The sequence below is a fragment of the Aster yellows witches'-broom phytoplasma AYWB genome (genome assembly GCF_000012225.1).
In the GTDB taxonomy this organism is placed as follows: domain Bacteria; phylum Bacillota_I; class Bacilli_A; order Acholeplasmatales; family Acholeplasmataceae; genus Phytoplasma.
Genome location: NC_007716.1, coordinates 519044 through 576714 on the forward strand (window position 1 = coordinate 519044; position 57671 = coordinate 576714).

Below are 57671 nucleotides of genomic sequence, written 5' to 3' on the forward strand. Positions count from 1 at the left end.
CGTTAGTGGTAATTTCAATAGTTAATTCGTCTTTATTGCCTAATTTTTTTTCTACTTGATAAGAAACATTAACAACAGGAGTAAATAAAGAGTCAATTGCAATAACGCCTACTTGATTTTCAATGTGAACTTTATTTTCTTTGGCACCAACATAACCGATGCCTTTTTTAATAGTGACTGTCATATGAAAGCAAACATCATCAGAAAGGGTGGTAATGTAATGATCGGGGTTGATGATTTTAACTCCTGCAGGCAGTTCGAAAGAAGCAGCAGTTAGGCGTTGTGGTCCTTTAGCGATTAATTCTAATTTTTCTTCAAAATCATCTGATTCGTCGTCTACGGCAAAAACAATTTTTTTTAAATTTAAAATAATTGTCATGACATCTTCATAAACGCCCGGAATAGTAGTGAATTCTTGTTCTACTCCTTGAATTTTAACATTTACAATAGCAGCACCAGGCAAAGAAGATAACAAAACTCTTCTTAGGGCGTTTCCCACAGTAATGCCGTATCCTCTTTCTAAAGGTTTGATAGTGAATTTCCCGGAAATGGGATTTTCATCAATTTCTTCAACAAAAAAAGGTTTAATAAATTTAAGATTTTTCATAATTACTCCTTAAAATGTCGAACAAGATTATTATCCTCTAGGAGGTTTTGGCGGTCGACAACCATTATGTGGTACTGCAGTAACATCTTTAATAGCAGTAATTTCTAATCCTGCTGCTTGCAAAGAACGGATGGCTGCTTCTCTTCCGGGACCTGGTCCTGTAATGAAAGTTTCTACTTTAACCATTCCGTGTTCCATCGCTGCTTTGGCAACTGCTTCAGCGGCTAATTGAGCTGCAAAGGGGGTTGATTTGCGACTTCCTTTAAAACCCAAAGCACCTGCACTACTCCAAGTAACAGCATTACCGTTAAGATCGGTGATAGTAACAATGGTGTTGTTAAAGGTGGTATGGATGTGTGCAATTCCTAAAGGAACATTTTTTTTAACTTTGCGTTTGGTATTTTTTTTTCTTGCCAATGCATTTCTCCTTTATTATTTTTATTTTTAGTTAACTTTATTTTTTTTCTTACCAGCAATTGCTGCTTTAGGTTTGCCTTTAACAGTGTGAGCGTTGTTTCTGGTTTTTTGTCCTCTTACAGGTAATCCTTTACGATGACGTAGTCCTCTGTAAGCTCCAATCTCCATTAAACGTTTAATATTTAAAGTAACTTCACGTCTTAGGTCACCTTCTACATTGTATTTAGTAATTTCAATACGTAAAGCTGATAATTGCTGTTCGGTTAAATTTTTAACTCTAATATTTTGGTCAATTTTTAACTCGTTTAAAATTTTATGAGATAATTTATTTCCTAAACCATAAATATAAGTTAGTGCAATTACTACTCTTTTGTCGCTTGGAATATCTATTCCTGCAATTCTCGCCATAAATATCTCCTTTTATCCTTGTCTTTGATTGTGTCTGCGATTTTTTTTATTGATAACATAAATGCGTCCTTTACGACGAACAATGATATCGTCTTCGCTGCGTTTTTTAACTGAAGCTCTAACTTTCATAAACTTTTCTCCTTACTTAAAACGATAAGTTATTCGTGCTTGTGTAGGGTAGTATGGTGATAATTCAATTCTTACTTTATCACCAGGTAAAATGCGTATGTTGTTGATACGTATTTTACCAGAAACATAAGCAATAATCGTTTTTTTATTTGGAAGCTCTACTTTAAATTTATCATTTGATAATAATTCAACAACTTTAGCTTCGATTTCAATTTTGGATTCAGTTTCGTTTAAATTGTTTTTTGACATTCAAAGTGATTCCTTTAATTTTTATTTCTGGGTTCGAGGGGGGGTGATTGTGATATAATTTGGTAAAATGAAAAATATATTATGCAAGTATTTCATATCCTTTAGGAGTTACTAAAACTGTGTGTTCAAAATGAGAACTTAGACTTTTATCTATGGTAACTACAGTCCAATTATCTTGCAAAATAGCAATTTCAGGATTTCCTAAAGTAAGCATGGGCTCGACACAAAAAGTCATTCCTGGTTGCAGTATTTCGCCTTCGTGTGGTTTGCCAAAATTAGGAATATAGGGCTCTTCGTGTAAAGATGTACCAATACCATGTCCGGTAAATTCTTCTACGATGCCTAAATTATTTTTTTTAGCAAAAAGTTCAATGGCATGAGAAATATCAGAAAAATGATTTTGAGGTTTAATTTGCAAAAGACCTTGTAATAAGGCTTTTTGAGTAAATAAAAGCAAGTTTTGAGTAGTTTGGCAAACAGTTCCTACAGCATAAGAATAAGCACAATCAACATAATAACCTTGATAGTTAATTCCTAAATCTAAGGTGATGATATCACCTTGTTTAAGGATGGTTTTTTTGGAAGGAATGCCGTGAACTACCACTTCATTAACTGAGGCACAAATATGTTTGGGAAAGCCATTGTAACCTTTAAAGGCAGAAATGACACCTTTTTTTTGATAAAAATTCTTAGCTAATAAATCTAGATCAAAAGTTGACATTCCTGGAATAACAAAGGAAGCAAGTAATCTGTGGGCTTCATTAATGATTTTTCCTGCTTGTTTCATGATAGCAATTTCATGAGGAGTTTTAATGGAAATCATTTGCGGTCTGTTTCTAAAACTTCTAAAATCATTTTAGTAACTTGGTCGATGGTTTGCATACCATCTACTTCAAAAAGTTGGTTTTGTTCGCAATAATATTGCACTAATGGTAATGTTTCTTTATTAAACACTTTGAGGCGTTTAAGGAAAGTTTCTGGTTTATCATCTTCTCTTTGAATTAAGGTTTTTTGGTCTTTGTCACAAATGCCTGGATTTTTGGGAGGAATTTTTTCGATGTGATAAACCTTGCCACATTCGGGACAAATTCTGCGTCCTGCAATTCTTTTCATTAAATCTTTGGTTCCAGCGTTAAAATAGATGACTTTAGTTAAAAATAAATGAGATTTTTTAAAAAAATCATCCAAAAAACGAGCTTGCAAAACATTGCGGGGAAAACCGTCTAATAAAAAATCTTTAGTAGCGATGTCCTTAGACAAGTAATCAGCTATCATTTGGTTAGTGATGTCGTCAGGAACTAAAAGTCCTTGAGCAATAAATTTTTTACTTAAAGTTCCTAATTCAGTATTTTCTTTAAAATTTTTACGAAAAATATCGCCTGTTGAAATGTGGTTAATTTTTAAAATATATGATAAAACAGAAGCTTGAGTGCCTTTACCAATTCCTGGTGGTCCTAATAATATTAGTATCATGTTGTATTGTTTGCTTAATTAAAATAATTTTTGATATTCTTTTTTGTTGGCAGTAGCTTTGATGCGTTGGATAGTTTCAAGGGCTACACTAACAATAATAAGCAAACTGGTTCCTCCTAATTTCATATCTTTCAAACTTAAAAAATGTTCCATAAGAATAGGCGTTACAACAAGAGAAGTAATAAAAACAGTTCCTAAAACGGTGATTTTAAATAAGGTATTAGCTAAATAACGAGTAGTTTGTTCACCTGGTCTTAAACCTGCAATATAGGCATCTTGTTTAGATAAATGTTCTGAAATATCTTCGGGATTAACATTCATAAAAGCAGAAAAAAAAGAAAGAACAATTACTAACAAGACTAAAAAACCTATGGCAAAAAAGTTAATTTGGTTATTAGAAGAATTAGTATTGGTAAACAAATTTACATACTTAGTCAACTTGTCATTCCCAATAAATCCTGCTAGCATCTGGAAAGGTTGCAATAAAGCAAATGACAAAATAACTGGCATAACTCCTGCACTATTAATTTTTAATGGAATGTAGCTTTTGCCTTGCACTTGATTGCGCGCATAATTGATAGGTATTTTTAAAGATGTTATTTGCACAACTACAGTAAAAATTAAGAATAAGAGAAGTAAAAGAACAATACATGCAAAATTAAAAGTTTTCAAAGTTAAAAAAGTATTTTGAGATAAATATGATTTGTTCAAATTTGCAAATAGATTAATTACGCTGTGGCTCATCGAAACAACAATTAAAATAGAAGTGCCGTTTCCAATACCTTTGGAATTGATAAGGTCAGCAAACCAAATTAAAATAGAAACTCCTGCAGTAGCAATTAAAGCTAACAAAAACAGTTGGCTTGTACTTATTGATGTAACTAAAAGTTTTGAATAACTGTTCAAAAAAGCAAAAGATTGTCCAAAAGCGAACAATAAGGCAAGACTACGTGTTAAAAGATTAAGTTTGCTTTTTCCCATTTGTCCTTGGTCTTTCCATTCACGACAAATAGGAAGGAGCTTTTGCAAAAATTGCACTACAATGGAAGAAGTAATATAAGGAGTTATCCCCAATCCAAAAAGAGTACCAGCATTTATGGAAAAAACCCCAAAAAGTTTGGATAAATCAAGAGATTTAGAATTAATAAAAGGAAGAGGCCAAGAAGTTCCTAAACAAACAATAGAAATAATAAATAAGGTGAAAAAGATTTTAAACATTAATTTACGATTGCCTAAAACTAATTTTAATTGACGTTTCATCTTTAAATTACCTCTATGTTTCCACCAACTGCTAAAATGGCTGCTTGAGCTTGTTTGGAGAATTTTGAAGCTTTGACTAATAATTTTTTAGTGAGAGTTCCTTGCGACAAAACTTTAATACCACATAATTGGTCTTTAATTATTTTTTTTTCTAACAATAATTGAGGAGTAACAACGGTATCTTGAGGAAAGGATTCTAGAGTTTTAAGGTTAAGAAGAGCGTATCTTTTTTGGGAAAAATTGTGAAATCCTCTTTTAGGAATTCTTTGAAAAAAAGGAATTTGACCGCCTTCAAATCCAGGACGCAAAGTTTTTCCTGAACGTGCTAATTGTCCTTTGTGACCTTTACCAGAAGTTTTACCAGTGCCACTACCAGGTCCGCGTCCTAAACGTTTAGTGGACTTGCGAGCATTAGTGACTGGTTTTATTGTGTGTAACATTATTTTTGCTCCTTTGTATAAGAAACTTTTTCAACTACAACAAGATGACTGATGGTTTTAATCATTCCATGGATGGCTGGAGTATCATCTTTAATAACTTGATTGTTAATTTTTTTTAAACCTAGGCAGTGAGCGGTTTTAATTTGATTAAAACGACAAGCAATAAGACTTTTGGTAAGAGTAATTTTTAATTTCATTGTTCTTTTTTCGCTAAATTAATGCCTCTTAATTTAGCTACTTCTTCTTTAGTGCGTAAACTTTGTAATCCATCCATTACTGCTCTTATTACGTTAATAGAGGTACGCGAACCAAAAGTTTTAGTAAGAACATCATTAATGCCTACTAATTCTAAAATAGTTCTAGCAGCTTTTCCTCCAGCAACAATTCCAGTTCCTTTGGAAGCTGGTTTTAAAAAAAACTTAGACGCTCCAAAGCGTCCAATAGTGTCATGAGGAATAGTAGTTCCCACAATAGGAATACGAACTAATTGTTTTTTGGCTTTTTCTAAAGCTTTTTTAATAGCTTCTACAATTTCTTTAGCTTTAGCGGTGGCGAACCCAATTTGCCCTTTTTTATCGCCAACAACTACCAAAGCAGAAAAACGAAAACGAGCGCCTCCTTTAACTACTTTAGTAATACGATTAATTTTAACAACTTTTTCTTCTAAAAGAGCGGCTTTTTTGTTAAATTCTTTCTTTATTGCTTTCATTTTGTTTTTCTCCTTTAAAAATGTAAGCCTGATTTGCGACAAGCATCAGCTAAGGCTTTGATTTTACCGTGATAAAAATACCCTGATCTATCAAAAACAACGTTTTTAATGCCTTGGGATAAGGCTTTTTTAGCGATAAGAGCGCCTACTGCTTCAGCGGCTTTGATGTTGGAACCCCAAACATTGGCTTCTTTGCTATTAGCGCTACATAGAGTTGTTTGTTTGGTGTCATCAATTATTTGCACATAAAGAAATTTATTAGATCTAAAAACGTTTAAACGTGGTCTTTGTGATGTGCCTGAAACAATTTTTCTAAGGCGAAGATGACGTTTTTTACGAAGCGCGTTAGAGGATTGTTTGGTTATCATAACTTATTTTTAGTCCTTTCTTGTTTTTTTAGCGCTTTTCCCAGCTTTTTGTCTAACGTATTGTCCTACGTAGCGGATTCCTTTACCTTTGTAAGGTTCTGGTTTACGTAATTTTACGTTTTTGGCAGCAAATTCGCCGACAAGTTGTTTGTCAATTCCTTTGATAACAATTTCTGTGTTTTGGTTAACTACCACTTCTAGATTATCAGGAATGGCAACGCTTACAGGATGAGAAAAACCCAAAGATAAAATTAGTTGTTTACCTTTAATTTGAGCACGATAAGCTAACCCTACAATTTTTAAGGTTTTTTGAAACCCTTTGCTTACACCTTCTACCATATTGGAGAGTAAGGCTCTGGTGGTTCCGTGAATTTTTTTCATAAAAATTTCATCATTAGGTCGTTTGACTGTGATTACTTTGTTTTCGTTAGTGATTATTAATCTGTGATTGAATTGATATTCTAATTTGCCTTTAGGGCCTTCAACTGAGATAAAATTTCTATCTTTGATATCAACTTTAACCGCATTAGGGACTTCAATTGCTTTGTTTCCTACGCGTGACATAATTTTCTCCTTTATCTCCTTTAAATACTTTTGATTTAGCAATTAATTACCAAATATAAGCTAAAACTTCGCCACCAACTTGAGAAAGGCGAGCTTGAGCGTCTGTTAGAATTCCTTTAGAAGTAGAAACCAAAGCAACTCCTAAACCATTAAGCACTTTAGGAATTTGTTCTGCTGATGCATAAACTCTAAGTCCTGGTTTAGAAACTCTTTTTAAGCCTTTAATGACTCTTTCTTTGTTGGGAGAATATTTCAAACTAATAATTATTTCACGAGATGACTGAGGTAGATAAAAATCTTTAATAAAACCTTCTTTTTTTAAAACTGCTAAAATTTCTAATTTTAACTTAGAAGCAGGTACTAACACTTTTAAATGTGACATTTGATTGGCATTACGAATACGTGTCAGCATATCTGCAATAGGGTCTGTCATAACCATGTTTGAGCCTCCTTTTTACCTTTACCAACTAGTTTTTCTGACTCCAGGTAATTTACCTTGATGAGCTAACTGCCTAAAATTAATGCGGGAGATGCCGAATTTACGAATGTATCCGCGTGGTCTTCCATCAATAGAATCTCTGTTTTTTAAACGTACAGGTGATGCTTTGGCAGGAATTTGAGACAATCCAGCGTAGTCAGCTTTTTTTTTAAGTTCTAAGCGAAGTTTGGAATATTTTAAAACTAGCTCTCTTTGTTTTTGATCTTTTACGATTTTGGATTTTTTAGCCATAAGTAATAGTTCCTTTAATTTTTAAACGGCATACCATAAAGCTCTAAAAGCTTTTTGGCTTGAGTGTTATTTTTGGCAGTTGTTACAATGATGATATCCATGCCACGAATTTTTTTAACTTTGTCGATATTAATTTCTGGAAAAACGATTTGTTCTTTTAATCCTAGAGCGTAATTCCCTCTGCCGTCAAAAGATTTGCCAGAAATACCTCTAAAATCTCTTACACGGGGTAAAACTAAACGAGTTAGTTTGTATAAAAAAGCTTCTTTACGGGCTCCTCTTAAAGTCACTTTAGCTCCAATTGGCATGCCTTCACGTAATTTAAAATTAGAAATAGCTTTTTTGGCTTTAGTGATAACAGGGCTTTGTCCGCTTAATAATTTTAATTCTTCTACTACATCATCCAAAACTTTAACATTAAAAATAGCATCACCTACGCCCATATTGATAACAACTTTATCTACTTTTGGGACTTGCATAACAGATTTATAATTAAAAGTTTTCATTAGGGTGGCAGTGATTTTGGAATAGTCTAGAGTATTTTCTTTTTTAATTGACATTGATGCAAAGCCTCCTTAATTTTTTTCGTCTAATGTTTGATTTGATTTTTTAGCATAACGAACTTTTTTACCTGATTGTATGCGAATTCCTACTTTAGTGGAAGTTTGTGTTTGGGGGTCTACTAAAGCTACATTAGAAACATGAATGGGAGCTTCTTGTTTAACGATGGCGCCCTTTTCTTCGTTTTGGGAAGGGGGTTGGTGTTTGGTTTTGATGTTGACACCTTCAACAATAATTTTTTGAGTTTTAGCAAAAACTTTTAATACTTTGCCTGTTTTAATCATTTTTTTACCTGATTCGTCTGTTACAAAACGATCTTTGCCAGCTAAAATAGCTACTGTTTCTCCTACTTTAATACGCATTGAGCTGTCCTCCTTACAAAACTAATTGGGCTAAAGAAACTATTTTGGAAAATTTCTTATCACTCAATTCTCTAACTACTGGACCAAAAATACGGGTGCCAATAATATTTAAATCCTCTTTTAAAAGTACTACAGCATTATCGTCAAATTTAATGTAAGAACCATTTTTACGTCTTAGACCTTTTTTGGTGCGTACAATGACAGCTTTTAGAACGTCATGTTTTTTAACTGTACCAGAACCCGATTTAACAGTTACTACTACAATATCTCCGATATTTACATGACTACGACGAGTTCCTCCTAAAATGCCAATAACTAAAACTTCTTTAGCGCCACTGTTATCAGCTACAACTAAACGACTTTCTCGTTGAATCATCTCAAAATCTCCTTAATTTGCACTCTTTGAATGGTAAAGAATTTTGAATAATCGAAATCTTTTAGTTTTAGAAAGAGGTCTTGTTTCCATAAAATTAACTAAATCGCCTGGTTTGGCTTCTTGATTTTCATCATGGACGTGGAATTTTTTCGATTGTTTCACTCTTTTGCCATATAAAGGGTCTTTTTTGTAAATATCAACAATAACAGTAATGGTTTTATCCATTTTATCTGAAACCACTTTACCTACGAAAGTTTTTCTAAAATTACGTTGCATTATTGTTGTTCCTCCTTGATAGTTTCTACAGCATCATCTAAATCAGGGGTAGTTGGTTGTGAGGTTAGGGTTGGTTTTGTTAAAACAGGTTTGACAGTGGAAGTGACAAAAGTCGGGGTAGAGTCTGTTTGTGCTTGATTGTTTTTTTGGGTTAGGATGGTTTTGATGCGAGCAATGGTTTTTTTAAGTTTTTTGATTTTGGCAGTGTTAGTTAGTTTGCCTAAAGCTAATTGAAAACGCAAATCAAACAGTTCTTGCTTTAATTTGTCTACTTTGTTTTCTAATTCTTCTGGATTTAATTTTAAAATTTCTTGAGTTTTCATATTTCAGCACCTTTTTTAACGATTTTAGTTTTAATCGGTAGTTTGTGAGACGCCAGTCTTAAAGCTTCTGTTTCTACTTTGGAGGAATTAGTGGTGTCTTTAACTTCAAACAAAACTTTACCTGTTTTTACCACAGATACCCATTCTTCAGGAGAACCTTTACCAGAACCCATTCTTACTTCTAAAGGTTTTTTAGTTAATGATAGATGTGGGAAAATGTTAATCCACACTTTTCCTGTTCTTTTCATGTAACGTGTCATTGCGATACGAGCGGCTTCAATTTGTTTGTTGGTGATAAAAGCACCTTCTTTGGCAACCAAAGCGTGGTTTCCGTTGGCAATAACATTTTTACCTTTGGATTTTCCTTCAAAACTAACGCGGTGAGGACGACGATATTTAGTTCTTTTTGGCATTAACATGATTATTGTTGCCTCCTTTGAAATTGCGAGGGCGCCTGTTAGGGTTATTAGAAGATTGCGAAGCAAACAATTTTCTAGTGTCTAGAATGGTTTGTCCTGGTAAAACTTCACCGTGGAAAATCCATACTTTAATTCCTAAAACTCCATAAGTAGTGTGAGCTTCAACAGCAGCGTAATCGATGTCTGCTCTTAGAGTGTGTAGAGGAACTCTGCCTTCGGCATGTCCTTCGCTTCGAGCTATTTCAGCACCACCCAAACGACCAGAAATTAAAGTTTTTACTCCTTTGGCACCTGCTTTTATTGCTTTTTGGATTGCCATTTTTTGAACACGGCGGAAAAACATACGATTTTCTAGTTTTTCAGCCATATTTTGAGCAATTAATAAAGCGACTTTATCAGAGTTTTTAACTTCTAAAACGTTAAGATTAACGTCTTTTTGAGTAAGTTCTTTAAGTTTAGCAACTAATTTGTTGCGTGTATCGCCGTCTTTTCCAATAATAACGCCTGGTTTAGCGGTGTGAACAGAAATAGTGATACGGTTTTTATTTTTTTCTTTTAGGCGTTCGATGTCAATTTGACTTATAGCGCTTTTTTTAGCAAAATTATTGATTAGTTTACGAATTAAAAAATCTTCTTTAATTAAATTAGGAATTTCTTTATCATTAACACACCATTGAGATTCCCAAGTTCTAATAATGCCTAATCTTAATCCGTTAGGATTAGTTTTTTGACCCACTTTGTTCTTCCTCCTTTGATGTTTGCAAGTTTGTGCTAGAAGTTATTACTAAAGTAATGTGGCTGGTTCTTTTTTTAATCATATCGCCAGAACCTTTAGCTCTTGGAAACATACGTTTTAAACGAAAACCTTCGTTGACAAAAACTTCTTTAACATAAAGTTGTTCGCGGTTTAATTTTAAATTATTAACAGCATTGGAAACAGCACTGTTTAAAAGTTTTAAAATAACGGGAGCAGCTACTTTAGGGGTAAAAGTTAAAATGGCTTGAGCTTGTGCAATATTTTTTCCTCGAATTAAATCAACAACTAAACGTGCTTTTCGAGGGGCGATTGAAACTTTTCTAGCAATCGCTTTGGCGTTTTTGGTTTCCATAGTTATTCCTTCCCATTATTTTATTTTTTTTGCATTTTTTTGTCTTTTTTGTTGTGTCCGCGGTAAGTGCGTGTAGGGGAAAATTCACCTAACTTATGTCCTACCATGTTTTCTGTAATATAGACTGGAATATGTTCGCGCCCATTATAAACTGCGATTTTGTGTCCTACAAAAATAGGTGTAATTGTAGAACTGCGTGACCAAGTTTGGATCACTTTTTTGTTTTTTAAGTTTTTTTGTTTTTCTATTTTTGCTAATAGATGGCTAGCAACAATAGGTCCTTTTTTAACTGAACGTGGCATATTAACAACTCCTTATTTTTTACGACGCCTAATAATTAAAGCATTAGATGCTTTTTTGCGGTCACGAGTTTTGACCCCGCGAGCTTTTTTACCCCAAGGTGTCATTGGTGATTTGCGTCCAATAGGAGCTCTACCTTCACCACCGCCATGAGGGTGATCGTTCGGGTTCATAGCAGAACCTCTTACTGTTGGTCTTATTCCTAAGAAACGTTTTTTGCCTGCTTTGCCGTAATTAATTAGTTTGTAAGATTCGTTACCGATCTCTCCGATAGTAGCACGACAAGTTGCAAGCACTTTGCGAACTTCGCCTGATTGAAGACGTAATAGTACGTATTTGTCTTCTCTACTAATAATTTGACAAGAAGAACCAGCACTACGAGCAATTTGTCCGCCTTTGCCTGGTTTTAATTCGATGTTATGAACCGTGGTTCCTACTGGAATATTCATTAAAGGAAGGCAATTGGCAACTTTAATATCTGTTTCCTTACCAGAGACAATTTGCATCCCTACTGTAAGTCCTTTAGGAGCAAGAATGTATCTTTTTTCGCCGTCTACATAGTGAATTAAAGCGATGTTAGCACTGCGGTTTGGATCGTACTCAATGGTAGCTACTTTGCCAACAATGTTATCTTTGTTTCTTTTAAAATCAATTAAACGGTATTTTCTTTTAACGCCGCCGCCACGATGTCTTACTGTAATTTTACCTTGATTGTTGCGTCCGGCTTGGTCTTTATGAGATACCAATAAACTTCTTTCAGGAGTTTGAGTGGTGATTTCTGAAAAAGCAGAAACACTCATATTGCGACATCCATTTGTGGTAGGCTTATATTTTTTAATTGCCATATTTATACCTGCCTTGTTTTTTTTAATCGTTAATCATTATTTTGGTTGGGCTTGAGTTTATTCATTAGCAAGGATTTTAATTTTTTGTCCCGGAGCTAATTTACAAATAGCTTTTTTATAACCAGAAGTATAACCTTCAAATTTGCCTTTTCTTTTGAATTGTGGTAAAACGTTGCGAGTGTTAACTGATAAAACTTTAACTTGGAAAATGCTTTCTAAAGCTTTTTTAATTTCTACTTTATTAGCTGTTTTGGCAACTTTAAAGGTGTATTTATTTTGTCTTTCGATCAATTTATTAGTTAATTCAGTAATGATTGGTGCTTTAACTAAATCATAGTATTTATTCATTATTTCAAAACCTCTTCAAAATAGTTAACAGCATCAGCAGTTAGAACTAATTGTTTGCAATTAAGGATTTGATAAACACTTGCATGAGAAGCTGTTTCTAAAGTAATATAAGATAGATTGCGAGAAGCCAAAGCTAATTGTTCTGTCATTTGAGTAACTACAATTAAGGATTTGGAAGTGATGTTTAATTTTTGTAACATTTGTTGGAAATCTTTAGTTTTGTGAGTTGCTAAATTAATGTTGTCTAAAACTACTAATTGATTATTTTGAACTTGGAGTGATAAAGCTGATTTTAGAGCTAGAATGCGTACTTTTTGGTTTACTTTAACAGAATAATTTCTTGGGGAAGGTCCAAAAGTAACTCCGCCACCGCGCCATAAAGGAGAGCGAATGGAGCCATGACGAGCACGACCAGTTCCTTTTTGTCTCCACGGTTTTTTACCTCCGCCAGCTACCAAAGCGCGAGTTTTGGTAGCGTGTGTGCCTTGACGCATTGCGGCTCTTTGAGCATTTACAACGTCGTATAAAACTTGTTGATTAGGTTTAATGTCAAAAACAGTAGTTGCTAAAACCTTTTCAGAAACTAAGTCGCCTTGTTGATTAAGGATATTAATTTTTGGCATGCGTTTGCTCCTTTGTCAATTTTTTTACAGCAGATTTGATCATTACAAAACCTTTATTAGGTCCTGGGACATTGCCTTTAATTAAGAATAAATTTTTTTCAGTATCAATTGAAAGAATAGCTAAATTTTGAATAGTAACAGTTTCGTATCCCATGTGTCCTGGTAGTTTTTTACCTTTTAATTTGCCTTTAATAGGACCCATTGAACCTGGACGACGGTGATAACGAGACCCGTGACTTTCAGGACCTCTGCTTTGGTTGTGCCTTTTAATAGAACCAGCAAAACCTTTACCTTTGGAAGTTCCTGTTACATCAACTAAATCACCTACTTGAAATAAATCGTTTGTGATTAGCGCGCCTACCACTAAATTAGCTAGGTTTGAGTTGACATCCGAACTAAAATTAATTTCTTTAATGAAGCGCTTAGGGGCAGTAGTTGCTTTTTTAAAATGACCTAACATAGGTTTAGAAGTGTTTTTTTCTCTTTTATCGCAAAAACCTATTTGAGTAGCTTGATAGCCGTCTTGGTCAACGTTTTTTTGTTGCAAAACAACATTGGCTGCAACATCTACTATTGTTACTGGAACTAATTCTCCTTGTTCGTTAAAAACTTGAGTCATTCCTATTTTTTTACCTAAGATTCCTTGAGCCATGTCCTTCCTCTTTCTTTTTTTAATTTTAGTTTTAAAGTTTGTAAAAAGTTTTTTAAAGTGATTTTAAAAAGTTGATTGCAATTGTAATTGTGATTCAACCAAATGAAATGATTTTTAAAAAATAAATATTTATTCATATTAAAATTAATAGTGTCTAGAATGTTTGCTTTTTCTATTGGTTTATTTTTTTAACAAAATATCAATTGCAGTTGGTAAACTAATGTGCATTAAAGATTCAATTGTTTTTTTATTGGGATTGATAATTTGAATTAAACGTTTGTGAGTGCGTCGTTCAAATTGTTCTCTTGAATCTTTGTTGACGAAAGGGGAACGCAAAACAGTAAATACTTCTTTTCTGGTAGGAAGAGGTATTGGACCTTCAATATTTACTCCTGTTTTAGAGACAATATCAATAATTTTTTTAGCTGCTTGATCAATTAAATGATGGTCATAGGCTCTTAGAATTATTTTGATAATTTCTTTTTCTTTTTTGTTCACTTATATTCTCCTTTTTTAGAAATTTTTGAAAATATTGTCTATTAGACAAATATTTTGCTTAAATAATTTTTTTCTTAGACAACTGACATTAGTGTTTTGTATTTTTGGATTAAAAGAAAAAATATTTAAAACAAGCCTTTTTATTATACCTTAAAAAAAGATTTTATTGTAAGTCATTTTAATTACAAAAGTTAAAAAAGTAATTAATAATGTTTTTTTAAAATAAAAAAATCTGTTTAAAATAAGCAAAATTATGAAAGGATTTATTTATTTTGAATTTTTGTTTGTTAAAAAAATATAATTAGTTAATTCAAATATCTTTATATTAAAATATAAAATGATTTAATTAAAAGGTTCTTTTTTTATATTTAATGATAACTTTTTTAACAAATTTAAAAAACTGTTTAAAAGGATTAGTTTTTGCAAAACGCATATAACCATTAAATATTTATAATTAAAAACCAAATAATAAATAATATAACAAATCTTAAATAACTTGTATAAATTTGTGTTTTATTAAGTTGTAATAATAAAATATAATTTGATAATGTATTTGTATTGGATTGTAAATAAATCTAGATATTGTTGTAAAACTTTTTGAGTATTTAGATTTTCAAAAACGAATATATCAAAAAAGTAACAATCATTCCAAATATACTTAATAATAAAAAAATGGTGGTTCTTAATAAAGAAGATATGTTTTGTTTGATACCCCAGATATATTTTTTACTTATAATTATTTAAATGATTTAGTTTTGGAATAACAGAAATATCCAACAAGTGCTTTTACTAAAAGAACTAAAACAAGAACTAAACAAAAAGCATAATATTTTTTAGTTAATTGTTTTTATTTAAGTGCTTTTAAATCTTCGTTATATTTTTCTGTTCTTTTATCTGAGTTTTGTTTGTTTGACAGTTAATCTAAATGTAAGTATTTATTTAATTTGTTATTAACAAGAAATAAGTTAAAAAATAATATCAAAACTATAAATTAAAATAATATCCAATAAGGAAAAAAATATCATTGTCTAAGAAAAAAATTATTTAAACAAAATAATTTGTCTAATAATGATAAATTAATTGTCAGTTGTTTTTTGAGCTTTAGAAGGTTTATTTTCTAAAATAAGTTTTCCTTTGTAATAACCACTATTTTTAGTAACTCTGTGAGACAAAGTAAAAGCATTAGTTTCTTTGCAAAGTACTAAAGCAGGATTACTTAACTTATAATGAGTACGTCTTTTTCTTTTTGCCGTTTTTCCGGTGCGTCTAAAAGGAACAGCCATTTTATCAAATCCTTTCTTTGTAATTTTGTTTGTTTGTAGAATTTATTATAATTAATAATAAAACTTTTCAACAAATAAAAGGTTAATCAAAACCCAATTAATAACTGCCAAAAATTATTATTAGCAATTTAATCAAGCTTAAAAAATTAATAATCATACCAAAGATTGCAAAAATTAATTTTAAACCTAAGTTTATTTTATCTTAAAAAAGCTGTTTTGTCAATCTATTTTGAGCTTTTTTTACTTTTTGTTCTTATTTATTTTTTACTTTAATTATTATTTTGTATTATTATTTTGTAAAATTACAATAATATAAATAAATTATTTTGTAAATAACTTATAAATAAACAAATTTAGATAATTATTTTGTATCATATTAATTTATCATTTTTAAACATTATTTAGCTTTTCTACCCCATTTTATCAAAAACAATAAAAAAGTGAAAAAAGTGAGCATACTTTAACACAAAAAAGAGTTATAATAGAATTAAACACTAATGAAAACGCTGCATGTTGAAATATTATTGTCTATATTTTTTTAAATATTTTTTCATGAACACCAAACTGCAAAATAAAAAAAAGGAAAGGATTCAAACGGAATATAAATAAATTTTTAAATTAAACAGTAAAAATAACTTGATAAAATGCATAAAGAAAAAACAACTTACATCAATTTTCCTAAAAATATTTAGTTAATAAACAAATTAAAAAAATTGCTTGTTAACTACATTTAAATAATTGATAAAATAATGATAAAAACACTTGATAAAAAAAACATTTATTTAATATTAATTACATAATAAATAACTTTTTACACTATTTCAAATTTTTAAACTTTTTTAAATAACTTTAATTATAAAAAAATCAAAGAAAAAGAAAAGATAAATACAATAATTTATATATTTTTTGGTATGACCTAATTAAATTGAAATTTTTCCAAAGAGTGTTTGGTGTACGCTAACTATTATTTAGCGAACAATAAACCAACTTATAATAAAGTAAATACATTTTTTATATTTTTAATTATATATATTAATTTATGATTTTTTTATAGCTTAATAATTTATACTTATAATTAATATTAACTACCTTTTTTTTAAAAAGAAAGGAGTCTATTTTTTAAATTAACAAAATTAACAAGACTTCTAAAAAAACCAATATAAAGCTTTAATTCCTTTTTAATGCTTATAATTATAAAATATTTTAATACTATTACTCAACATTAATTCTTATTTTATTAAAGAACATTCAGAATTTAAATTAAACTATCAAATCAAAAGTACTTTTAAAATAAAAGTAAAAAGAGATACTCTAAATAATACAATTCATAATATTAAAGTAAAAAAACAATAATAAAGCTCTTTCTTATATAGATAAAAATTGATCCTAATTATTACACAAAAGTCTCATTTCACAAAACAATTAATCAAAAAAAGACGAATTAATGTCTACGGTCAATTATTAATTGTCCCCCCAAAAAATATTATATTTATCTATCATTATGGAAAAAAAGCTATTTATTAAGGATAAAACACATACCTTAGAAGCAATCATAAACATGAAAAAAATAAATACAATAATTTATATTTTTTTTACTATGAACCAAATTTAATCCAAAATATCTCTCTATCCAAAAAAACAACTTGGTATAAATCTTATCACAAGAAATAATTATTTTCATATTTAAAATAAATTAATAAACTATTTAAAAAAAATAAAAATAATATAAATAATAAAAAAAACTATCCTTCAGGATAGTTTTTTGTTTTTAAGATCTAAATAATGAAAACTAAGTATTCTTTTTTACATCCAAAATTAATTTGGTTTATGTTATGATAAAAGTAAATGATAAAATAATTTAAAACTTATTTCTTTGAAAAACCAAAATAATATAATATTACAAAACAAAAATTAATAATAAAATGCAATTAAGTGCTTTTATGTTGTTTAATTAATATTTAGATTGAAGGAAAAATTTTATGTCATCATATTATAATAGATTTTTGGCTTTATTCTTAAAAAGCAATAAAAAATTATCAAACGAATTTTTTTCTCCTTTTTTATCCCAATTAACAAATAATATCACAAAACTAAAAAACACCCAAGAAAAAAAAACAACACCAAAAATTATTACAAACAAACAAAATCAACAATTAAATCAAAGATTGCAAACCCTAAATAACAAACACAATACCCAAACAAAACAAATACAAGAAAAATACAATCACATATTATTAAACATTTACGAACAAATAGAAAAACTACAAACCAATAAAAAAACAATCCTCCAAAAATACAAATCACAACAAGAAAAAATCCAAACTCTTTTAAATCAAGAACTTATTTATCAAAAAAACAAAAACAACGATAAAAACCTCCAATTAAAAGAAATCTTACAAAAAGAACTCCAAGAAATTACCAAAAAAAACAATCAAAAAGAAACCACCCTTATAACTAATCTAAACAACAAAAATAACAACATTAATAATTTATTAATTCAAATTGAAAAAGACAAACAAAAATTAGAACTCAAAAAGAAAAAACTTAACCAAGAATCCAAACAAAACTTTTATACTACTGATTTCAACCTCAATCAAAAAAACACCAATTTATTAAAACAACTAGAAACAACTCTTAATTTACAAGAAAAAGACAAACAAAAAGCAATTAACATCTTAGAACAAATAAAGACTACCAAAGAACAAACTTATCAAAAAAACATTACCAAAACTCACAAACTATACCAAAATAAACTAAGTATAAATGACAAAAAACTAGATATCATCAAAGAAGCTTACCAACAAGAAAGAACTTTAATCCAAGAAAAAATGAAAGCTTTTTTTCTCCAAATAAGACCTTTTCCTTTTATAAATATACCAATTCTTTTCAATTACCAAATTGAAACATCCAAAAAAGCTCTTTTTTACAATCAAAAAAAAAACTGCCTTTCATACCAAAACCAAAAATCTTTATGGAGCCAACAATATCACTTCATCAATCTTTTACACCAAAAAGCAATTAATATGTGGCATTTAGAACATTACAAACAAAACAAATACAAACACATCTACCAGCAAACCTTAGAAAAAATTTATCATCTAATCCACCAAAAAACAAATTATTTATTCTTCCAAAAAATAAACGGCATAAAAGAACAAATAAAAACAGTTCTTAACTTACATCTCCAAGAAACAGCTATATTTGATAATCAAAAAGACTATCAAGAAACTTTCTTTGCTTATCAAAAAACTCTTTTAGCCTTACAACGTAAACAAAACAATTACCAAATAGATTATTATTATCATTTCTTTGAAAAAAAACAAGAATTTGAACTTAAAACTAAAAGTATTGCCTTGCAACTAAAATTAGAAAAAACCAAAATCCAACATTATTATTTAGAACAAATAACTACTTTAAAAAAAGAAATTAACAACTTCCAAACCCAATTAACACTTAATAAAATATTTCAAAAAGATGATTTTCTAACCTTCAAACTTACCCAAGAAAAGGAAAAATATCTCTTTTTACAAGACGTCACTTTAATGCAAAAAGATATCTATTTATTATTACAAACCCAAAATATAGAACTTTTACAAACTTTAAACATTTTACTAAACAATTATCCATATTGGCAAAAAGAAAGCACATTATTAGAACAAACTTTACAACAAACCCAATTACAAATTAATACTTTTGCAAGCAATTATCAAAATAAAACTTGCATTATCAAACAAACTATCTTAGACCAAATAAAAACTATAATTGAAAACAACTTATTTACCATCATTCAAAAACAATTTAATCAAACAATTTATCTTTTACAAAAAAAACACCAATTAAACCAAACTAACCTACAAAATGAAATTGATCTTAACGAACAAATAATAGCTTTTTATGACAAACAATTAACCTTTCTCAATCAAAAAATAAATACTGAAAAAAATAAAGGAATACAAGGATTTTTCCACAAATACAAACAAAAAGGAACTGACCTATATCCCCTTTTATACAAAATCAAAACTCACAAAGAATATTATGAAAAAAATATCAAAAAACTAACACAAAAAAAAGATAAAGCAACCAAAAAGCACAAACATATTTTAGAAAAAACAACTATCAAACACCAAAAAAAAATCAATAAAACAAAACTTAAAATAACTAAGCTTTTAAATTTATGGCACTATTTAAAACCTGTCTCCAAAAACATTGCAATTACTCCTTTAATAAATTTCAAAATATCAAACAAATCTTTTTTCAATGCTTGCCAAAAAACAATAACAAATGTTATCAAAGATATTTTGTTCTATAATGATTATCAAAAAAACATTTATCAATGTTTAAATAATTTACTCCAAGAAAAAATAAAAAAAGAACAAAGTTTAATTCAAACAACTATAAATACAACTAATACAATTAAACACCTTAACAAAGTTTTTTACAGCCAAAATGAATTAATAAAGAATTTTATACATACTTCTTTAGAAAAAAAATTTAAACAAAATCAAATATCTTTATTACAAGAAATTACTAAAACAATTAAATCCAAAGAAAAAAGTTTAACCCAAACAACTAATTTAATGAAAGAAAAATTAGGATTATTAAACGAAAATCTAAACGATGCTCTCATAAATCTTAATTTATCATGGCAACAAACACAAAAAGAATTACGCCAAAAACTATCAAACCTAAAAAAAGAAGCCCTCCTCAATTTTGAAAAAAAAGACAAATTATTTTTCGAAAACAAAAAAATAGCAATCAAACAAAAAAACAACCAAATATTTAAACATTTCATAAAACAAAAAGAAAAAATATCCCAATCATTTACTCAAAAACGAAAATCTAATCACAAAAAAATAACCAAAATAGGAAAACAAATCCAAAAAACCAAAAAAAAATTAATTACTAAAATTAAACTAACTAATTTCAAAACCAAAATCAAAACTATCTTTTTAAAATGTTCTTTTTTTTGGCAAAAACAAAAAGGGAAATTCAAAATAAAACACCAACAAAAACAAATTACCAAACAAATCCAAAAAACTATTGAACTTGATAAACAAATTTCTTAAAGCAAAAAAAATATTAAAATTATAAATAAATATAGTAATAAAACAACTTATCAAAACAAACAAAAAAAACATCATTCATTACAACAATATTTAAAATCTCATTTGCATTTTTATTTTTTTTAATATATAATTAAAGATTGAGATAAAAAGTAAATTTTCACAAAATGGATCAAAAAAAAAAAAAAATAAGAAAGGAGGAAAAATGACGTCCTCAAATCAAGTTTTAATTGAAATTAAAAACTTATCCAAAAACTTTTCTATCAAAAAAAACTTTTTAAAACCAGATACCTTACTAAAAGCGAACCAAAATATTAATTTATCCATTTTCAAAGGCGAAACATTATCCGTAGTTGGAGGTTCTGGTTCAGGAAAATCAACTTTAGGGCAAGTTCTTCTGCAACTTATAAAACCCACTTCAGGCAATGTTTTTTATTACAAAGAAACAACGAAAAAAGCCAAAGAATTCAAAGAAAAAAAGACAAAAGACATTGAAAAAATTGATTTAACTACTTTAAGTAATAAAGAAAAGCGCTTTTTAAGAAAAGATTTGCAAATTATTTTCCAAGACCCTTTTTCTTCTCTTAACACTCATCTCAAAATATCAGATATCATTGGCGAAGGACTTTTAATCCACAAAATGATAAAAGGTAAAGAAGACCCTAAATATCAAAAAATGATTCTAGATATCATGAAAAAATGTGGCATTGATAATTATCTTTATGATTGTTATCCCCATCAACTTTCAGGCGGCCAAAGACAAAGAATTTCAATTGCAAGAGCTTTAATCATTAAACCTAAATTTGTTGTTTGCGATGAAATAGTATCAGCATTAGATGTATCAATTCAATCCCAAATTTTAAACCTTTTAAATGATTTAAAAAAAGATTACCAAATAACTTTCTTGTTTATTACTCATGATTTAGGAGTTGCTCGTTTTTTAAGTGACCGCATTTGTGTAATGCATTTAGGAAAAGTAATTGAAATAGCACCTTCAGAAAGTATTTTTAAAAATCCTTATCATCCCTACACCAAACAAATTATAAATGCTATCCCTAAATTAAAAACCCAAAATAAAGTTTTAGAAGAAATTCCAATCACCTACGAAACTAAAAAATTTAGATTTTTATTTCAAACTCAAAAAAAAGACCTAGATTGGCATCAAGTAGCCCCTAATCATTTTATTTCTTGCACTTTAAAAAATAAAGCTACTAAAATGTAAAGGAGCAAGATATGAGTTTATTAAAAGTTATCAATCTACATACTTATTTTGAAACAAAAAAAGGCTTAATCAAAGCAGTTTGTGGTGTTTCTTTTGAAGTCCAAAAAGGAAAAACTTTAGGAATAGTCGGAGAATCTGGTAGTGGTAAAAGCCAAACTGCAATTTCTATTCTCAAATTATTTGAAAAAAACCAAAAAATTTACCAAGGCGAAATTACTTTTGAAAATCGTATTATTTCTCAATTTAGTGAAAAAGAAATGCAAAAAATCAGAGGAAATGAAATTGCTATGATTTTCCAAGATGCCATTTCTAGCCTTAACCCTGTTTTTAAAATCAAAAATCAAATTATAGAAGTTCTAATGCTTCATAAAAAACTTGATTACGATCAAGCTTATAAAAAAACTCTTGATATTTTGGAAAAAGTCCAAATTCCTAACGCCCAAAGAGTGATGAATTCATATCCTCATCAACTTTCAGGAGGAATGTGTCAAAGAATAATGATTGCTATGGCATTAGTTTGTAAACCTAAACTTTTAATTGCTGACGAAGCAACTACTGCTCTAGATGTAATCGTCCAAAAAGAAATTCTTAACTTAATTGCTTGTCTACAACAAGAACAAAACACTTCTGTTTTATTTATCACACATGATTTAGGAGTAGTTTCTCAAGTAGCCGATGATATTATTGTCATGTATCGAGGAAAAATTGTAGAAAGCGCCAAAACATCACAAATATTAAAAAATCCCCAACACACCTACACTAAAAGCTTACTTAATAATTTTTTAAAAACTGGGCTTGGTTATCATAATTTTTAGTTTGGATTTATCTTAATTATATAGTTATTTAAAAACATATGATTAAAATATAATTAAACCATAAATTTAATTAAACATTAAAATATTTTATAAAAATTTAAAAAAGAAGAAAATAAAATTATATGATAAAAAAACAAAATATTAAATTATTGATATTAGGTTTTATAGCTATTTTCATTATTGTTATTTTTACTTATCATTTAGTTAAAGATTCAATAGAAAATAAAGACAATACAACTATCAAAATAGCTTCTAATACCGATATTAATGGTCTAGATCCAACTAAAAAAGAATTCAGCCAAACAGCTATAGGAAATCGTTTTTTTCGTTGTATCCATGATAATTTATTATCAGTTAAAATTGATGAACAAAATAATGAAAAAATAATTACTAAATTAGTTGATAAGTGTGAAAAAAAAGGCAAAGAAATTACTTTTACATTAAGGAATAATGCATATTTTCATAACGGCGAAAAAGTAACATTCGAAGACATTGAATTTTCAATTAATAGAGGAAAAGAAAATAAAAATGATATGTATAGTTTTGTTGAAAATATTCAAAAAATAGATAATATCCAATTTAAAATCACCTTAAAAAATGATGTAGTTTTTTGGGATTTTTATTTTACTCATTTTATTAGAATTTTAAACAAAAAAGCTGTAGAAAAAAATCCTAATGAAAGTCTTAAAATTGGTACAGGTCCATACAAATTAAAAGAATGGGTACCAAATGATTTTATCTTATTAGAACGTTTTGACAAATATTATAATGGGGAAACTAGCAACAATGCTCCTGAAAAAATATTAATAAAAATTATACCAGACCCAGATACTGTTTTACAAGAAATAGAACAAGGAAATATTGATGCTACCTTTAACTATCCATTTGAAAGAATTACAGATTTAGAATCGCAAAAATTATCAAACATTAAAATTATTGAAGGCGAAGGCATTTCTGCTCAATATTGTTATATTAATAAACAATCTACAACTTTAGAAGTAAGAAAAGCTATCACAAAAGCTTTAGATATTTCTAAATATATTAAAGATTTACAATTAAAAGCAAACCCTTTAGAAAGTTATATTCCGAATGGTTTAATAGGGTATGATAAAAACTTGAAACATAATCCAACCAATGTTGAAGAGGCAAAAGAAATAATTAAAACCCTTCCAATAGAAAACAAAACATTAAAATTAGGAATAGCCCAAAGCAAACCCTTGGATTTAACAAAAAAAATAGTAGAAGGTTTAAGGGAAGTAGGATTTACAGTCGAATTAGAACAAATGGAATTTAATGCTCTTATAGAAAAATCAATAAATACCAATGATTTAAACATATTATTTATGGGAGAAAATTACGATTTAGAATACGGTCATAAAGTTTTATGTGATTATTTTATACAAGGAAAAGGTTATAATTTTTGTCATGTGGATGAAAAAGATGAAAATAAAATAAAAAAAAATTTAGAAGCTGGTTTGAAAGCTAAGGATTCAAAAACATTTGAAAAATCAGTTCAAGATGTAAATAAATACATCCACGACCAATTTTATATCATTCCTTTATATTCTTCAAAAAATTTCACCATTACGACTAGCAAAATACAAAAGGGACTCAAAACCAATAAATTTGGTCATTTTGATATTACTCAAATAAAAAAAATATAATACGAAATCAAATATTAAGTAAAGAATTTGTTTTATAAATATTAAGATTGTGAGGTTTATTTTGATTAAATATATTTGTAAAAAAATTTTTTACGCTTTTACTATTTTTATTGCAGTTATAATAATTAGTTTTTTTGTTATTACTTTAATTCCTGGAGACCCTATTTCTGCTATGTTTGAACAACAAAAACCAAGCCCAGAAGAAATAAAACGCATAACACAAGACCTAGATTTAAATCAAATGTTTCCCCAATATATAAAAAAAATATTTTCTAAATTTGATTTTGGAAAATCTTATCATAAAAATCAAATACCAGCTTTAGAACTTTTTTGGGAAAGTTTTACAAAAACCTTTCAATTAGCTTTTTTTAGCTGTTTGATAGGTTCTTTATTGGGTATTTTATTAGGCAACTTATCAGCCTTTTTTGATAACACCAAGAAAAGCACTCTATTAGAATTTTATGCTATTTTAATGATTTCTACTCCTGCTTTTATTATAGGATATCTATTGCGTGTTTATTTAGCTACCAATAGAGGTATTCCTATTTTTGCTATTTCAGGATGGAATAATTTAAGATGCAAAGTTTTGCCCATTTTAACTCTATCTTTGGTAATTAGTGGTTCGGTATTAAAAACTACCAAAACCAAAATAAAAGAATGTTTAGCGCAACCCTATATTAAAACAGCCTATGCTAAAGGATTATCAAAAAAAAACATCATTTTTAAACACGCCCTCAAAAACGCTTTAATCCCTATTGTTGCTCATATTGGCTTACTATTTAGTTTTTTAATTGGTGGTTCTATTATAACAGAAAAAATATTTAACATAAGAGCAGTAGGAACTTTAATGTTGGAATCTTTTGAAAATAGAAATTATCCTGTACTTCGTTGTTGTATTATTTTATTAGCTTTATTTATAGCTATTTTTAATTTATGTCTAGATTTAGTTTATTTTTGGTTAAATCCTAAAATAAGCAAAGGGGATAAAAACCAATAGAAAGAGGTAACAAATTTGAATATTAATAAAAAAATATCTATTTTTTTTTCTATAAAAAATCAAATAACTAAATTTTTGCAAAATAAAAATATTATAATTGGATGCTCTTTTTTAACTATTTTAGTTTTAACTATTTTAATAATATCTTATCTACCTTATGATTATAAACCTTTTAATTCCCAAAACCAAAAACCTTTACAACAAATCAGTTGGAATCATTTAATGGGAACTGATTCTACTGGATATGATTTATTTAGTCTTATTTTAGAAGGTGCCAAAATTACTTTACAAATAAGTTTTTTTGCTGTTATGATTAGTGCTTTTGTGGGTGGTTTTTTAGGAATTCTATCTGGTTATTTTCGTGGTATGTTTGATGGTATTATTAATTTTATATGTGATATTTTAGTAGTATTCCCTGATTTTATTTTAGCTATTTTAATTATGTGTTTTTTCAAAAAAGGGATTCTTGCTTTAATTATTGTTTTGAGTATTTCCCATATTCCCACCTTTATTCGTTCTATTAGAACTAACACTATGCAAATCAAAGCTAAAAGTTTTATTCAAGCATCCAAAGCTTTAGGAGCAACCCACATGCATATTATTTCCAAACACATTTTATCCCACATATTAGCTCCTTTTATAACCAGAATAATACTTAGTATGAGCAGCATTATTTTAGCTATATCAGCATTAGGAATGGTTGGTTTAGGGCTTGATCCTAACGTTCCTGAATGGGGCAGAATTTTATTTGAAAGTAAAAGCCATTTTAGATTCCATCCTCATTTATTTTTTGGACCTTTCGTTGTCATTTTATTAACTAGTTTATCCTTTAATTTAATAGGCAAAGGCTTAATCCAACTTTTTAATCCAAAAGAAAAACATTAAAATTTTAAAAAAAGAACAAACATAACCAAACCAAAAAAAAATCAACAAATTCAAAAAGGAATTCTTATATGTCGATTAATTATCAAAAATTAGAACAAAGGTTTGAAAAAATTGGTCGTTTAAAAAATATTATCAATATATTACGCTGGGATATGGCCTGCAACATTAAAAAAGGCTCCCAAGAAAGTCGTACTTTTGAAATAATTGATTTAACCCGAATTATCAAAAAACTATTAATTTCCCAAGAAACCAAAAATTGGGTTTCACAAGCACAACAAGAACAAGAAACTCTCAATTCTTGGCAACAAGCTAATCTACGAGAAATAACATCCAAAATACAATCAGAAGAAATAATCCCTGAAGAACTAAAAAATAATTTAATTTTAGCAACTACAAAATCAGAGCTAATGTGGAGACAAGCCAAAAAAAATAATGATTATAACAGCTTCAAACCTTATTTTCAAAAAGTACTCAATTACACCAAAGAAATAGCAAACCTCAGGTCCCAAAAATTAGGCGTTTCTTTGTATGATGCTCTAATCTATCAATACGACTATGAAATGACTGCTACCAAAAACAAACAAATATTTAACGTAATCAAAGAAAAATTACCACCTTTAATGAAAAAAATTTTGCAAAAACAAGAACAAGAAAAACACCTTTACAAAGATATTGCAATGCCTTTAGAAAAACAAAAAAAATTAAATCAAATAATTATGCCAAAAATAGGATTTGATTGCAATTATGGTCGCCTTGATGAATCAATCCACCCTTTTTGTGGAGGCACTCCTTATGACGTTCGCCTTACTTCCAATTATAATACAAACAATTTTTTAGATAGCTTTTTAGCAACTATACACGAAGTAGGACATGGTTTATACGCCCAAAATTTACCCCAACAATATAAAAATCAACCAGTAGGAGCTCCACGAAGCTTTTCTTTTGATGAAAGCCAATCTTTATTAATGGAAAAACAAGTTGCTAAATCTCAAGAATTTTTAACTTACTTAGTAGATATTTTAAAAACAGAAGTAAACTTTTACAACCCTTCATTAACTCCACAAAATTTATTTAAACAAGCCAACCAAGTTAAACCTGATTTTGTTCGTATTTATGCTGATGAAGTAACTTATCCTTTCCATGTTATTTTACGTTTTGAAATTGAAGAATTATTAATTTCTAATCAGTTATCTTTAAATGATTTACCTCACTTTTGGGATTGCAAAATGAAAGAATATCTAGGAATTACACCACCCAATGTAGGTCTTGGATGCTTGCAAGATATTCACTGGCCTCAAGGAAGTTTTGGTTATTTCCCTAGCTATTTAAATGGAGCTATTTTGGCATCCATGATAATGAAAAAAATTAAACAAGCAAATCTCAATATTAAAGAGAGTTTTAAAACAGGAAAATTTGAAACTTTAAATCAATATTTAAACAAAAACATAAGAAACTGGGGTTCTTTTTATACCAACCAAGAATTTGTTTTCAAAGCAACAGGCATGCCCCAAATTAACCCTGAAACCTTTTTACAATATTTAGAAAATAAATATTTGAATAATTAATTTAATAATATAAAAAAAAAAAAAGACTCTTCTTGAAAGAGTCTTTTTTTGTTTTTTAATATCATCTACATTTATTGCATTTAAAATGAAAAAATCTTTTTTTTATTTCTACAAACAACAAAGGAATCAAAGATAGCAATAAAATAATTACAAAATCCTTTGTTGTTAAAGAAATTAATTGAAATAAAACTCTTAAAAAAGGGACAAAAATTATGATTAATTGCAAAAACACACTAATGGCAAACGCTTTAATCAAAAAAGAATTTATTTTTAACTTAAAAACAGAAGTACAAAAACTTCTCAAATTCCATACATGAATCAATTGTGAAAATGCCAAAACCATAAAAGCAAAAGTTTGAGCATATCTTATTTTATCACTATCATGATTATGATAACCTATCAAAGAAGCCACAAAAGCCAAAAGACCAATTAAAAATCCTTCCAAAATAATTTTTTGATAAGTTTTTTTATTCAGTAAACTGACTTTAGGATTATAAGTTTTTGGCGACATAAAATTTTTTTCTTGTGGTTCTATCCCCAAAGCCATCGCTGGCAATGAATCAGTGACTAAATTAATCCAAAGAATTTGTAAAGCAGTCAAAATTTTAAAATCACACCCAAAAAAGAAAATTCCTAAAAAATTACCAAGCAAAATCAAAATAATTTCACCAACATTACAACTCAAAAGAAAAACTAAACTTTTTTTAATATTATTAAAAATATTTCGTCCTTCTTCTAAAGCATTCGTAATGGTAGCAAAATTATCATCTGTTAAAATCATATCTGATGCCATTTTGCAAACATCAGTACCTGAAATTCCCATAGCAATTCCCACATTTGCTTGTTTAATGCTTAAAGCATCATTTATGCCATCTCCTGTCATTGCTGCCACAAAACCTTTTTTTTGCCAAGCTTGCACAATTTTTAATTTATGATGAGGATTAGTTCTTGCATAAACTTTAATTTGCAATAATTTTTTCAAAAATTCTTCCTCTGGCATTTGAGTTAATTCATCTCCTGTAATAGCTAAATCTTGAGGTTGGGATAAAATATTTAATTTTTTGGCAATCACAAAAGCAGTTTTTAAATGGTCCCCTGTAATCATAATCGGAGTGATGCGTGCCTGATTACATTTAAAAATAGCTTGCAAAACTTCTTTTCGAATGGGATCTTCCATCGCGACTGCCCCTAAAAAAATAAGATCTTGTTCAAAAATATTAGGATTTTTTTTAAGATTTGTTTCTAGTTCAATAGAAAAAGCACGATAAGCAACTCCCAAAACTCGCAAAGATTGCTCACTTAATTGACTAATTTGTTTTTCTAATGTGTTTGTTATTTTAGAATCTTTTTCAATTATTTGTTCTTGATATTGAACTTGACTACATTTTTGCAATAAAACTTCTGGAGCACCTTTAGTAATAGCATAAATAAGCCCGTCTTTATGATGAAAAGTGGTCATCAATTTCCTTTGGGAATCAAAGGCAATTTCTGCAAAGCGAGGATATTGCTTTTTGAGTGCAAAAGCATCATATTGATAAAACAAAGCTAAATTAATAAAGGCTTTTTCAGTAGGATCTGCAATAATTTCTAAGTTGTTTGAAGTTGTATCTTTGGTTATTTTTGTAACACTAATCAAAGCATCATTGCATAAAATACCAAATAAAAGTAACTTTTCCAAATTAAAGGGTTTTGGCGCATTAATATCTTCCACGCAAAAGGGAATTATTTTTTCCAAAGAATTACAAACTATAATTTTTTTAACAGTCATATTATTTTGAGTTAAAGTCCCTGTTTTATCAGTACAAATAACATTAACATCCCCCAAAGTTTCTAAGGTTTTTAAATTTTTAACAATAGCTTTTTTAAGAGCAAGTTTTTTCATCCCCAAAGCCAAAATTAAAGTCATAATAATTAATAAACTTTCAGGAATGGCAGCAACTGCAAGAGCAATGGCATCCAAAAAAGTATGTTTCAAAATGTGGGAACTAAAAGTTGAGTTATAAATGTTTTTGAAAATAGTCCATAAACCATTAAGGAAAATAATTATACCAATTGTCAAAGTTAACTTTTTAGTTAATTTGGCAATATTTTGTTCTAATGGTGTTTTTTCTTGTTGAGGTTGAGTAATGAACTGGGTAATTTTTCCAATTTCGGTTTGCATTCCTGAAGCACAAACCACTCCTTTGGCTCTTCCTTTTAAAATAACAGTATTCATAAAAGCCATGTTTTGATTAGTAAGAACTTCATTTTTGAAACAAACATAAGCACTTTTTAAAACAGCTTGCGATTCTCCTGTAAACAAAGATTCATCTACGTATAAATTAAATGTTTCTAAAAGTATCATATCGGCTGGAATAATATCGCCTGTTTCCAAAATAACAATATCTCCTATCACTAAATTTTGCATAGGAATTAAAAGATGTTTGCTATCTCTTATTACTTTGGCATTAAGGGAAGTTTTTTCCGAAACATTTGCTAAAGCTTTTTGAGATTGGGTTTCATAATAAATACTTAAAAAGGCGTTAAGAAGGACAATAATCAAAATAAAAAAACCTTCTAAAAGTTCTTCTTTGTTGCCTTGTAAAATACCAATTGCAAAATTAATTGTAGCTGCTAACAAAAGTACAATAACTAAAAAATCTTTAAATTGTTGTTGGAATTGATGCCAAAAAGTGGGTTTGGTAAGGGATTGGATTTGATTTTTGCCGTTAATTTGCAGTCTTTGCAAGGCTTCTTTGTCAGTAAGCCCTTTTGTGATTTTGGTTTGTAACAATGCTTGCAATTGTTCAGGGTTTTTTTGACTAAATGAATGTTTCATTAAAATTCCTTTATTTAATAATAAATACAAAAAAATGTTTTGTGCAAAGCAAAAAGTAAAAATTTTAATTTGTTTTGCATATATTATGAAGTTGGGTTTCACAAATAATAAAAAATAAGTAAAATGTTCAAATAAAATAAAAAACTAAACCGTTTTAGCAGTTTAGTTTCGTTTCTTTTTTGGGAACAAAAGTTATCAACCCCATAAATAAGGAAGATAATTTAATACGTAAAACAGTATAAAAAAGCGATAAAGACATTTGTGTAATAAGTTCTTTGAAACCTGTTTCTTTATAAAAATATCCAATAATAAAAACACCCAAAGCGCCAAAAATCATAATAATATAACCAAACATTTCCACTACAAAAGAAATATCTTTTTTCTTATAAACAGATAAATATTTAGCAACAATATCAAGTCCTCCAGTAGAAGCGCCGATTCTTACAGGAATGCCATTAAAAATACCTATTAAAATACCTGCAAAAAAAACTCTGGTAATATCACTTAAAAAATCACTTTCAGTTTTGAATATTCCAAAAAATCGTTCAGTATGAAATAAAAAACCTTGTTTAACTTGATTTTCAATAAAAAACACCGAAACAAAAAGAAGGACAGTTGCAAACGCAGTAGTAATGGTAAAATATTTACCTAAATAACGACGAGAAATAAAAAACAAAAAGAAAACATTAATGACAAAGTAAAAAGTACCAGCAATAACTATAATATTATGGGTTTCAATCTTTCCTGCTTTATGTAATAATTTACCTATTACATCACCTAAACCAATAACCCCAGTAGGAAAAAGATCGGTTTTATATCCGCCATCTCGGGTACAATCAAAAGCCCAAACAGAAACTAAAACATATATTATCAAGGATAAAGATAAAAGTAATATTTTTTTAAATTCTTGACCATATTGTTTTTTTTTCTTTGTTGGAGGGAATTTTGCAATATTTTCTATGCCATTTTTCATAATACACCTATTTCTTTTGTTTCAATATATTTTGGCAACGTGTGCACAAAGGATTAAGGGGATTGTTGATAACTACGTTCCAACATCTTTTACAAGCATATCCAGAAGCCTTAGCAACTTTAACATCAAAAGTATCTTTTAATTGAAGTGTTACTTTAGAGACTATAAAAAGTTGATGTAATTGATCTTTAATTTGTAAAACATCCAAAGCATGCATTTCTTCTTGGGTTAATGATAACGTAATATGGGCTTGCAAAGAAGAATTAATAAGTCCACTTTGCCTTGCTTTTTCCAAATGTTGTAAAACATTTTTTCTTAATATTAAAAATTTATGATATTCTAATAAAAGATGAGAAGTTGGTCGTGTTTTGGGTTGTGGCATTTTTTCTAAATAAATATCTTTTTCAGCAGCAAAAGGAAAAAAGCCGTAAACTTCCGAAGTGGTGTGAGGAATGATTGGAGTTAAAACTTGTAAAAGCGATAACAACAAATCATAAATAGTTGATTGAATCATCTTTCTTTCTTTGTAATCTTCTTTTTCAATGTATAAAATATCTTTAGCAAAATCTAGATAAAAAGCACTAATTTTATTAGTAATGAAAGGGAATAGATGTCTTAACACACCTTCAAAATTATAAGTATCATAAGAATGTAATACGTTTTTTAACACTTCTTCAAAATCTAGCATCATTGCTTGATGGATAAAAGTTCTTTGTTCAAAGGCAATATAATTAGTATCTTTTTTAAAATTATCTAAATTGCCTAACATAAAACGGAAGGTATTTCTAATTTTACGATAAAGATCTTCTACTTGTTTTAAAATGGAAGAGTTAATGCGTACATCAAGATTATAATTAATGTTTGCAACCCATAAACGAATAATATCTGCTCCTTTTTGTTCAGCAACAGTTAATGGATCAATAACATTGCCCAAAGATTTAGACATTTTTTTGCCTTCTCCGTCAAAAACAAAACCATGAGTAATAACAGTTTTATAAGGGGCTTGATTTTGAGTGGCTACAGAAATAATTAAAGAAGAATTGAACCACCCACGATATTGATCAGATCCTTCGAAATAAACATCACTTTGTAAAACTTGATTACGTTTTTTCAAAACACTATAAGAAGTTCCTGAGTCAAACCAAACATCCATAATATCTAGTTCTTTTGTAAACAAATTTTTAGGACTTTGGGGATGGGTGTAGTTTTCAGGAAGTAGTTTTTTTACATCCCATTCATACCAAATATACATTCCGTGCTGTTCGAATAAATCAGCTACATGATTAATTAATTTTAAATCTAGAATGGGTTGTTGGGTTTCGGTGTAAAAAATAGGAATGGGAATCCCCCAAGTTCTTTGACGACTAATATTCCAATCCTCGCGATTAGTAATCATATTAGTCATTTTTAATCCCCCCCAACGTGGAATCCACTTAACTTTTTGGGCTTCTTCTAGCAAAAGAGATTTAATTTTTTTAATAGAGACAAACCATTGAGGAAGTGCAAGAGAAATAACTGGTTTTTTAGTACGCCAATCATGAGGATAAGAGTGCGAAATCACATCTGCTTTAAGCAAAGAATGGTTTTTTTCTAAATCAGAGATGATAGCTTCGTTAGCTTTAGTGTAAAATAGACCTTGATATTGGGAAACATCTGTCATCATACCTTTTTTATCAATGCTACAAACAACATCTAAATTATATTTTTGACCTACTAAAAAATCGTCCAAACCGTGTCCTGGAGCGATGTGGACTAGCCCCGTTCCTTCTTCATCCAAAACGTGTTGTGATAAAATAATTTTTCCGGGTTTGGAAGCAAGGTGATTGTGATAAGTTAAATGTTCTAAAGTTTTTCCTTCAAAAGTGGAAATAAATTTGATGTTTTCTGGGTTCCAAACAAAAACTTTTTGAAGAAAAGGAATGTTTTTAGTTCCTACCAAATAGCGTTTTTGTAAAACTTCAATTAATTGATATTCTTTTTCAGGATGAACCGCAATTGCTACATTGGCAGGCAAAGTCCAAGGGGTAGTTGTCCAAATCACCAAAGCCACATTATCAAAAATATCTAGTTTTTTCATATTAAAAGCAACATAAACAGAAGGAGATTGGTGATTGTGGTATTCTAATTCTGCTTCTGCTAAAGCAGATTCTAAAGTAGGTGACCAATGAATTGGCTTAAGGGCTTTAAAAATTAAACCTTTGGCAACCATTTTTCCAAAAATTCTTACCTGATCAGCAACAAAAGTTTTATCCAACGTTAAATAAGGATTTTGCCAATCTCCTAAAATCCCTAATCTTTGAAATTGCTTTTTTTGATTATTAACATTTTCCAAGGCAAATTCTTGGCATTTATCTAGGAAAGATTTTCTAGTAAAAGCTTTTTTGGAAGTTTTTTTAAGAACTGCTGCCTCAATTGGCAAACCATGAGTATCCCAACCAGGAATAAAAGGAGTGTAAAAACCTTGCATACTCCGAAAACGAATAATAAAATCTTTTAAAATTTTGTTTAAGGCGTGTCCCATATGAATATTGCCATTAGCATAAGGAGGTCCATCGTGCAAAATAAAAGAGGCATTATCTTGATTTTGTTGTAATTTTTTTTGATATAAGTCAAGTGTTTGCCAATTTTTTTGAATGTTGATTTCGTTTTTGCCTAAATTTCCTTTCATAGGGAAATCGGTTTTTGGCATCAAAAGAGTTGTTTTATAATTTATTGTCATATCTTTTTTATCTCCTTATTTTTGGGTTGTTAAATTGCTTTATTTGTTATTCGGAATTAAAGTTTAAAATTAAATGAAAAAATGAAAATTAAATATTAAATCTAAAAGTAATAATATCACCATCTTTAACTATGTATTCTTTACCCTCAATGCGAACTTTACCTTTTTCTTTACTTTTTTGAAAAGTTTTGGTTTCTAATAAATCAAAGTAAGAAACAACTTCAGCTTTAATAAAACCTTTTTGTAAATCGGTGTGAATAATGCGAGCACATTCAGGAGCTTTAAGACCTTTTTTAAAAGACCAAGCGCGAACTTCTTTAGGTCCTGCAGTAAAATAAGTTTGGAGATCTAAAAGATCATAACTTTCTTGAATTAATTTAGTAAGTCCTGATTCCAAAAGACCATAGTCCTTTAAAAAAAGTTGCTTTTCTGCAAAATCTAAAGACGATATTTCTTTTTCTAATTGCACACACAAAGGAATTACTTTTTTGGATTCTTTAGTAGCATAAGCTAAAACTTGTTGGTAAAAAACGTTGGAATCCAAAGATAATAAATCATGTTCTTTGATGTTAGCTAAATAAAGGGAAGGTTTTAAATATAACAAATTAAAGGTTTTGACAAGCTTTAATTCTTCATCCGAAAAAACCAATTTTTTTAAATCTTGGGTAGTTAAGTGGGTTTTGATTTTGGTTATTAACGCTTTTTCTTGCAATAATTCTTTGTTAAGTTTATTTTTTTGTTTTCCTAGTTTAAGTAATCGTTTTTCAATTTGTTCTAAATCTGCTAAAGCTAGTTCTGTTTGAATAATATCAATTTCTTCTACAGGATTATTTGTCTCTTTCACATGAGCAATATTTGGGTCTTCAAAACATTTAACCACATGACAAATAGCATCTACATTGCGAATATGACTTAAAAATTGATTGCCAAGACCTTCACCTTTGGAAGCTCCTGACACCAAACCTGCAATATCTTTGAATTCTATAAAAGCAGAAATAGTTTTTTGAGATTGAAAAATTTGAGATAAAGTTTGGAGACGCGAATCTGACACTTCTACAATGCCAACATTAGGTTCGATAGTGGCAAAAGGATAATTAGCTTCTAAAACTTGCATTTTAGTTAAAGCATTAAACAAAGTAGATTTGCCCACATTTGGCAAACCAATAATTCCGACTTTCATTTTTGAGTTTCCTTATAGTATTTTATTTTGTAAAAATAGGGAGTAGTTTTTTTGTTGAGGGGCAAAATATGGTTATAAAATTGTGTAAAAAATAGATAAAATATAATCTTGTAGCAATTCTTAAATTGAGTTCTGAAATGATGATATAAAAAATGTTGAAAAAAATAACTAATATTTGGGTTGGTTTTTTATTTCTTCGCAAAAGATCACATAATTTTGATATCGAGAGGGAAGTATTTGGCCGTTTTCTAAGGCTTTTTTGACGCCGCATTTTTCTTCTTGTAAATGGAAACAACTTTCACCAAAAAAACAATCACAAACATGTTCTAAAAAATCAGGATAAAAATTCTTTAAAGTCCTAGGGGAAAAAGTAGTTAAGTCTAACTTAGAAAAACCAGGAGTATCAACTATAAATCCCCCATTAAAATCGTATAATTGTGCGTTTTTAGTGGTATGTTTGCCTCTGCCAAGACTTTCAGAAATTTCTTGTGTTTTGAGTTGGGCATCTGGAATTAAGACTTTTAGTAAAGTGGATTTCCCTACTCCGGTTTGTCCTGCCAAAACTGTAATTTGATTAGCAAAAATGTGTTTAAGGGCATCTATTCCTATTTTTTGTTTGGAGTTGATATAATAAAAGTGTTGAAATTTTTGGTAATAAGATAATTGTTGTTGCATTGTTTTAAAGTTTTCGGGTTCTAACAAATCTATTTTAGAAAAAACCAAAACTACATCTAATTTTTGTTGTTCTAAAATTAATAAAAACTTATCTAATAAAAGAAATTGAAAATTGGGCTTTACTAAGGAAAAAACTAGCAATACCTGGTCAATATTGGCAACATTAGGTCTTTTTAATTCATTTTTACGAGGCAAAATAGATTGAATTAAATAAGTATCACAAGAAAGTTCATAAAGCACAATATCACCTACTTTAATAATAAAGTCAGAGGCAGAACTATTTTCTTTTTGGGTAGTTTTGATAACAAGGGTTTTTAATTTGCCTCTTTTTTTAGCTTCCAAAATGATTTGAGTTTCTAAATCTTTAATATAATAAACTCCAGCCAAAAATCTTAATACTAAAGCTTTTTCCAAATAATAACTCCTTTTTTATATTGTGAAATCTTTTTAATTATTTTTTTTCTTATTTTGTATAAATTACTTTTTAAAAATTTTTAAATTGTCTACGTGTGAGATGAAAAATATGCTAGATAATAATTTATTATAATTTGAGCAACTTTTTTATAGTTAATTAAAAAAATCATTAATTATTTTTATTATAACATATAAAAAAACAATAATTACATATAAAGATAAAATGGATTTAAATAAGCAAAACCAGAGTTTATTTGCTAATTTTTTTTATGGATGCGAATTTTACAAATAGAATGTTTATAACAAAAAAAATAAAAAATGTGCTGACGTTTTCTGGCAAAAATTGTTACATAAAAAAGAAAAGACTCCTTATTATTAAGGAGTCTTTTGTTAATTTTTTATTAATATTTTGTCAATATAATTAGGCAATGGTAAAATTGTAAGATTACAAAATAGTTATTTTTATGGTTGAAAATAGGGATGTCGTTTTTTTATTTATTAAACTTACTTAATAAAGCCAAAACTTGTTGTTTAATTTGGGATAAATAAGACTCATCGTCCAAGTGATTGATAGCTTTGTCCATCAAATCTGCAACTGCAACAAAATCATTTTCTCTAAACCCTACTGTTGTCATAGCAGGTGTGCCAATTCTAATACCACTTGTTACAAAAGGTTTTTCTTGATCAAAAGGAATAGTATTTTTATTGACAACAATATTTATTTTTTCTAACATGTTTGCGATTTTGGCTCCTGTAAACTCAGTATTTTTATGTTTAACATCAATTAGAAATAAATGATTGTCAGTGCTTCCACTTACAATGCGATAACCTTTTTGTTGGAAGGCTTTAGCAAAGGTGTTTGCATTTTTGATAACTTGCTTTTGATATTCTTTAAATGAAGGCATCATAGCTTCTTGAAAAGCAACAGCTTTAGCAGCAATAGTATGAATGCAAGGTCCTCCTTGAATACCAGGAAAAATGCCACGATTAATTTTTTTAAATAATTCTTCTTTATTAGTTAAAATCAAACCTCCACGCGGTCCTCTCAGCGTTTTGTGCATAGTAGAAGTAACAACATCGGCATTAGCTTCAAAGGGACAAGGATGAAGACCACAAGCAACTAAACCTGCAATATGGGCAATATCTGCTATTAAATATGCATTTACTTCATCAGCAATTTGACGAAACTTTTTAAAATTAATAGTTTTAGAATAAGCTGAATATCCTGCAATAATTAATTTAGGTTTAACTGCTAAGGCAACTTTACGAATTTCATCATAATCAAGCATTTCAGTTTGGGGATTGACATTATAAAAATGAGCTTCGTAAAATCCACCAGAAAAACTTAATTTATGACCGTGAGTAAGATGTCCTCCATCCATTAAAGATAATCCTAAAATTTTATCACCAGGTTTTAATAAAGCTTGAAATACTCCCATATTTGCTTGTGAGCCTGAATGAGGTTGGACATTTGCATATTTAGCACCAAACAACTTGGTTGCTCTTTGAATGGCGATTTTTTCTATTTGATCTACATTTTTACAACCATTATAATATCTAGCTTGAGGATAGCCTTCTGCATATTTGTTGGTCAAAATACTTCCTTGGGCGTCTAATACTGCTTGAGAAACAAAATTTTCAGAAGCAATTAATAAGATATTTTCTTTTTGTCTAGCTTTTTCTTGTTCAATAAGATCAAAGATTTCTTGATCTTGGTCTTTTAATCCTAACTTTTGATTCATTTTTGGGCACAACCTTTTTCTTTTTGTATTTTTGGGCATTTAATATAATTATTGGAAAAACAAAAGTATTTATAAAATCATTTACAAATTTATTTGATAAACAATAGAGCAAAAATAGTACTTATGGTTATAAAATCAATTATTTTCAAACGATAAGTAATCATTTTAGTGCGAGCAGCTCCCAAAACATAACCTCTTACTTCCATAGCGTTGGAAAGCACCAAAGATCTTTTAAAAACCAACACAAAAATAGGAACCAACAAGGCTAAAAGATGATTAATTCTTTTAAAAATATTTTTTTTGTGCAAATCCATGCCTCTTGCTGTCTGAGCTTTTAAAATTTTATTGGTTTCTTGCAATAAAAAAGAATTAGCCATAAAAATTAAAGAAAGCATCAAAGTAAAAGTTTCAGTAGAAATTTTGAGTTTTTTTAAAGGAGATAAAATAATATCTAGACCATCTTGAATTTCAATAAAAGAAGTTATTTTATTGAATAAAAAAAACAACATAACAATTAAAAACAATCTTGTCATAATAAAACAAATTCTTAGAAAAGAAGTCGTTTGCAATATATATTTTTTAGGTTCGCATCCCAAAATATTTTGTATATTAGAAGGAAAATATGAAGGAATAACAAAGACACAAAAAAATAAAAATAACAAATAAGATAATTTAAAAGGGGTATATTTTTTAGTGAAATTATACAATAAAATACATATTACAAACAACCAAAAAGAATTGATGGTATAACTTAAAATAGGGATGGAAGCTTGCATAAAAGCATCACAAGAAACGGTTTCCAAAGGAACTAAATTTATTAACAAAGAAATAACAAAAACAAATCTTAAATGTTTAATTCTTTGCCAAAAATAACTCCAAGTTACTCCAAAAAAGAAACAAAGGCTCATTAAAGCTAACATAAAAAAAAGATAAAATAAAGTAATGTATTTGGGATTTGCAAAAATAAAAGCTTGCTTTTGGGCGATATGATCAACATTAATAGGCAGTTTTAAAATAAAAACTAACAACAGCATAAAAGCAAGAATTTTGATAGAAGGATGGAGTTGGTACAAAAAACAACGCGATAAAGGGGCGCGGGATAAATTATTATTTGTAAAATCATTATTTTTCATCAATAATACCTTTTAGCAATAAAATTCTTTTAAATATTGAGCAAGGGTGATAAAACAATAGTGTGCTTTAAAAGGAATTCCTAAAGTTTGATTTAAATGTTTTAAAATTTTAAAAGTATCAGGAATATCTAAGTTAAATTGCTCAAAGTGGGAGTGTTCAAAAAAATTTTCTTTTGTACCATCAAAAAGCAATTTTCCTTGAGACAAAACCAAAACACGTTTTGCATATTGGGCAACCAAATTCATATCATGAGTAATAATGATAATGGTTTTGTGAAATGTTTGATGCAAAATTTGTAAAAATTCCATAATATCAGAACTACTTTCCAAATCAAGACCACGTGTAGGTTCATCAAGGATTAAAATATCAGGCTGCATGGCTAAAATACCTGCAATAGCTACTTTTCTTTGTTGCCCATCGCTAATTTGAAAGGGAGATTTTTGATGTAAAGCAGGAGGAATGTTGATTTGTTCTAAAGTTTTGAGAGCTTGTTTTTGGGCTTGTTGTTTGTTATTTAAAAAAACTTCAGCTCCAAACATTACATCTTTTAAAACAGTTGTTTCAAATAATTGATATTCAGGGAATTGGAAAACTAAGCCTAATTTTTGGCGCAAAGGAACTAATAGCTCTTTTTTGGTTTTAGAAGTTATGGTAGTGCCGTAAGCTGTTACTTTTCCTATATTTGTGGTAAGCAAAGCATTCATTAATTGCACTAAAGTCGATTTGCCTGAGCCGGTTTTCCCCACTAAAGCAATAAATTCATTTTGAGAATTAATTTTTAAATTAATATCAGATAAAGCGGCAGCTTTTGTTTGGGTGGGCTGGATTTTTTTATTATAATAAAAGCTTACTTTTTCAAATTGTATTGCCATAAAATATCCTTTAAATTTTCTAACATTTGATTATTTTTAATTTTTTTGGTGGTGCTGTCTTTTAAAATTTCATAGTAAAGCTGCAATGATAAAGGGGGGGTTAATTTATATTGTTGCAAAAATAAAGGGTCTTGCAAAAGGTTTTTAGGTGGTCTTTGGGTAATTAATTTTCCTTGATAAAGAACAATAATTTCATCACTTTTAGAGGCAAAATCTAAATCATGAGTAATGGTAATCAAAATTTTATTTTTAATGGTTTGAATAATTTTTTGCACTTCCAAAGCACCTTGAGGATCTAAAAAAGAAGTTGCTTCATCAAAGATAATAATTTCAGGTTCCATAGCTAAAATGGAGGCAATTGTTACACGTTGTTTTTGTCCTCCTGAAAGTTGATTCACGTTTTTATCTAATAAATCATCTATTTTTACCATTTTTGCATATTTCAAAACTTTGGCTATAATTTCTTCTCTACAAACATTATAATTTTCCAATCCAAACGCAATATCTTCTCTTACAGTAAGTCCTGTAAACTGATAATCAGGATTTTGGAAAACAATACCTATTTTAGGTCGCAAAATAGGCAAATTTTTTTCATTTAAAACGATATTGTCAATTACAATTTGTCCTTTGTTAAAAGCCAGCAGTCCTAATAAAATTTTGGCTAAAGTAGATTTTCCCGAGCCATTATGACCAACAATAGAAACCCAAGAATTATTTTGAATGGTTAAATTAATATCTTTGAGAATAGGATTGCAACCATAATAAAAAGTTAAATTTTGAATAGATATCATAACTTTAAATTTTTTCTTTCTTTGTTTGAATGTTTGATAGTTGTGAAGGGGCATTTTTGAAATAGTTGATTTATTTTGAGTAGTTATAAATTTGAAAAAAAGAAAACCACTTTTGCAACGAATCGTAAATCACAATATAAAATAAAAAATAAGATTGAGTTTTTATGAAAAGGTGGAAAAATTTTTATAAAATGGAGTAATTAAATTTAGTATCATCAATTTTTTGCAAATAACAAGTTACAAAAGAAACGATGTTTTTTAAATGATTGGGTTCAAAAGGATTAGTAAGTCCTGTAGTTTTTAAAAGGTTTAAAAAAGTTTGTGAACCGCCTAATTGACATAATTTTAAGTACTTTTGCCAAGTATGGGAATAATCTTGTTGACTTAAAAGCCAAATTTCTAAAGCACAAATTTGGGCTAAAGTATAGTCAATGTAGTAGAAAGGAGTAGAAAAAATGTGGCTTTGGCGAAACCAAAAAGTACCTTTTTCTAAAAAAGGGTCGCCTTCATAAGTTTCTAACAACAAATATTCTTTTTCCAAATTTCGCCAACATTCTTTTCTTTGGGCGACAGTCATTTGAGGATTTTGATAAACTTCATGTTGAAAATGATCCACTAAAGCACCATAAAGTAAAAAATTAAGGGATTGATATAAATGTAGAAATTGATATTTGTCTACATCTTGAGCAAAAAAATCTTTTACCCACGGATAAGCTAAAAATTCCATTCCCATAGAACTAATTTCAGCTGCTTCTAAAGTAGGCCAACGATATTCAGGAATTAAATGACGGCTTTGATAAACTTGGAAGGCATGCCCTATTTCATGAGTCAAAACTTCTACATCATGGCTTGTGCCATTAAAATTAGCAAAAACAAAAGGAGCGTTATATTTAGGAAGATAAGTGCAGTATCCACCGCCTGTTTTGTTGGGTTTACTATCTAGATCTAATAAGTTTTTTTCTAAGAGAAAATCAAAAAATATTTTGGTTTGGAGAGACATTGCATGATACATTTTTTGTGTTTGGGATAATTGAAAAACAACTCCTCCTTGAGGTTTGGGATTGCCACTTACAAAATTAAAACTTTTGTCATAGCTTTCCAATTTAGCAATGCCTAAATGTTTGGATTTACGTTTTTGAGTCATGGTATAAAACGGCAAAACATGTTTTAAAATGTTGGTACGATAATCTGCAATTTGGTTAGCATCGTAATCAGTTCGTCCTAAAAGATCATAACCTAAGGCAACAAAGTTGGAATATCCCAATATTTGAGCCATCTTAGTACGCGTTTTCACTAAATGGTCATAAATAAGATCGTATTCTTTTTCGTTTTTAGCAAAAAAATGCGAAACAGCTAATTGGGCGTTTTTTCTAGTTTGCCTTTGGGATGATTCCAAAAAAGGAGACATTTGACTTAAATTATAAATTTTACCTTCAAAAGAAACAGAAAAATCAGAAATTAATTTTTGATATTTGGTTGTTAAAGCATTTTCTTCTTTTAAATAAGGAATAATTTTGGGGTCAAATGTTTTTAAAAATAGTTTGGTTTGATCAAATAACAAGGAACCAAATTCTTGAACTAAGGCGTCATAATATTTACTTTTTATCATAGTTTGACTAAATTGATGTTGCAATTCGGTTATCAAAGGAGCATTTTGGTCACAAAAATGTTTTTCTTCTTGATAAAAAGTATCTTTTACATCTAGGCTATGCCTAATTTCTGCCAAAGTAAACATGGAATTGATGTCGTCCATTAATGAATTAAGACGGTTAATAATTTTAATTTGTTCTGGTAAGGAAACATCCAAAAAAGACTCTATCATATACAAAATAGTTTGTTTGGTTTGATTAATATCAACTCTTTGATATTCAAAATCTTGAAATTTCACTTTGGTTTAATCCTATTTTTTAATTTTTATTTATTTTGATTTGAAAAAAATTTTATTGTCGAATAACTATATTTTAATTATAAATTAATAAATTTGATTATTTCTTATCGAATTCATAAGTATCCGCTAAAAATTGCAATCTTTTAAACAGCTCCTTTAAAAGGATAACTACAAAAAAGGAAGTCACAAACACTAATGATAATCTAATAAACAAATCTACTTTGAGCATTTCAATCAAAATTGTTTTCATTGGAGTTTTAACTTGCCAAGTTGTTTTTTTAAAAAGATCTATTTTTAAACGATATTTTAATACATTAAACCAATTACATACTTGATACAATCCAGAAACAAGGGTAATTACTAAATAAAATTTTAAAAAATAGTCTTTTTTTTGCAACAATAAACCAGTCAACAAAGCAAAGCAAATAACACAAGAAAGATTGGCAAAAGGTTCAAATCCAAAACTTTGAGTTTTGGGCATTAAATAAAAACCGATAGCCTCTGCCAAAGAAGCCCCAATGCAAGAAAGATACCAAGGAACATAAAAAGACATTACAATTAAAGGCAAAAAGCGCACATATACAAGAAAATCCGTATGGATTCTAAAAATCTTTAACCCTGGTATAGTTGTAAAAGTAGTTGTTTGATTACCAAATGTATAAAAAACTTTAGTTAAAATAATTGATAAAGAAGTTAGATAAGAAGTGAGGATGATTTGTCTTAAAAGTTTTTGATTGCGATTAAAATTATTATTCATAGTTTTTCTCTTTTCTTTGTGTATGTAATTTTATTATTTATATTAATAAAATGTTCTTTGACAACATTGATAAAAAAAAGAGGGGGCTAAAATTATCTATAATAGTTAAGGTAGGTTTTAATTCTAGGATTTAAGAAAAACAAAAAAATAAAAATAAAGGAAAAAGTATTAAAAACAGGGATTAAATTATAACACAAACACCAAATAATAGGGTTGTAGTTTAATGGAGCTAAAAAGGGGAAATAATTTTGTTTATTTGTAATAAGGGGCAACCAAATAAAATAAGAAGCTAAACATTTAAAAGCAAAAACAAAGGTAAAGACTATTAATAAATTAAGTAAAATTCTTTTATAATTATCAAAATATTTTAAATTAGGGGTGTAAAAAACAAAAGAAAGACTATAAGATAAATCAACTAAAAGATAATCTAAAAGCAAAACTGCAATTTGTTGTAAGGGAGGCATTTTTTGGTCTTGCATATAAGCTAAAATGTTGTTTGATTCACTTAAAAAAATAGCTTTAAATAGGTGAAACAAAGCATAAAGAGAACAAAAAAGAAAGCTATGTTTTTTTCCCAATAAAAAACCAATTAAAATTAAGGGAAGGAGAGAAACTTTAATAAAAGAACCTATATTTGCTCCCATTTTGGCAATACCTAACTTATCATAGGCAAATTCTAACACAATTGTTAATCCTAACAAAGTAGAAGCAATAATGTGTTTTTGCAAGGGAGAAAAGAAAACTTTTGTTGCTTTGTTATTGGTTTTTAGCATATGAGATTAATTTCTTTCTAAAAAAATATCAAAATTACTTTTCATCAAGTAAAGTAATAATTGAGGTAAAAAAATAAAATAAGGGGCGGAAACGGAGAAATAAAGAATGGGGATGATCGCCGCCAATAGAAAATTATTAATAAAAGATATTGATAATAAATTTAATTAATAATAAGGTGATAGCAATATTTTATAATGGTCGCAAAGGAGAAAATAAAGAAAGTAGACCACTTTCAAAAAATGGTCTAAGGAGTTTTATTTATAAAAAAGATAGATTCTAAAAATTATTAAACTAAAGTTGCTACTTTGTGAAGCAATCTTACTAATTGACTAACATAACTCATTTCATTGTCATACCAAGATATTAATTTAATAAATTTAGGTTTTTCTTTGAGGACTTGCAAAGTGTGAGAATCATATAAAGAACCATAACTTGTTCCAATAACATCCGAGGAAACAATAGGATCTGTAATGTAGGCTAAAGTTTCATTAGCAGCTTTTTTAAAAGCTGCATTGATGGTTTCTGGAGTAGTTTCTTGGATAAGTTCTGCGGTAATGTCAACTAAAGACCCTGTAATTGTAGGAACTCTAATTGCTGTACCATCCAGTTTTCCTTTTAATTCAGGAATAACTAAACTAATAGCTTTGGCAGCTCCAGTAGAACTTGGCACCATATTAAAGGCTGCAGCTCTACCACGACGTGTCCAAATGCCTTTGGGATGGTTTTGATCAATTAAACTTTGGTCGCTGGTGTAACTGTGAACAGTAGTCATAAAAGCTTGGTTGATGCCAAAATTATCATTTAAGACTTTAACAACAGGCGCCAAACAGTTAGTAGTACACGAAGCCCCACTTACAATGGCGTCTTCTTTGGTTAGGATTTGATCATTAACATTGTAAACAACTGTTTTTACATCCCCAATAGCAGGAGCACTAATTAACACTTTTTTAGCTCCAGCTTCTAAATGAAAAGATGCTTTTTCTTTGCTAGTAAAAAAACCTGTACATTCTAAAACAATATCTACTCCTAGTTTTTTCCAAGGTAAACATTGAGGGTTTTTTTCTCGAAATACAGGAATTTTTTGTCCTTCAACTACTAAATAGTTGTCTTCAAAACTAACAGCGTCTAATTTGTAAGGTTTTTGAATGCTGTCGTATTTTAATAAATAAGAAATAGTTTCTAAAGTTGCTAAATCATTAATAGCTACTACTTCAAATTTAGGATTTCCAAAAACAAGACGAAATGCTAATTTACCGATACGCCCAAAACCATTAATTGCTACTTTAACTTTCATAATTAATTAAACCTCTTTTTCTTTTTTTATATTTTTTTAATGTAAATAATGGATCTATTTATTTTTTGTGATGTTTGTAATATTTAGTAATTTTAAAAAATGATTGAAAAATAAAATAAAAATAGGGGGGGTTGTGATTACAGTTTTTCAATGCATGAAAGCCCCGGCATTGGTTTACCTTCTAAAAATTCTAAAAAAGCGCCCCCACCAGTAGAAATATGGCTGAAATTTTGATCTAGACCGTATTTAAAGACTGAAGCAGCACTATCGCCGCCACCAATAATAGTAGTTTTATTGGGTGAAAGATTACTTATTGTTTGGGCTAAAGCTTTGGTTCCTTTAGAAAATTGTTCAAATTCAAACACTCCTACAGGACCATTCCAAACAACCGTTTGAGCCGTTTGTAAATGAGTTGTGAAAAGTTCAATTGTTTTAGGTCCAATATCAAGTCCCATTACATCATCAGGAATATTATCATAACTATAAACAGCTACTTGTGTTGTTGGCGAAAATTCTTTTCCACAAACAAAATCTTTAGGTAAAACGATTTTTTTGACTTCTGGAGAAGCTAATAATTCTTTTACTAAAGGGATTTTGTCTGCTTCTAGCAAACTAGTACCTATGTTAAAACCTTTGGCTTTAAGACAAGTATAGCTCATTCCTCCACCTATCAAAAGAACATCAACTTTTTGCAAAAGGCTGCGAATAACTCCAATTTTGTCAGATACTTTGGAGCCACCCAAAACAGCAACCAAAGGTCTTTGAGGAGTTTGTACAATTTTTTTTAAAAAAGATATTTCTTTTTCGACCAAAAAACCAAAACATTTTTCTTTGATATATGTTGCAATGCCTACATTAGAAGCATGGGTGCGGTGGCATGTTCCAAAAGCATCATTGACAAAAATATCACCTAAAGATGCCCAATATTTGCCTAATTCGGGGTCGTTTTTACTTTCTTTTTTGAAAGGAACATCTTCAAAACGAGTGTTTTGTACTACTAACACATCCCCTGGAAGCATCTTGCAAACAGCTTGATTTAAGATTTTTCCTTGGGTTTCTGGAACAAACTTTACTTTTTGTTGCAAATGAAAAGCAATTTTTTCAGCTACCACTTGCAAGCTAAAATGGACTTTATCAGCTTCAGTTTTTACACGTCCCAAATGAGAAAAAATAATAACTTTAGTTTTTTGCTTAACCAAATATTGTAAAGTGGGTAAAATAGCCTTAATTCTGTTGTCATCTGTGATAACGCCGTTTTCTAAAGGAACATTTAGGTCTGCTCGTAATAAAACTTTTTTATTTGTAATGTTCATATTAGTTAAGGATTTTGTCATGCATTTATGCCTTTCACTTAATAAATATTAATTATTTTTAAGTTATTTTTAATATAAATTAGTAAATAGTTAGTTTTGATTGTGTCATTTTTATTATAAATTTTTTTTATTTTATCAAATGTTTAGAGTAATAATAATTTTTAAATTATTGATTATTATTTTAGTGTTTATGTTTTTTAATTTTTTCGATTGTTGATTATGGCAATTCGTCTTTAATGACATTTAGTTCTTCCAAGCATTGATCAAGTTCACCTTCTATAAGGTTTTATTTGCGATTGGTAAAAACTCATATTACAAAAGTTAAAAAAAACATTTCGCCTCTCATTAACCGTTGCTTTTCAAAATCATTAATTCTTTCAACAATAAATTGAATTTATAAAGAAGATTTTTCTTTTAATTTGAAATTATCGTATTCAGTTAACCTAATTTTAACATCTTTAATTAACCACTCTTAATAAAACAAAAAGTTTGGTTTCGTTTTTTCCTTTAAAATAACTGCACAAAGCTAAAATACCAACAAATAATAGTTACAAGTGTTTTAATTGCTAATAAAACAATAACTATAGTATTGTTGGTGTTCATATTTGTATTAGAACTTACCATATTTTGGACCTTTCTTCTATAAAATATAAAAAAGGAAGTTTTTTTTAATGGTAACTATATTTTTTTAAGGAAGTTATTTAAAATTAGAAATTATTAATATTAAATAATTAGGCTTTGTTGATTGAACCAAAAAGAGCTAATTTATGCCTCATTAATTCTTTAATAGCTAAAAAACCGGGATTTAATAACTTGCGCGGATCAAAGCCTTTGTCTGTTAAATCTTTTTTTTCTTCGATGTATTGTCTAGTGGCTCGGGCAAAAACTAATTGAAATTCGGTATTGACGTTGATTTTTGCTACTCCCAAAGAAATAGCTTTTTTAATCATGTCTTCAGGAATGCCAGTTCCTCCGTGCAGCACTAGGGGCATTTGTTTTTTAGTAAGTGCTCTAATTGTTGCAAAAACACTAAAATCAAGTCCTGTCCAATTATCAGGATATTTACCGTGCACATTGCCAATTCCAGCAGCAAGCATATCAACACCTAAATCAGCAATTTGTTTGCATTCTTGAGGATCTGCAATTTCTCCTTTACCAATAATGCCATCTTCTTCACCACCGATGCCCCCAACTTCTGCTTCTATTAAAAGTCCTTTTTGGTGACATATTTCAGTGATTTCTTTGGTTTTGCTTAAATTTTGGGCAAAATCATAATGACTGCCATCAAACATAACAGAAGTGAAACCTGCCTCCATTGCTTGTTTGGCGGCTTCATAAGAGCCGTGATCTAAATGCAAAATAACAGGAACAGAGACATTATAAAAGGCGTCTAGTTCTCTTACCATTGCAACGACTGTTTTAAGTCCTCCCATATATTTTGCAGCTCCTTCGGATACTCCTAAAATAACAGGTGATTTTAGTTCTTCGGCAGTTTGTAAAGCAGCTTTGGTCCATTCTAAATTGTTAATATTTACTTGAGCTATAGCGTATTCTTGTTGATGTGCTTTTAAAAGAACATTTTTATCGGAAGTTAACATTTAACTTAATCCTTTCTTTGGTTTTAGATTTGCATCTAAATTGTAATTAATGAGGTTTGTTAATTGGATTTTTTGAATAAAAAAATAATTTAGGAATTTAGAAAAGTTTTTTAAGGTATAAGTGCAAAAAAATATTATTATTATTGTCAAAAAGAATGCAAATTAACGTTTTTAAAATCACAAAACAGAGAAGAAAAATATAAAAATTATAAAAGCCAGCAAAAATGTATGCTGTTTTTAAATTAAAATCCAAAAGAAAAAATTAAACTAAATGATGTAGTTTTAAAAAATCATAGAATTTATCATCGTCGATATGAGGAGCCAAAAGATTACAATTATCTTTTATTTCTTGGCAATTGGTGTTTTCCAATCCGATGCCTAAATCAGCTAATTTAAGCATTTCAACATCATTATAGCCGTCTCCTACGCAAACTAATTGATGATTGCAGTAAAGCTCTTTTAATTTTTTAATACCACAAGTTTTATTCACGCTTTGAGGAACTAAATCAACACCACCATTAGTTCTCCAATAATACTTTTGCAAGTCTTTCAAATCTTTAAGAAAATTTTGCAATTTTTCTTTGTTGGGTTCGAATAGCCACACTTGATAAACATTGTTGTGCAAATGGAATTCAGGGTCAACTACAGATTTTTTATTGGTGCAATAAAGCTCTCCTAATGAAGGCGGAATTAAGTCTTGTGGACTTGGCACAATTTCTTGTGTCATTCCTGTAAGACCTATGTGAATGTTGGCTTGATGGGCTTTTTCAATTAGTTCTTTAACTACTTCTTTTTTAAAAGGTCTATCATCAATTACTTTATCAAAATATTTAGTAAGACCGCCGTTAAAAAACACAAAATGTTTGAAATAAGGTAGCAAATCACCTAAAACATCTATTCTTTTAATGTTTCTTCCTGTGGCAACTGCTAAAACATTATCAGGGTTTTGGGATAAAGTTTGGATGGCTTTGATCGTTTGAGGAAAGATTTTTTTATATTTAGAACTTAAAAGGGTGCCATCAATATCAAAAATAAATAAAGATTCTTTTTTTTGTTTCATTTGAAACTCCTATTATCCTAACGTATTTGAAAAAAACAAAAAATGATGAAATGCAAAAAATGAAAGAAAAAACAATTAGAAAAAAAGGAGGATTAATTAATTGTAGCAAATTTAAATAAAAACATTTACCAAATCATTAGTAACAAAAAGGACAATCATTTTTTTGAAAAATATCTTTAGTGGAAACTAAGACTTGTTTGCTTGCTATTTGAGCAAAAAATAAAAAATCCTCGGTTTGGAGGGAAGCTTTTCCTGCTAAAATACCATCAATAGCGGGTTGTTCTAAAATAGATTTAATATTGGCAACAGACAACGAACCGCCATAAATAATTCTAATTGCACAAGATGCTTGGAAAGAATAAAGTGCAGTGACTTTTTCTCGGATTTGTTCAATGGTTTTGTTAGCATCTTGGGGATTTGCGCTTTTGCCTGTACCAATTGCCCAAACCGGTTCATAAGCGATGATCATGTTTTTTAATGCTTCTTCTGGAACGCCTGCAAAAATGTTGGTTAATTGTTGGTCTAAAAACATTTGAGTTTGGTTGTTTTCCTTAGTAAGAAGTGATTCACCCACACAAACAGTAGGAACTAATTTGTGTTTGAGAGCCGATAAAAGTTTTAGATTAACTGTTTGATCAGTTTCTCCAAAAAGAGTTCTTCTTTCGCTGTGTCCTAATAAAACGTGTTTGACACCTAGTGAAAGCAAATTTTGCGGTGAAACTTCACCAGTAAAAGCGCCTTCGGTTTCATAAAACATATTTTGAGCCCCTACTTGTAAATTGGCGCCTTGTAATTGTACTAAGGGATCTAATAAGGTAAGTTGGGGGAAAATTAGAGTTTGGACTTGGGTTTGATCAGGAACTTGCAAACTTACTTTTTGGATAAATTCCAGAGCTTCGTCTTTGCATTTGTGCATTTTCCAATTACCTGCAATCACTTTTGTTCTTGGTTTGTAATTCATAAATTACTCCTTTAATATTTTTTTGCAAAAAATAGATGATTAGAAAAATTTAAACTAATTTTTTAAATCAATATTTTTTGAAGTAGAAATTATTAAAAAAATAAAATATTGAATTAAAATTTGTGATAAAGAGAAAGAAAAATACGAAAAGATTTATTATTTTATATTAACATTTACAAATAAAATTATATCATAACAAGGCAAAGGCAAAAAGATTAAATGTTTAAAAAATATAAATAAATATGGTAGTTTAGATTTACTTAAAAAGGTAAATTAAAGAGTATGAGAGCAAAAAAAGAACTCAAAAGCCAAGAATCAAATCTATCTAAAAAACCACCATGACCCGGAAGGAAACTTCCAAAGTCTTTGATGCCATAATCTCTTTTAAATTTGGAAGCTAACAAATCGCTGATTTGAGAAATAATTGAAATTAAAAAAGTATAAATGGAGAATCTAATACAAGAGTCACATTTAAGAAATAAAAAGACAATCAAAACTGTTATAGTAGAACCGAAAGTGCCTAAAATAGCACCTTTTTGAGTTTTTTTAGGACTTAGGTGAGGGGCTAGGGAACTTGTTCCTAAAAATGGACAAAAACACGGGAAACGCGCTAAAAAAGCAAAAGAATCAGTGAACATAACTGATAAAACAAACAAAAAAAAATAATGCCAATGTAGGAAAAATAAAGAAAAAAGACAAGCCATCAAAAAACCTATATAAAAAGTGATAAGAAAGGTTTTGCTTACATCTTTAGTTTGCAAAAAGGGTAAAAAAACTAGCATTATTAAAACTAACAAAAAAGGTAAAAATAAAAGGAGGAAAAAATAATAATTAAATAACGGTTGTTTTAAATATGATAAAAAACTTTTGAAAGGTAGCAAAAAATCATTTCTTAATTTATTATTTTGACAAATATTTTGATACAAAATCAAACAAACGCCTGTAAAAAATAATAAAGTAGAAGTGGCAACTAAACCAAATTTAATAAAGGTTTGTTTTTGGGTGTCTTTGGGGTGGTTGAGTATAAAAAACATTTCTTGGACTGCTTTTATTACTAAACTGGCAAAAACTAAAAATTTGATTTCTAAAGGAGCGCAATAATAAAAGAAAAAAGAAAATAAAACTAAGGTCCCCCCTGTTATTATTCTCTTTTTTATCATATAAACCTCCATTTTTTTAAAGCAAAAGGTAAAAATTGGGTGAAATTATTATATTTTAAAAACAAAATCATTTTAAGCTTTTGATAATTCAATGTTTTTAGTGGCAGTTTGTTTGTCAATAAGTTTAATATTTTTATCAGTTAATGTTTGAATTTGATTTAAATAAAAAGTTTCTAAATCTTTAGTAAGTTCAACTTTTTTGATTTTGTCGTTGCCTTCGCGACGAACGTTTCTGATAGCTACTTTGGTTTTTTCTGATAGTTGCTCTACTTCTTTCATTAAAGCTTTTCTTCTCTCTTCGGTTGGTTTGGGGAAGACAAGCCTTACAACTACACCATCAGTTTGAGGAGTGATTCCTAGATTAGACGCCAAAAGAACTTTTTTAATATTAGGAATTAAATTGCTATCGTAAGGTTTGATGTTGATTTGGTTACCTTCAGAAACACTAATAGAGGCTAACGTTTTTAAAAAAGTGGTCGCTCCATAATAATTAACAGTAATTTTATCTAAAATATTAGGATTAGCAGTTCCAGTGCGAATATCACAAAAGTTTTTTAACATTAATTCTTGGGCTTGAGTCATTTTAATTTCTAAAGACGCAAGAATATCTTTGGCAAATTGTTGCATATTTATTCTCCTTTTGAACTAATAACAGTACCTATGTTGCCTTCTTTGAGTACAACTTTTTTGATGTTACCTTTTTTTAACATATTAAAAACTAAAATATCGATATTATTTTCTAAACAAAGAGAAGCGGCTGTAATATCCATAACTGCCAGTCTTTGAGATAAAATTTGTTGGTGTTTTATGTGTTTGATTAAAACGGCATCTTGGTATTTTTTGGGATCTTTATTGTAAACACCTTCAATATTGTTTTTAGCCATTAAAATAACATCGATGTTTAGTTCGGCAGCTCTTAGGGCAGCAGCAGTATCGGTGGAAAAATAAGGAGAACCAGCTCCTGCACCTAAAATAACTACTCTATCTTTTTCCAAATGACGAATAGCTTTGCGGCGAATATAGGGTTCAGCTACCGAAGAAACAGGAAAGGCGGTCATCACGCGTGTGATGGTGTTTGTTTGTTCTAAGGCATCTTGCAAAGCTAAAGAATTCATGATAGTTCCAAGCATTCCCATATAATCTGCCTGAGAACGATCCATACCAAGTTCTTCACCAGTGCGCCCACGCCAAAGATTGCCTGCTCCTACAATGATAGCAATTTTGACTCCTAAGTCTTTTATTTCTTTGATTTCCCAAGCAATTTTTTTAATAGTGCGAGGATCAATGCCGTATGAAGAGTCGCCTTTAAGAGATTCACCACTTAATTTTAAAAGAATTTTTTTATGCATCCACAAACCCTTTCTTCATAAACATCCGAAACATCTTTAAAAGAGTCTAAATTTGAGTTTGTTAAATGAAGTATGAAATAAAGTATTTTTGAATTATTAGTTACCCATTTCCCAACGAACATAATAAACTACATCAGTATTGTTGGCTTTAAGGTAATCTTTTACTTTTTGATCTGCATTTTTGACAAAAGGTTGTTCTGATAAACACATGTCTTTTAACATTTTGCCTAAACGATTTTCAATAATTTTTTCTATCATTTGTGCTGGTTTGTCTGATAATTCTTTGGCAGCTTGTTTGTGTAAAATCTTTTTTTCTTCTGCTAAAAATGTAGGGTCTACTTTGTCAGGAGTTAAAAATTGTGGTTTGGAAGCAGCTATATGCATCGCTATGTCTTCTGATACAGAAGGGCAGTCGTTTTTTAAAACTACCAAAACAGAAATACGTCCACCTTGGTGTTTGTAAATTCCAAAAGATTCTTGAGGCTTTTTAGTAACTTTTAAAACACGTTTAAGAGTGATATTTTCGCCCAAAACTGAGGTTTTTTCGAACAATAATTCTTGAACTGTTTTATTTTGATAATTAAAGGCTAAAAGGTCTTTAACGTTAGATAATTGTTTTTTTAAAATAATTTCTCCAAGCATTTTTACTAATTGTTGAAAATGTTCGTTTTTAGAAACAAAATCAGTCTCAGAATTGATTTCATATAAAAAAGCATTATTGCCAGCAAAAACAATATTAGTGATGCCTTCAGAAGTTACGCGTCCTTGTTTTTGAGCTGCTTTAATGATGCCTTTTTCTCTTAAAAAAACAATGGCTTTTTCAATGTTGCCTTCAGTTTGTTGTAAAGCTTTGTGACATTCATTCATTCCAGCATGCGTTTTTTGACGCAAATCCTTAATCATTTCGGCTGTAATTTTCATTTATTGCTCCATTCTAAATTTTAATAATTTGATTACTTTTAATTATAAATTGTAAAAATAAAAAAATTGTGTATTGGTTAGTTAAGGACCAAAAAAATTTAATTATCTTTGATTTTGATTTTGGTAAGATGGTTTTCTTGGTGAATCTTGGTAAGGACGTTTGTTAAGGGTGTTGTAATTTTGAGGTTTTAATGGGTTTTTGGCATCAAAAGTTTCTGCTTTTTCAGCAACACCACCATTGCCTTGAACACAAGCATTAGCCATTAACCAAATAATTAATTTCACTCCTCTAATAGCATCATCATTAGCAGGAATAATGTAGTCCACTAAATCAGGGTCACAGTTAGTGTCTACAATCCCAAAAACTTTGATTCCTAATTTTCGCGCTTCGGCAACTGCGATGCTTTCTTTTTCTGGGTCAAAAATAAAAATAGCTTGAGGCAAGTTTTTCATGTCTTTGATGCCACCTAAGAATTTTTCTAATTTGTCTCTTTTGCGCTTTAATTTCACTACTTCTTTTTTAGGAAGTTTTTTCCAAAGTCCTTCTTCTTCTTGTTTGTGGAGCAAATGAAGTAATTCGATTCTTTTTAAAATAGTTTTGAAATTAGTTAGCGTGCCGCCTAACCAACGATGATCCACGTAGTATTGTTGTGAACGTTGTGCTTCTTCTCTAATCGATGATTGAATTTGTTTTTTGGTGCCTAAAAATAAAGCTTTTCCGCCTGAAGTAATGATGTTTAGCAATTCTTGATAAGCTTTTTCAATTTCTTCTGAAGTTTTTTTCAAGTTGATGATATGAATGCCATTTCTAGAAGTAAAAATGTAGGGTTTCATTTTGGGATTCCATTTGCGAGTAGCATGACCAAAATATACTCCTGATTCTAATAATTGTTTTGTTGTAACTACTGCCATTATTATTAAAAAACTCCTTTTTATTTTGATTGATATATTTTCTGAAATATTGTAATGAATTGTGATTAAAAATAAATAAATGATAACTTTGTTTGTGTTTGGGCTTTTTCATTTTAACTATTTAATACATTTTTTAATTGTGTTATAAAATATTTGAGCAATGCATTTATACATCCCTTATGATTAAATAAAAGCTTTTTTTGAAAATTTTTTTTGGGAAGAAAAATTGACGTTTTGAATAATTATGTGATAATTATATAAATTTATAAATCATAAATATAATAACTAAAAAAAATTAAATAATTAAAATTGACGGGCAAAATGGTTTTCCTGGTAACAAAAACAGCAACAAACAAACAAATGAATTAAAAAAATAAGAACAAAAAATAAAATGTTTTTAAAATGATGAAAATAAATAACTTTTTTCCTAACATATTTTATCATATTTAAAACCATTTAACAATGTTTTTGTTGAATGGAGTGCAATTTTGTTACTTTGTGCTACCAAAACCGCCTTTTCTGTAAAAATTATTTTCTTTTTCTTGGGTAATTTGGAAAAAGGTTTGAAAAATTCCTTGTGCAATTCTTTCACCTTTGAAAACTTGAACTGGGCTTTTAGAAAAATTATACAAAGCAATAAAAATATGACCTTCATTTTGCAAATTATTATAATAATCACTATCGACTACTCCCACGCCGTTGGCAAGGGTAAGTTGTTTTTTTAATGGCAAAGAAGACCTTACATAAATTAATAAAACTTCGTTACAAGGAAAATATGCTTTAATTCCTGTGGGAACCAAAATGACTGTTTGCGGTGGAATTTCAATGCTTTGGGATGCTTCAAAATCATAACCAGCGCTGAATTTGGTTTGACGTTGGGGAAGATTGATTCCTTGATTTTGATAACTGCTTACTTTTTCAAAAAAACGGTTTGTTTTATTCATAAAATTAAACCTTGGCTTTCTTTTGGGGGTAGTTAGTAATTTCATTTCTAAATTAATAAATACAAATCACAAAATAAAAGTAATAAAAACGAGAGACAAAAAATAATTAAAAAAGGGTGATAAAAATATCAAAAAATGAGTTTAAATATTATAAAAAAGTTAAAGATTCCAATCAACAGCTTTAATTCCACAAGTTTGCAAATAAGTATTGGTTCGAGAAAAGGGTTTAGATCCAAAAAAACCTCTATGAGCGGAAAAAGGGGAAGGATGGGGACTTTTAATTATGCAATTTCGGGATTGACAAATGTATTGTTCGTATTTTTGAGCAAATTTGCCCCACAAAACATAAACTATATGCGGTTTAGCTTGCAAAGCTTGAAAAATAGTTTTGGTAAATTCTTGCCAACCAATTTGATGATGACTTAAGGGTTTATCTTTTTCAACAGTCAAAATAGCATTAATCATCAAAACGCCTTCTAGTGCCCATTTAGTTAAATTATTGGTGCAAGCAGCAATTTGTAAATCATTTTTTAATTCTTTAAAAATATTGGATAAACTAGGTGGTTTTTGGAGTGTTTTTACACTAAAAGACAAACCGTGAGCTTGATTTTTGCGATGATAAGGATCTTGCCCCAAAATAACTACTTTCACTTTTTCAAAAGGAGTTAAATTAAAAGCTGCAAAAATATCTTCTTGATTGGGATAAATAATTTTGTGATTGGTTTTTTCTTCTTGCAAAAAAGTAAATATTTTTTTAAAATAAGGTTTGGTTTTTTGATTATTAATGATTTGCCACATTAATTGTTTACCTTTTGTTTTGTTATTATCAAAATTATTGTTCTATTATTGTATAATTTGGCTTTATTTGATTGTATTTTGTAATTATTTGGCTGCTTTTAGTTCTTTCATTAAAGCATATAAGAGATACGCCATAATCATTAAATAAACGATTATTAAAAACAAATATAAGGGGCGTTGGAATAAAAAAACAAAGAAAGAACGAATATAATCAAATAAATTTCTGATGAATGAAAAAATATAACGGTGTTTAAAAATATATTTTCCTACAATTTTGTCATAAGGAATTTCTTTTTCGTATGGAAGTTGGGGTTCATTTGCATCACCCCAAGTACCAATTAATTTTTTATTTGGATCATTAGAAACAACTCTATGAATAATAAAACGCTTTTCTTTGGCATCTTGTCTTTCTTCTTCAGAAACATTAGGATTATTATAATGAGGGTGTTCGAAAATTACAATATCGCCGTCTTTTGGATTATTTATGCCTACTTTATAAGGTTTGGTTATGGGATTTTTGGTAATTTGTTTCCCGCCAACAGGCATAAGTTTGGAAGCATCCCAAACACCTATAATAAAAACTTCATCTCCAGGACCATGTATAAAAGGCTCCATGCTGCCAGAAGCAACAGGAAAATGAGCAATACCTAGATATTTGGCTGAATATGCAGGAAAAAAAACATTACCCAAAGAAGCAATAAAGAGATAGATTAGAAAAAAATCTAAAATAATAATCATACTTTTTTTAAAAATTAAAAAAAAGTATTTCGTTTTTTGACTTTGTGGTTGAATTTTTGTTTTATTTTTGAACATAAATAATTATCATAATAATGAATTATTTTCCTTTTTTATTTATTAACTATGAATTATTTTAAACTATACAAATTAATTATAGCACAGAACAAGTTTTTTTTTGATAAAACAATTATAAGTGCTAAAAAAAATATTATTATTATAAAATTAATGTTATAATAATATTGATAATACTATATATAATCAAAAGCTTATTATAAAATAATGATTATTCTCACAATGAATTGAAAGATAAATTACATTCCATATAAGAATTTCGCAATAATAAATT

At 28.9% G+C, this 57671-nt stretch carries 62 protein-coding genes (1 of these 62 cut by a window edge); 7 read left to right on the plus strand and 55 right to left on the minus strand.

Annotated elements, in window-relative coordinates; all coding sequences use genetic code 11:
- From AYWB_RS02425 to rpmF, 30 genes are all read right to left on the minus strand, one after another.
- A protein-coding gene (locus AYWB_RS02425) for a DNA-directed RNA polymerase subunit alpha (protein ID WP_011412775.1) crosses the window boundary here: on the minus strand, positions 1-607 show its 5' portion. Its footprint begins 386 nt before the window's first position; 607 of the gene's 993 nt are visible here — the first part of the coding sequence; its start codon is at positions 605-607; its stop codon lies off the left edge, out of view.
- A 30-nt stretch (positions 608-637) separates the two neighbouring features.
- Positions 638-1024 carry a 30S ribosomal protein S11 gene (gene rpsK, locus AYWB_RS02430; RefSeq protein ID WP_011412776.1) on the minus strand — a complete coding sequence of 129 codons (387 nt, stop codon included), beginning with the start codon at positions 1022-1024 and terminating at the stop codon, positions 638-640.
- Between the two features lie 27 nt (positions 1025-1051).
- Positions 1052-1432 carry a 30S ribosomal protein S13 gene (gene rpsM, locus AYWB_RS02435; RefSeq protein ID WP_011412777.1) on the minus strand — a complete coding sequence of 127 codons (381 nt, stop codon included), beginning with the start codon at positions 1430-1432 and terminating at the stop codon, positions 1052-1054.
- A gap of 12 nt (positions 1433-1444) precedes the next feature.
- On the minus strand, positions 1445-1561 hold the full coding sequence (rpmJ, locus tag AYWB_RS02440; RefSeq protein ID WP_011160599.1) for a 50S ribosomal protein L36: 117 nt from the start codon (positions 1559-1561) through the stop codon (positions 1445-1447).
- A gap of 12 nt (positions 1562-1573) precedes the next feature.
- Positions 1574-1810, minus strand: a complete 237-nt coding sequence (gene infA / locus AYWB_RS02445; protein ID WP_011412778.1) for a translation initiation factor IF-1 — start codon at positions 1808-1810, stop codon at positions 1574-1576.
- A gap of 79 nt (positions 1811-1889) precedes the next feature.
- Positions 1890-2633, minus strand: coding sequence for a type I methionyl aminopeptidase (gene map / locus AYWB_RS02450; protein WP_011412779.1), 744 nt, complete (start codon positions 2631-2633; stop codon positions 1890-1892).
- Positions 2630-3283, minus strand: coding sequence for an adenylate kinase (locus AYWB_RS02455; RefSeq protein WP_011412780.1), 654 nt, complete (start codon positions 3281-3283; stop codon positions 2630-2632). The genes map and AYWB_RS02455 overlap by 4 nt, the downstream gene beginning before the upstream one ends.
- Before the next feature lie 18 nt (positions 3284-3301).
- Entirely contained in the window at positions 3302-4543 is a 1242-nt protein-coding gene (gene secY / locus AYWB_RS02460) for a preprotein translocase subunit SecY (protein ID WP_011412781.1), read from the minus strand.
- 2 nt (positions 4544-4545) lie between these two features.
- Positions 4546-4983, minus strand: a complete 438-nt coding sequence (gene rplO / locus AYWB_RS02465) for a 50S ribosomal protein L15 (RefSeq protein WP_011412782.1) — start codon at positions 4981-4983, stop codon at positions 4546-4548.
- Positions 4983-5180, minus strand: coding sequence for a 50S ribosomal protein L30 (rpmD, locus tag AYWB_RS02470; RefSeq protein WP_011412783.1), 198 nt, complete (start codon positions 5178-5180; stop codon positions 4983-4985). The genes rplO and rpmD overlap by 1 nt, the downstream gene beginning before the upstream one ends.
- Positions 5177-5692: a 30S ribosomal protein S5 gene (gene rpsE / locus AYWB_RS02475; protein WP_041639888.1), complete on the minus strand. Its 516-nt coding sequence runs from the start codon at positions 5690-5692 to the stop codon at positions 5177-5179. Before rpsE ends, rpmD begins: the two co-directional genes overlap by 4 nt.
- A gap of 14 nt (positions 5693-5706) precedes the next feature.
- Positions 5707-6060 (minus strand): 50S ribosomal protein L18, encoded by a 354-nt coding sequence (gene rplR / locus AYWB_RS02480; protein ID WP_011412785.1) that lies wholly within the window; start codon positions 6058-6060, stop codon positions 5707-5709.
- Positions 6061-6069: 9 nt separating this feature from the next.
- Positions 6070-6624 (minus strand): 50S ribosomal protein L6, encoded by a 555-nt coding sequence (rplF, locus tag AYWB_RS02485; protein WP_011412786.1) that lies wholly within the window; start codon positions 6622-6624, stop codon positions 6070-6072.
- Positions 6625-6670: 46 nt separating this feature from the next.
- Positions 6671-7063 carry a 30S ribosomal protein S8 gene (gene rpsH / locus AYWB_RS02490; protein WP_011412787.1) on the minus strand — a complete coding sequence of 131 codons (393 nt, stop codon included), beginning with the start codon at positions 7061-7063 and terminating at the stop codon, positions 6671-6673.
- A gap of 21 nt (positions 7064-7084) precedes the next feature.
- Complete coding sequence (rpsN, locus tag AYWB_RS02495) at positions 7085-7354, minus strand: 30S ribosomal protein S14 (protein ID WP_011412788.1); 270 nt, start codon at positions 7352-7354, stop codon at positions 7085-7087.
- 14 nt (positions 7355-7368) lie between these two features.
- Positions 7369-7914 (minus strand): 50S ribosomal protein L5, encoded by a 546-nt coding sequence (rplE, locus tag AYWB_RS02500; protein ID WP_011412789.1) that lies wholly within the window; start codon positions 7912-7914, stop codon positions 7369-7371.
- Positions 7915-7929: 15 nt separating this feature from the next.
- The gene (gene rplX / locus AYWB_RS02505) at positions 7930-8277 is read right to left on the minus strand and encodes a 50S ribosomal protein L24 (protein ID WP_011412790.1); all 348 of its coding nucleotides are present in this window, start codon (positions 8275-8277) and stop codon (positions 7930-7932) included.
- Between the two features lie 13 nt (positions 8278-8290).
- Positions 8291-8653, minus strand: a complete 363-nt coding sequence (gene rplN / locus AYWB_RS02510) for a 50S ribosomal protein L14 (RefSeq protein ID WP_011412791.1) — start codon at positions 8651-8653, stop codon at positions 8291-8293.
- 12 nt (positions 8654-8665) lie between these two features.
- Positions 8666-8929 (minus strand): 30S ribosomal protein S17, encoded by a 264-nt coding sequence (gene rpsQ / locus AYWB_RS02515; protein ID WP_011412792.1) that lies wholly within the window; start codon positions 8927-8929, stop codon positions 8666-8668.
- Positions 8929-9252 (minus strand): 50S ribosomal protein L29, encoded by a 324-nt coding sequence (rpmC, locus tag AYWB_RS04555; protein WP_011412793.1) that lies wholly within the window; start codon positions 9250-9252, stop codon positions 8929-8931. Before rpmC ends, rpsQ begins: the two co-directional genes overlap by 1 nt.
- Positions 9249-9671, minus strand: coding sequence for a 50S ribosomal protein L16 (gene rplP, locus AYWB_RS02525; RefSeq protein ID WP_011412794.1), 423 nt, complete (start codon positions 9669-9671; stop codon positions 9249-9251). Before rplP ends, rpmC begins: the two co-directional genes overlap by 4 nt.
- Positions 9649-10407 carry a 30S ribosomal protein S3 gene (gene rpsC, locus AYWB_RS02530; RefSeq protein ID WP_011412795.1) on the minus strand — a complete coding sequence of 253 codons (759 nt, stop codon included), beginning with the start codon at positions 10405-10407 and terminating at the stop codon, positions 9649-9651. Before rpsC ends, rplP begins: the two co-directional genes overlap by 23 nt.
- On the minus strand, positions 10391-10780 hold the full coding sequence (rplV, locus tag AYWB_RS02535; RefSeq protein WP_011412796.1) for a 50S ribosomal protein L22: 390 nt from the start codon (positions 10778-10780) through the stop codon (positions 10391-10393). The genes rpsC and rplV overlap by 17 nt, the downstream gene beginning before the upstream one ends.
- Before the next feature lie 20 nt (positions 10781-10800).
- Positions 10801-11082 (minus strand): 30S ribosomal protein S19, encoded by a 282-nt coding sequence (gene rpsS, locus AYWB_RS02540; protein ID WP_011412797.1) that lies wholly within the window; start codon positions 11080-11082, stop codon positions 10801-10803.
- A gap of 12 nt (positions 11083-11094) precedes the next feature.
- Complete coding sequence (rplB, locus tag AYWB_RS02545) at positions 11095-11925, minus strand: 50S ribosomal protein L2 (RefSeq protein ID WP_011412798.1); 831 nt, start codon at positions 11923-11925, stop codon at positions 11095-11097.
- A 57-nt stretch (positions 11926-11982) separates the two neighbouring features.
- A complete protein-coding gene (rplW, locus tag AYWB_RS02550; RefSeq protein WP_011412799.1) occupies positions 11983-12273 on the minus strand; it encodes a 50S ribosomal protein L23 in 291 nt (96 codons plus the stop codon).
- Entirely contained in the window at positions 12273-12896 is a 624-nt protein-coding gene (gene rplD / locus AYWB_RS02555) for a 50S ribosomal protein L4 (RefSeq protein WP_011412800.1), read from the minus strand. The genes rplW and rplD overlap by 1 nt, the downstream gene beginning before the upstream one ends.
- Positions 12883-13548 carry a 50S ribosomal protein L3 gene (gene rplC / locus AYWB_RS02560; RefSeq protein ID WP_011412801.1) on the minus strand — a complete coding sequence of 222 codons (666 nt, stop codon included), beginning with the start codon at positions 13546-13548 and terminating at the stop codon, positions 12883-12885. Before rplC ends, rplD begins: the two co-directional genes overlap by 14 nt.
- A 180-nt stretch (positions 13549-13728) precedes the next feature.
- Positions 13729-14046 (minus strand): 30S ribosomal protein S10, encoded by a 318-nt coding sequence (rpsJ, locus tag AYWB_RS02565; protein WP_011412803.1) that lies wholly within the window; start codon positions 14044-14046, stop codon positions 13729-13731.
- Positions 14047-15122: 1076 nt separating this feature from the next.
- Positions 15123-15329 (minus strand): 50S ribosomal protein L32, encoded by a 207-nt coding sequence (gene rpmF / locus AYWB_RS02570; RefSeq protein WP_011412804.1) that lies wholly within the window; start codon positions 15327-15329, stop codon positions 15123-15125.
- Between the two features lie 1979 nt (positions 15330-17308).
- Here rpmF and AYWB_RS02575 point away from each other — a divergent pair.
- The 7 genes from AYWB_RS02575 (at position 17309) to AYWB_RS02605 (ending at position 27540) form a co-directional block, all read left to right on the plus strand.
- Positions 17309-20395, plus strand: a complete 3087-nt coding sequence (locus tag AYWB_RS02575) for a hypothetical protein (RefSeq protein ID WP_011412805.1) — start codon at positions 17309-17311, stop codon at positions 20393-20395.
- Between the two features lie 202 nt (positions 20396-20597).
- Positions 20598-21614 (plus strand): ATP-binding cassette domain-containing protein, encoded by a 1017-nt coding sequence (locus AYWB_RS02580; RefSeq protein WP_011412806.1) that lies wholly within the window; start codon positions 20598-20600, stop codon positions 21612-21614.
- Between the two features lie 11 nt (positions 21615-21625).
- Positions 21626-22429: an ABC transporter ATP-binding protein gene (locus AYWB_RS02585; RefSeq protein WP_011412807.1), complete on the plus strand. Its 804-nt coding sequence runs from the start codon at positions 21626-21628 to the stop codon at positions 22427-22429.
- A gap of 122 nt (positions 22430-22551) precedes the next feature.
- Positions 22552-24093: an ABC transporter substrate-binding protein gene (locus AYWB_RS02590; protein ID WP_011412808.1), complete on the plus strand. Its 1542-nt coding sequence runs from the start codon at positions 22552-22554 to the stop codon at positions 24091-24093.
- 61 nt (positions 24094-24154) lie between these two features.
- A complete protein-coding gene (locus AYWB_RS02595) occupies positions 24155-25090 on the plus strand; it encodes an ABC transporter permease (RefSeq protein WP_041639892.1) in 936 nt (311 codons plus the stop codon).
- A gap of 15 nt (positions 25091-25105) precedes the next feature.
- Complete coding sequence (locus AYWB_RS02600) at positions 25106-25975, plus strand: ABC transporter permease (RefSeq protein WP_011412810.1); 870 nt, start codon at positions 25106-25108, stop codon at positions 25973-25975.
- A gap of 68 nt (positions 25976-26043) precedes the next feature.
- The gene (locus AYWB_RS02605) at positions 26044-27540 is read left to right on the plus strand and encodes a carboxypeptidase M32 (RefSeq protein ID WP_011412811.1); all 1497 of its coding nucleotides are present in this window, start codon (positions 26044-26046) and stop codon (positions 27538-27540) included.
- Between the two features lie 61 nt (positions 27541-27601).
- Here the strand turns inward: AYWB_RS02605 and AYWB_RS02610 are convergent, their stop codons facing one another.
- The 25 genes from AYWB_RS02610 to AYWB_RS02730 all read right to left on the minus strand — a co-directional run bounded on the left by AYWB_RS02610 (position 27602) and on the right by AYWB_RS02730 (position 57325).
- Entirely contained in the window at positions 27602-30358 is a 2757-nt protein-coding gene (locus AYWB_RS02610) for a cation-translocating P-type ATPase (RefSeq protein WP_041639895.1), read from the minus strand.
- Between the two features lie 154 nt (positions 30359-30512).
- Positions 30513-31331, minus strand: coding sequence for a YitT family protein (locus AYWB_RS02615; RefSeq protein ID WP_011412813.1), 819 nt, complete (start codon positions 31329-31331; stop codon positions 30513-30515).
- A gap of 7 nt (positions 31332-31338) precedes the next feature.
- Positions 31339-34050: an isoleucine--tRNA ligase gene (ileS, locus tag AYWB_RS02620; RefSeq protein WP_011412814.1), complete on the minus strand. Its 2712-nt coding sequence runs from the start codon at positions 34048-34050 to the stop codon at positions 31339-31341.
- 88 nt (positions 34051-34138) lie between these two features.
- Positions 34139-35230, minus strand: a complete 1092-nt coding sequence (ychF, locus tag AYWB_RS02625; protein ID WP_011412815.1) for a redox-regulated ATPase YchF — start codon at positions 35228-35230, stop codon at positions 34139-34141.
- A 168-nt stretch (positions 35231-35398) separates the two neighbouring features.
- Positions 35399-36319, minus strand: coding sequence for a ribosome small subunit-dependent GTPase A (gene rsgA, locus AYWB_RS02630; RefSeq protein WP_011412816.1), 921 nt, complete (start codon positions 36317-36319; stop codon positions 35399-35401).
- Positions 36320-36810: 491 nt separating this feature from the next.
- A complete protein-coding gene (glyA, locus tag AYWB_RS02635; RefSeq protein ID WP_041639897.1) occupies positions 36811-38061 on the minus strand; it encodes a serine hydroxymethyltransferase in 1251 nt (416 codons plus the stop codon).
- An 89-nt stretch (positions 38062-38150) separates the two neighbouring features.
- Complete coding sequence (locus tag AYWB_RS02640; protein ID WP_083755013.1) at positions 38151-39194, minus strand: energy-coupling factor transporter transmembrane component T; 1044 nt, start codon at positions 39192-39194, stop codon at positions 38151-38153.
- A 12-nt stretch (positions 39195-39206) separates the two neighbouring features.
- Complete coding sequence (locus AYWB_RS02645) at positions 39207-40067, minus strand: ATP-binding cassette domain-containing protein (RefSeq protein ID WP_011412819.1); 861 nt, start codon at positions 40065-40067, stop codon at positions 39207-39209.
- On the minus strand, positions 40043-40858 hold the full coding sequence (locus tag AYWB_RS02650) for an ATP-binding cassette domain-containing protein (RefSeq protein ID WP_041639900.1): 816 nt from the start codon (positions 40856-40858) through the stop codon (positions 40043-40045). Before AYWB_RS02650 ends, AYWB_RS02645 begins: the two co-directional genes overlap by 25 nt.
- A 184-nt stretch (positions 40859-41042) precedes the next feature.
- Positions 41043-42746, minus strand: a complete 1704-nt coding sequence (locus tag AYWB_RS02655) for a M3 family oligoendopeptidase (protein WP_011412821.1) — start codon at positions 42744-42746, stop codon at positions 41043-41045.
- Positions 42747-42843: 97 nt separating this feature from the next.
- Positions 42844-43503, minus strand: a complete 660-nt coding sequence (locus AYWB_RS02660) for a hypothetical protein (RefSeq protein WP_011412822.1) — start codon at positions 43501-43503, stop codon at positions 42844-42846.
- 92 nt (positions 43504-43595) lie between these two features.
- Entirely contained in the window at positions 43596-44276 is a 681-nt protein-coding gene (locus AYWB_RS02665) for a hypothetical protein (RefSeq protein WP_011412823.1), read from the minus strand.
- Positions 44277-44563: 287 nt separating this feature from the next.
- Positions 44564-45571 carry a type I glyceraldehyde-3-phosphate dehydrogenase gene (gene gap, locus AYWB_RS02670; protein ID WP_011412824.1) on the minus strand — a complete coding sequence of 336 codons (1008 nt, stop codon included), beginning with the start codon at positions 45569-45571 and terminating at the stop codon, positions 44564-44566.
- 137 nt (positions 45572-45708) lie between these two features.
- Positions 45709-46905, minus strand: a complete 1197-nt coding sequence (locus tag AYWB_RS02675) for a phosphoglycerate kinase (RefSeq protein ID WP_011412825.1) — start codon at positions 46903-46905, stop codon at positions 45709-45711.
- Between the two features lie 710 nt (positions 46906-47615).
- The gene (gene fba / locus AYWB_RS02680; RefSeq protein ID WP_011412826.1) at positions 47616-48482 is read right to left on the minus strand and encodes a class II fructose-1,6-bisphosphate aldolase; all 867 of its coding nucleotides are present in this window, start codon (positions 48480-48482) and stop codon (positions 47616-47618) included.
- A 262-nt stretch (positions 48483-48744) separates the two neighbouring features.
- On the minus strand, positions 48745-49542 hold the full coding sequence (locus AYWB_RS02685) for an HAD-IIB family hydrolase (protein WP_011412827.1): 798 nt from the start codon (positions 49540-49542) through the stop codon (positions 48745-48747).
- 136 nt (positions 49543-49678) lie between these two features.
- Complete coding sequence (gene tpiA / locus AYWB_RS02690) at positions 49679-50503, minus strand: triose-phosphate isomerase (protein WP_011412828.1); 825 nt, start codon at positions 50501-50503, stop codon at positions 49679-49681.
- A gap of 260 nt (positions 50504-50763) precedes the next feature.
- Positions 50764-51663 (minus strand): phosphatidate cytidylyltransferase, encoded by a 900-nt coding sequence (locus AYWB_RS02695; RefSeq protein WP_041639903.1) that lies wholly within the window; start codon positions 51661-51663, stop codon positions 50764-50766.
- 72 nt (positions 51664-51735) lie between these two features.
- Positions 51736-52290 (minus strand): ribosome recycling factor, encoded by a 555-nt coding sequence (gene frr, locus AYWB_RS02700; RefSeq protein WP_011412830.1) that lies wholly within the window; start codon positions 52288-52290, stop codon positions 51736-51738.
- Positions 52291-52292: 2 nt separating this feature from the next.
- Entirely contained in the window at positions 52293-53018 is a 726-nt protein-coding gene (gene pyrH / locus AYWB_RS02705; protein WP_011412831.1) for a UMP kinase, read from the minus strand.
- A 90-nt stretch (positions 53019-53108) separates the two neighbouring features.
- Complete coding sequence (tsf, locus tag AYWB_RS02710) at positions 53109-53933, minus strand: translation elongation factor Ts (protein WP_011412832.1); 825 nt, start codon at positions 53931-53933, stop codon at positions 53109-53111.
- 102 nt (positions 53934-54035) lie between these two features.
- The gene (gene rpsB / locus AYWB_RS02715; RefSeq protein ID WP_011412833.1) at positions 54036-54845 is read right to left on the minus strand and encodes a 30S ribosomal protein S2; all 810 of its coding nucleotides are present in this window, start codon (positions 54843-54845) and stop codon (positions 54036-54038) included.
- 491 nt (positions 54846-55336) lie between these two features.
- A complete protein-coding gene (gene dut, locus AYWB_RS02720; RefSeq protein WP_041639907.1) occupies positions 55337-55789 on the minus strand; it encodes a dUTP diphosphatase in 453 nt (150 codons plus the stop codon).
- A gap of 159 nt (positions 55790-55948) precedes the next feature.
- Positions 55949-56587 carry a uracil-DNA glycosylase gene (locus tag AYWB_RS02725; RefSeq protein WP_011412835.1) on the minus strand — a complete coding sequence of 213 codons (639 nt, stop codon included), beginning with the start codon at positions 56585-56587 and terminating at the stop codon, positions 55949-55951.
- 84 nt (positions 56588-56671) lie between these two features.
- A complete protein-coding gene (locus AYWB_RS02730) occupies positions 56672-57325 on the minus strand; it encodes a S26 family signal peptidase (RefSeq protein ID WP_238374405.1) in 654 nt (217 codons plus the stop codon).
- Between the last annotated feature and the right edge of the window lie 346 nt (positions 57326-57671).

Excerpts from the sequence above, each read along its gene's own strand:
- AYWB_RS02640 (WP_083755013.1), bottom strand. The coding sequence starts at position 39,194 with ATGAAAAATAATGATTTTACAAATAATAATTTATCCCGCGCCCCTTTA.
- frr (WP_011412830.1), bottom strand. The coding sequence starts at position 52,290 with ATGCAACAATTTGCCAAAGATATTCTTGCGTCTTTAGAAATTAAAATG.
- rpmD (WP_011412783.1), bottom strand. The coding sequence starts at position 5,180 with ATGAAATTAAAAATTACTCTTACCAAAAGTCTTATTGCTTGTCGTTTT.
- rplP (WP_011412794.1), bottom strand. The coding sequence starts at position 9,671 with ATGTTAATGCCAAAAAGAACTAAATATCGTCGTCCTCACCGCGTTAGT.
- rpsQ (WP_011412792.1), bottom strand. The coding sequence starts at position 8,929 with ATGCAACGTAATTTTAGAAAAACTTTCGTAGGTAAAGTGGTTTCAGAT.
- AYWB_RS02650 (WP_041639900.1), bottom strand. The coding sequence starts at position 40,858 with ATGATATCTATTCAAAATTTAACTTTTTATTATGGTTGCAATCCTATT.
- ychF (WP_011412815.1), bottom strand. The coding sequence starts at position 35,230 with ATGAAAGTCGGAATTATTGGTTTGCCAAATGTGGGCAAATCTACTTTG.
- infA (WP_011412778.1), bottom strand. The coding sequence starts at position 1,810 with ATGTCAAAAAACAATTTAAACGAAACTGAATCCAAAATTGAAATCGAA.
- rplO (WP_011412782.1), bottom strand. The coding sequence starts at position 4,983 with ATGTTACACACAATAAAACCAGTCACTAATGCTCGCAAGTCCACTAAA.
- AYWB_RS02660 (WP_011412822.1), bottom strand. The coding sequence starts at position 43,503 with ATGAATAATAATTTTAATCGCAATCAAAAACTTTTAAGACAAATCATC.
- rplW (WP_011412799.1), bottom strand. The coding sequence starts at position 12,273 with ATGAATAAATACTATGATTTAGTTAAAGCACCAATCATTACTGAATTA.
- rplV (WP_011412796.1), bottom strand. The coding sequence starts at position 10,780 with ATGGAAACCAAAAACGCCAAAGCGATTGCTAGAAAAGTTTCAATCGCC.
- rpmC (WP_011412793.1), bottom strand. The coding sequence starts at position 9,252 with ATGAAAACTCAAGAAATTTTAAAATTAAATCCAGAAGAATTAGAAAAC.
- rplF (WP_011412786.1), bottom strand. The coding sequence starts at position 6,624 with ATGTCACGCGTAGGAAACAAAGCAATTGAAGTCCCTAATGCGGTTAAA.
- glyA (WP_041639897.1), bottom strand. The coding sequence starts at position 38,061 with ATGAATCAAAAGTTAGGATTAAAAGACCAAGATCAAGAAATCTTTGAT.
- rpsM (WP_011412777.1), bottom strand. The coding sequence starts at position 1,432 with ATGGCGAGAATTGCAGGAATAGATATTCCAAGCGACAAAAGAGTAGTA.
- map (WP_011412779.1), bottom strand. The coding sequence starts at position 2,633 with ATGATTTCCATTAAAACTCCTCATGAAATTGCTATCATGAAACAAGCA.
- tpiA (WP_011412828.1), bottom strand. The coding sequence starts at position 50,503 with ATGAATTACAAACCAAGAACAAAAGTGATTGCAGGTAATTGGAAAATG.
- fba (WP_011412826.1), bottom strand. The coding sequence starts at position 48,482 with ATGTTAACTTCCGATAAAAATGTTCTTTTAAAAGCACATCAACAAGAA.
- rplD (WP_011412800.1), bottom strand. The coding sequence starts at position 12,896 with ATGCCAAAAATTAATATCCTTAATCAACAAGGCGACTTAGTTTCTGAA.
- AYWB_RS02455 (WP_011412780.1), bottom strand. The coding sequence starts at position 3,283 with ATGATACTAATATTATTAGGACCACCAGGAATTGGTAAAGGCACTCAA.
- rplX (WP_011412790.1), bottom strand. The coding sequence starts at position 8,277 with ATGCGTATTAAAGTAGGAGAAACAGTAGCTATTTTAGCTGGCAAAGAT.
- rpsS (WP_011412797.1), bottom strand. The coding sequence starts at position 11,082 with ATGCCACGTTCAGTTAAAAAAGGACCTATTGTTGCTAGCCATCTATTA.
- rpsE (WP_041639888.1), bottom strand. The coding sequence starts at position 5,692 with ATGAAAGCAATAAAGAAAGAATTTAACAAAAAAGCCGCTCTTTTAGAA.
- AYWB_RS02665 (WP_011412823.1), bottom strand. The coding sequence starts at position 44,276 with ATGCTAAAAACCAATAACAAAGCAACAAAAGTTTTCTTTTCTCCCTTG.
- AYWB_RS02645 (WP_011412819.1), bottom strand. The coding sequence starts at position 40,067 with ATGGCAATACAATTTGAAAAAGTAAGCTTTTATTATAATAAAAAAATC.
- rplR (WP_011412785.1), bottom strand. The coding sequence starts at position 6,060 with ATGATAACCAAACAATCCTCTAACGCGCTTCGTAAAAAACGTCATCTT.
- AYWB_RS02695 (WP_041639903.1), bottom strand. The coding sequence starts at position 51,663 with ATGATAAAAAAGAGAATAATAACAGGGGGGACCTTAGTTTTATTTTCT.
- secY (WP_011412781.1), bottom strand. The coding sequence starts at position 4,543 with ATGAAACGTCAATTAAAATTAGTTTTAGGCAATCGTAAATTAATGTTT.
- AYWB_RS02675 (WP_011412825.1), bottom strand. The coding sequence starts at position 46,905 with ATGACAAAATCCTTAACTAATATGAACATTACAAATAAAAAAGTTTTA.
- AYWB_RS02590 (WP_011412808.1), top strand. The coding sequence starts at position 22,552 with ATGATAAAAAAACAAAATATTAAATTATTGATATTAGGTTTTATAGCT.
- AYWB_RS02605 (WP_011412811.1), top strand. The coding sequence starts at position 26,044 with ATGTCGATTAATTATCAAAAATTAGAACAAAGGTTTGAAAAAATTGGT.
- rpmF (WP_011412804.1), bottom strand. The coding sequence starts at position 15,329 with ATGGCTGTTCCTTTTAGACGCACCGGAAAAACGGCAAAAAGAAAAAGA.
- AYWB_RS02725 (WP_011412835.1), bottom strand. The coding sequence starts at position 56,587 with ATGTGGCAAATCATTAATAATCAAAAAACCAAACCTTATTTTAAAAAA.
- gap (WP_011412824.1), bottom strand. The coding sequence starts at position 45,571 with ATGAAAGTTAAAGTAGCAATTAATGGTTTTGGGCGTATCGGTAAATTA.
- rplE (WP_011412789.1), bottom strand. The coding sequence starts at position 7,914 with ATGTCAATTAAAAAAGAAAATACTCTAGACTATTCCAAAATCACTGCC.
- AYWB_RS02685 (WP_011412827.1), bottom strand. The coding sequence starts at position 49,542 with ATGAAACAAAAAAAAGAATCTTTATTTATTTTTGATATTGATGGCACC.
- rpsH (WP_011412787.1), bottom strand. The coding sequence starts at position 7,063 with ATGGTTATGACAGACCCTATTGCAGATATGCTGACACGTATTCGTAAT.
- AYWB_RS02610 (WP_041639895.1), bottom strand. The coding sequence starts at position 30,358 with ATGAAACATTCATTTAGTCAAAAAAACCCTGAACAATTGCAAGCATTG.
- AYWB_RS02575 (WP_011412805.1), top strand. The coding sequence starts at position 17,309 with ATGTCATCATATTATAATAGATTTTTGGCTTTATTCTTAAAAAGCAAT.
- AYWB_RS02615 (WP_011412813.1), bottom strand. The coding sequence starts at position 31,331 with ATGAAAAATGGCATAGAAAATATTGCAAAATTCCCTCCAACAAAGAAA.
- rpsB (WP_011412833.1), bottom strand. The coding sequence starts at position 54,845 with ATGGCAGTAGTTACAACAAAACAATTATTAGAATCAGGAGTATATTTT.
- AYWB_RS02730 (WP_238374405.1), bottom strand. The coding sequence starts at position 57,325 with ATGATTATTATTTTAGATTTTTTTCTAATCTATCTCTTTATTGCTTCT.
- tsf (WP_011412832.1), bottom strand. The coding sequence starts at position 53,933 with ATGAAAATTACAGCCGAAATGATTAAGGATTTGCGTCAAAAAACGCAT.
- dut (WP_041639907.1), bottom strand. The coding sequence starts at position 55,789 with ATGAATAAAACAAACCGTTTTTTTGAAAAAGTAAGCAGTTATCAAAAT.
- AYWB_RS02585 (WP_011412807.1), top strand. The coding sequence starts at position 21,626 with ATGAGTTTATTAAAAGTTATCAATCTACATACTTATTTTGAAACAAAA.
- rplC (WP_011412801.1), bottom strand. The coding sequence starts at position 13,548 with ATGGCTCAAGGAATCTTAGGTAAAAAAATAGGAATGACTCAAGTTTTT.
- ileS (WP_011412814.1), bottom strand. The coding sequence starts at position 34,050 with ATGACAATAAATTATAAAACAACTCTTTTGATGCCAAAAACCGATTTC.
- rplN (WP_011412791.1), bottom strand. The coding sequence starts at position 8,653 with ATGATTCAACGAGAAAGTCGTTTAGTTGTAGCTGATAACAGTGGCGCT.
- rpsN (WP_011412788.1), bottom strand. The coding sequence starts at position 7,354 with ATGGCTAAAAAATCCAAAATCGTAAAAGATCAAAAACAAAGAGAGCTA.
- rpmJ (WP_011160599.1), bottom strand. The coding sequence starts at position 1,561 with ATGAAAGTTAGAGCTTCAGTTAAAAAACGCAGCGAAGACGATATCATT.
- rplB (WP_011412798.1), bottom strand. The coding sequence starts at position 11,925 with ATGGCAATTAAAAAATATAAGCCTACCACAAATGGATGTCGCAATATG.
- AYWB_RS02580 (WP_011412806.1), top strand. The coding sequence starts at position 20,598 with ATGACGTCCTCAAATCAAGTTTTAATTGAAATTAAAAACTTATCCAAA.